Below are 57671 nucleotides of genomic sequence, written 5' to 3'. Positions count from 1 at the left end.
TTACCACTGTTTTTTCAGTGACACTTCCGGAGTGTGGCGTTAGTTCGCTAATGCATAACGAAGGAATCGAGCGCATGTAATGTGGCCACAACAGCGTCATTAACGACTGAGTGAGCTCTGGGAGTTCATCATCAATCTTTTCTCTAATACGGCCAGTAAGAAACGCAAAACCTTCAAGAAGACGTTCTACATCAGGATCGAATGTTCCTTCAGACAAAAAGTTGGTCAGTTTTGGATTGTACTTGGCAAATTCGCTGCCGGATTCTCGTAGATATGTGAGTTCATCTTGAAAGTATTTACTGTTACTCAATGGGCACCTACTAAACGTTAAATTGGCCGTCAGTTCCCATATAGACATCGATAGACATCGGAACTTTTCCACCGTTGTGTAAGACTTCTCCGCATATGCCAAAGCCTAATTGAAGAGGGTTGTTGTGATTTTCTCGGTAATGTACTTCAACACTTCGTAGCCGAGGTTCGAAGCTTTCTATTGTGGAAGTGATGTTCTTTTGGATGTGACGAACTAAATTGGTGTTGTTCGATAGAACATCATTGAAATCAGGTAAGCCATATTCCCGATCGATCATTGAATTACCCGCATGAGTATTAAGCAAATCAGCAAGGTGCAGATGAATGGATTCAATTAAATGCCTATGTGAAACCACTTTTTCATAACAATTTTTCGGCTCACCAAGTTCAATTCGTTCTAATAATCGGTAACCTTTTTCCATATAACACTCTAAGAAAAAAAGCAGCCAGTAAACCTGGCCGCTTATTTATTTCCAAACTTATTATTGGTCTAGCTTACCAACCAAAGATAAGTCAAAGCTCGCGCCCATGTACTTGAAGTGAGGACGAACAGACATCGATACTTTATACCAACCTGGGTCACCCTCAACGTCAGACACTTCGACTTTAGCCGCTCGTAACGGTCGACGACCACGAACTTCTGCTGGCGGGTTCTCTTGGTCAGATACGTATTGACGGATCCATTTATTTAGCTCAACTTCCAAATCGGTACGCTCTTTCCAAGAACCAATTTGCTCACGTTGAAGTACTTTAATGTAATGAGCTAAGCGGTTAATAATGAACATGTAAGGTAGCTGAGTACCCAACTTGTAGTTCATCTCAGCTTGCTTGCCTTCAGGTGTATTCGCAAACACTTTTGGTTTTTGAACTGAGTTTGCCGAGAAGAACGCTGCGTTATCAGAACCTTTACGCATTGTTAAAGCCATAAAGCCTTCTTCTGCAAGTTCATACTCACGGCGGTCAGAAACCAGAATTTCGGTTGGGATCTTAGTTTCGATCTGACCCATCGCTTCAAAGTTATAAACCGGTAAATCGGTTACCGCACCACCACTTTGCGGGCCAATAATGTTTGGACACCAGCGATATTTTGCAAACGACTCACTGATCTTTGAAGCCATAGCATAAGCTGAGTTACCCCAAAGGTAATTGTCATGGCTGTCCGTAACCATTTCATCGTAGTCAAACGCCTTAATTGGGTTGTCTTCAACTGAGTATGGCGTACGCAGCATAAAACGTGATGTACACAGCCCAACATAACGTGCGTCTTCGTGCTCACGGAATCCGCGCCACTTAGTATACTGAGGACCTTCAAATACCGACTTTAAGTCTTTTAAGTTTGGTAATTCTTCATAAGAATCTAAACCAAAGAATTGAGAAGATGCAGAAGTAATAAATGGTGCATGAGACATAGCACCTACATTACCCATATATTCCATTAGTTTAATATCAGGCGAAGACGCAGATAGTTGGTAATCACAAATAACGGCACCTACAGGCTTACCACCAAATTGACCGTATTCACGAGTATAAATCTGCTTATATAAACCTGATTTCACTACTTCAGGAGCATCTTCAAAATCATCCAGAACTTCGTCTTTCTTAGCCGAAATAAGTTCGATTTGAATGTTTTCACGGAAGTCCGTGTGATCAACAAGATATTTAAGACCACGCCATGTTGATTCAATCGCTTGAACTTCTTCGTTGTGAAGAATTGCATCAACCTGTTTAGACAACTTTTGATCAATCTCAGAGATCATCAAATCAACTAAAGACTGGTCTACTTTTTCTACTGTTGAGCTGCTTAATAACTCACCAATGAATGCTTCAACGCCACGCTTTGCAACGTCAAAACCCTCATCACTAGGTTTAATGCGAGTCTCATTTAAAATGCTATCCAGAAGAGAGCCTGACTCAACTAGAGCTGCTTCTTGTTCTGGTGCTTGTGCTTGTGCTTCTGCCGACATGATCTTCCTTACTCTGCTTTTTCGCCTTGGTCTGCACCAATGCTTAGTTCATCCAAAAGTTTCTTTCTTGCTTCTTCATCTTGAAGAACTGCTGCAATCTTCTTACGGAAAGCAGGTACATTCCCTAGAGGGCCTTTCAATGCAACCAAGGCTTCACGAAGTTCTAGTAAACCATTCAGCTCAGGAACGCTCTTCGCAATCGACTCTGGAGTAAAGTCCTTCATATTTTTGAATGTAATATCAACGCCAATTTGCGCACCTTCTTCATCAGAAAGACGGTTTTCAACATTTGCTTTGATATTCGGTGCGTAACCTTCTAATACTTCGTTAAAGTTATCTTTATCGATATTAATCGGATTACGCTCTTCGATCGGAGTTTCATCTGCACGAGCAGTGAAGTCACCGACAACCATCATACTTAGGGGCAGTTCAACATCATCAGACGCATCGCCTGTTGCTGGAACATAACGTATATTAATTCGCTCTTTCGGAGCCACCGAGCCATCACGTGACATAATTAGTCCTTTCTAGTTTATTGCTGGTCATAAATTGTTTCCCATTCGCTATATCTCACAGGTAAAAAATCCTTAGTTCGATATAGTTCCTTTAGAGTTTTTTGAATTAGATTTTCTAAAGAAAAAAACAAATGGGGTTCCCAAATTGATAGATTTAGTTCCTTAGCCACCGCCCAACCTTGTTCCAAGTAAGGCAAGCACAAAGGGTATAAACCAACACTTTGGTAGGCTTTCACTAACTTTAAGTGCAACATGAATTGTCCACGACCGGAGTTATCCAACTCGAGTTTGTTTGACAGTTCAGCCACATATTTACCCAAGTCACCTAGGGCAATATCCTCCATCTCAGATAGATCATCTTCAGCTACAACAATAGTTTGAATTATTGACGACTTACCCGAAGGACAAGCGTTACCTGTAGACAACCAAGTAATCGTTGCTTCATCCGCAAATGGAATAGAATTTTTGAAAGAGAGGTTCTCAATTCCCTCAAAAGAATCGACAAATCTCTTTGTTTCTTGCTTTACAGCCAACGCAGCTTCGTCATACCCAAGATTGTCTAACATTGAATAAACGAAATAATGCCCAGTCAGCCAAAATGGCGCATCAGTAAGTGTTCGCTCTAAACGCTTGATCGTATCGATATCACTTTCTTGATTTGCTTTATCTCGATATTCCGCCTGCTGGTCTGATGACACAGCGAGGCTAAGAGGCGTTAGATTGTCTTTGTGATCAGGTAAACCATCAACGTCGGCCCATGTCAGGTGACGGTAAATCCGATATCCTAAAGGTTCAGTCGGATTTGAATGCACCATGATCTCAGACACTTTTTTTAACGTACGCTTTGATGCAGCCGGAGATGAAAAATCCGTGTCAACGTCTACAGTGCTGTGCTCTCGAGGTTTACTTCGTTTCTGATTAGGCGTGGTGTGCGTCTTCGGACTGTCAGCTTCGTGGCTTTGTGGAACGATCGCTTTCTCGGACAGTGCAACAACATCAATGAGCGGTTCGGAATCAGCCACACTGTGTTCAACCAACGTTTCTTCATTTAGAGATGCGTTCTGCATTAGTTGATTCAAATGACTTTTTAATTCGAAAAAGTCTACATCAGAGTCTTGAAATATCTCGTCAAACTGACGCTGGATACCTTCAGTTAGTGTGATACATCGAGATAGAACTTCCCAGTCAAGGGATTCTGCAGACAATTTAGTCGCGACGAGTTTGAATTGATGATTGAGCCACTCAACAGCCCCATCTCTACCTCTTTTACGTTTAGGGTATAACTCATGACCAAAACGACTGATTGAGTCATTGAGCAAAGATAATCCTTCCTCAAGCCCTATCTCGCCTTTGTCCTCTACCAAAGAACGGATCAGATAACAAAGCGCTTTAAGATCCTTACTATGCTGACTTAGCACTTCAATCGAATGGACTTTTACTATATGCCAGTCAACAGTCTCACCAAATAATGAACCAAATTTTTTCACTTCGGCTTCCATCATTTCATAGCAAAACTCGTACCTAGCATCCTCACCAGTTGGTGAGTGTTCAGATATTGGTGCTAATAGCGTTTCAGTATCGATCAGACTCAAGTTAACCTCTGCTTTCAGAATTGTAATTTCTAATTGCTCGCTCGATTGCTATAGCACCTCGCGCTGGTTTAGATAGTTGATGACTTTTGTCTATAGAATCACTTGCCATACTATTAAGAATTTCCGTTATTTCGCTGAATTTCTTAGGGGCATTAGTCTCTAGATCAGCTAACGAGTCGTGAAGTTTCTGTCGGCCAAATACTGATTGTTCAGTTACAGTACTGAACAAGATAAATTCGCTTCTTGCTACTTTTAGAGCTCTTACTTTAGCTTTCAATTTTGGCGTGTTACCAAAAAATGATTGCGCAGCTTCTGCCTCAAGAATTGCTTTGGTGTAATAATGCTGCTTTGCATTTTTCTCTATCGAGGCATCTATTCCGCTGAGCACTTTTCGCGGTAATACATGACTATAAAAGTAGGCTCTTGACTGGTTTACTTTCCAAGCAGTTTCAATATCACTGTCTGCAACATCTGATTTCCCATCTAAGATGAGTTGGACTAAACGCTGTTCTTGATTCCCACCAAAGGCGGCAATATTTTGTGAATTGATGGTCGCCTTATTCAGACTTGCCATCGTTTCCGTCAGCGCTTTATCTGCATAAGGAAATAGAGAGCCGTCACTGTTCAGTTTTTCTCGCAAAACAACGAGATCATGCCGGATCGACATCAGAGTTTTAGGAAGTAGATCGACCGCCCCTTCATATTCATTCAAGTCCGATTCATAGTTTTTATACAACTTAGCTAATTTGCTCTGTTGGACTTCATAAGCTTCTCGGTAAGGAGCTGTCGAGACGACATCTTTTTCCATATCTTGTAACGCGAATTCAATATCCCATGGAGACTGCGCTAAAAAAGACGCGGTTTGTGCAGGTTTAATCGTGCTCACAAGGCTACTCGAACTGTTGGTCGATTTAACAATCGATTTCCATTCAGGCTGACCTTGGTTATATAAATATGTACCAGTGATAATCACGACACACAGAACCAAACTCGCTTCTAAGTATCGAAGCCGACCACTTTGAATTCTGTCAATAGTTCGATGTTTGGTTAGAACGAGATCAGCATTCCGTAAACTACTAAATAAGGGAGCACTTACATCAGCACCAAATTTTTGGGTATCGATCTTGGCTAGTTGCTGCGCAAACGAAGTCGCTGTATACCTGTGCTGTCGAGGGTTGTTGACAACATCTTTAATTAACTTCCATACATGGTTAGGGATTAAACCTGGTCGTTTTTTTGCTTGTAATTGAGTTGTCCAAGCATCGCCAAATGCAGCTCCAAGAAATAGATGCCCAGTTAACAACGCCAATGAATAGACGTCATCTTGAGGTTGAGCCACGCCAGACTTTATAAACGCAGGAGACGCATAGCTCATGCTTGCTTCAGCGTAAGTATTAGATTCACCAACATAACGAGCAGCACCAAAGTCGATCAACTTTACATAATCGGACTCTGTAACAATAATGTTTGAAGGTTTAATATCTAAATGGCAGACACCTCTCGTGTGCATAAACTCAAGCGCACCAGACAATTGATATATCAGCCACGCAATATGGTCATGCCTAAAACCTTTAGGAGTATGACGAGCCATTTTTTCAGCCAAAGATTCGCCCTGAATCCACTGATACATAAAGTATGGTCGATCGAACTCTTTGCCTATTTTAATGAAATCAGCAACACTCGGATGTTGAGACATCTCAAGACGACTGGCTTCATTAATGATTAATTCATTCGCAAGTTCAGATGAACCTTCATTTAGAACCTTACAGCAAACCTGTTTTTCAGGGTTCCCTTTCTTGGCCAGGTGATAAACAGTCGTTTTGCCATTTTTTGAAGGTAATGTATCTAACACGTCAAATTGGGAGAAAATCACATACTCTAGCTTGGGCTTATTTTTATTAGCCATATTCTGAGCTTGCTGATTTTTCTTTTCGATCGCTTTCACAACCAACTTATCTAGATAACCTTTGGCTGTCCCTTGCTTTTCTGGCACGCTAAACTCTTTATCAAACGAAATAAATTAATGCTGGATAATAATTACTGTCCAATACCCTTTTCAATAGCAGTATTTAAAACCATCGGTAAGACTATTACTTTAGTTATTATTACTAAATAACGCCGTGTAATAACAAACTCATTGACTAACAACTTTTCACTCGAAATATAGATAAATTTCCGTTTCAATAATGGTTAAAATTCCCATCGTGACATAAATCACATTATTAACGTTTAGTATGATAAATAGTTGGGAGTGCAGCTAGTCAACTCAATCGTATTTAGAAGCCTTTAAATAGACTGGAGATAACCTAAAATCCTGCAGTTAAGATGAAAGCCATACAATTAGAAACTATCCAATATGAATGAGTTTTAAGTTAGTTGTTAAAATGCCTAACACAATGATGTAGCTAAGCCACTTGCCAAACACCTCAAGTTAAAAGTAACGCTCGCAAATTTCAGCTCAATTGATAAAAGTGCAAATTGGCAATACATAACAAGAACATTGCAGCTCTCTCTAGAGCATCAAACTTAAACTAATTCTCATAAACAATAGTTACACAAAAACGTTGACCCCGAACTAACTTGGACCAAATCCAATATGTTTCATTCGGACCAATTGAAGGAGCGCCCTTTCTCCCTGAATATCAAACATTAACAGGGTCACCTGTTTACTGTTAGGTGCGTCACGGATCGCGCTAGCCAATAATGCCAATGCGGAACAACGACCTAATGTCCCCCATAAATCATTGATCAAAGTCGGCTGTTGAGGGTTTTCGAAATATTCCGCGCGCGCACCTAACGCGAAGCCATAATCTTCAGTGTGAGATCTGAGATTGGTCATGTCAGTGAATACAGGTCCAAATTTTTTGATCTTACGGCTCGCATTTCTCACTAACTTCATCATTGTTCTACGAGTTGTGTTTGCGGCTTCTAAGTCAAAGTAACCTAATTGCGCCAAGGGCTTAAGTTTTAACGTTTTAACCAAATTGTTTCGACACAAAATGACACCAGCCCCTCCCTCGCTTGGAATAATCCCCCAAGGATTAGATGAGCTCATTACCTGTCCGGCATCAATTAAACCGCTAAGGTCATCGACAAGTGAGGCCACCGAAATGCTCATAATTGCGTCAAATTGGTTCAATTTCGCTAATGATGTCGTTAAATGTGACGGCCCACTTTGTTGAACAACTTCATAATGTGAGATTGAATCGCAATGCCTACATTCATTTAACCACTCACTCATCGCAACAACAGAAAGAGCCTCCGGTATATTAACTAGTAGAGGAATAGGCTTTAATACTTTAGGCAATTGTTTCAAAAGAGACCCAATTAAGCTCTCAATAAGCTCTTTACACTTATCAAACAATGATGTCTTCGAAGTGTATTCAATATTGGCGAAGGTGAACCTTTCTATTCCATCCAAGTCCACTTTCTGGTCAAACCTTCCCAAATCCGCTTTGGCGACTGTTGTGGCGATATCAAGGTTCATGCCGGTTGGTGTCATGGCCTCCATCCCAATAACAAATCGTGCTGAATTGTTATTCATTATCGGAAAACTCCTGTTTTTTATGAATCTTCGTTGACACTAACAGGTGCTCCTCACCTTGACATGGAAACGCAGCGCTATAGCTGATTGAAAGTGTGCGAGTCTCGGTATCGATGAAAACGGTAGAAATAAACATATCAGCTTGATAATTAGCATTTTTGAACTGCGCTTCTGCGACATACATTTCCTGAGGGAAGCGGAAAGAGAGCGAGTCATCATGACAAAACCCACTCATCATCAAACGTTCACCGCCAGATATGAAGCCTTTGCATTGTTGGTCTAGTGGCGCACTCTGATAAAAACGCTGGTCAAAGTCTACGGGATAAAGAGGTTTCCTATTCTCTAGCCAATCGTCATCAAAAGTGCCAGCATATTGCTGACGAGCCCCGAAAAATGGGGCTAACGGGCCAAATCCAGCAACCCGTGTATTCTTGGGTGTCGCACTCCAATCTTCCGTAGGATAAAAAACCGAAGGAACCTTCTGTTTCAATAGTTCCTCTTTAGTATCAGCAATACCTCCGCCGAGCCGGTTTCTTAAATCGCCTCCGATAGCACAGGAGAAGTCCATCTCTTTTTCCACAAATGGGAGTGGTTTACTTAGCGTTACGCTACCTCCGTGCTCAATCCATTGCCTATCACCAAGTACCGATATGGTTTTGTCTATATGGCCATCAATCAAAAGCCGACACTCATGGTACGTAACTGCCTTTTTCGCGTAGCTTCGGGCCTTACCGAAAATCAGTACATCTGTGTTGGTTTTAACAACTGAGAACTCTTGGTCAGCTTTCATCGCGGAAAGCCCTGCTTCACCCAGATAGACAGGATCGTCATAGATCTCTGCCTCTTCTTGCTCCTTCCAAACAGAACCTACGAGTTGCCATGAGCGTTTTCCAACGACAACCCACACCTCATTGCCATTATGGTCCCGTTGAAAACGGCCTTTGATTGAAAGTTCTGGATGGTTCTCAATATCCCACAACTGCATTATTATTCCTTAGATTAAACCTTTCTGAGGCTGTTGAATTCTGAGTTAGTCGCGTGATATTCCACTCTTGTTGATGAACTGGCATAGCCATATCCCAAGGGATGTATGAGCGAGTATGGAGGCAAACCTGACGCCAAATCCAAACCCTAAAAGCAGCACTGACTTGAGTATCGAACATGGCTTGGATACTGGTTTCTAGAGTCAAAGGTTGTCCCAATCGACCCGGTGACGCTTGTCTGTAGGCACCAATTTCGACCCATTCTTTTAGCTTTTCGAGTATTTCGTGCCACTCAAAGTCTATCCCCAAATTTTTTGGTGTCACTGGTAAACGTTTCCCATAGACAATGTAAAGCGCTTGAATCCAATCTTCACCTTCGAACTCGTCAAGGCTAGATACTAATTCAACTATTTTCGGAACATGTTCATTCAGACCGTGTAATACAAAATCGAACGGAGCCTGTACACTACTCAGATTAAAGCTCTCAAACTCTTTGAGCTCCAAAAGTTTGGCAAAAGTGACCACTTCGGGATCAGATACACTATCGATTGAGGTACCAAATTCCTTACGAAACCATGTCCCTCTATCCTCTTTCGCAAGTAATCGCTCAAACAAGTTCTGACTGCTATTTGAGTTTTCAGCTAACCAGTCAACGCTTTCTGCATCGTTTTGTAACGATAAAAACAAATGTGTTTTATGCTCAGAAAACCGCTTGTCTTTAAGCCAACGTTTTAGCAGACCAACTGTGACAGTTTGGCGTAACTGTAAGCACTCCAAGAAAAGCAGGGGCAGTTTACAACCACCTTCAACCATTTCGATTACCACAGAGTCGATACCTGATAATGATGACTGAACAACTAGCAATTTTGCGGTTTGGTAATCCAAATCATCAAGTATCGATAAACCACAAAGTAGGTTTTCTTGCTCTTGTCCAATCTCAGAATTCAACATGAGCCAAGCATAAATGGTTGGTTCGCTCTGCTTTAATTGATGAATCAAGCCCGGAGCCAATCGATAGAAAGACAAATAAACATTTTTTAGGTCTTCAATCTGACGCTCAGCCAGCGCTAAATACTCCAGTTTAACGCTTGGGTATCCCCTTTTATGTACTTGTAAGCGTTGCTTTAACAAGAAACCGAATGTCTCCGAAGCCAGTGACAGCTTTTCATTACACATATCCAGCCATTTGATAGGAAGCTCGTTCAATAAAGTGAGCGTAATTTCCGCATTAGCGATGGCCAGTTCCACATCTTCATTAGTAATCGGCTGGTTTAGTTGATCTATACCTATTTTTTGACGCATCCGGGAATCCAATCTAGTAACACGATCAATTGATCGCAATGGTGCCGCCTTGAATTTTTTGAGCCTTCTCAGCTTGAGAAGTCACATATTTGGCTTTGGTAGTAATTCGGCCATCACGGCCGCTGTAACGAGTCTCTGTTTCGCCACTTCTCACAATTAACTCTTGTTCCGTTTCAATAACCATTTTCTTTGCTCTCAGTACAAATTCATCAGAATCATCTAGAATGGAGAAAAAGATATCTGTGACTAAAGGGAGATTAAAATCGTTATTTAAAAATTCGATACGACATGAAAGTTTGTTATCAATAGCAAGTTGTAACTCGGCTAATTTGAACCCCCGCCCCAACCTCGCATTTATTGGTTGCTGTAAAGGGTTACCTTCGAAATCGACACGAACACCACTTTTAGATTCGTTAATCGATACAATTGTTCCAAAACGCGAAAAGCAAGCCGTTGATTCGGCTTGCTGTTCGGTGATGGTTTGGATAATTTGGGTTTGTTTTTCCATCATTAATTGATCGCTACGTTTCCACCTTTGACTACAACTTTATCGCTTCCTTCAATGGTTATTGAAGAACCGGACAACTTGATAGAACCATCACTATTCATCACTAATGAAGACCCACCCGTTTTCAGTACTATCTTGTCACCGCTTATGATCTGGGTCGCACCATCGGCTTTGTATGAAGTATTTCCTTTAACAGAAACCGTTAAGTTGCCACCAACCGTTTGGTTATCATCAGCTCCAATGTCAGAACTTTTTGAAGCACCTACCGTTAAGTTGCTATTTTCGCCCACATCCAAGTCATCATTCTTACCAATCTTGGTAATTTGATTGTCTCCAATTTCTAGATCAGAGTTATTCTTAACATATTGAGTCTCATTGGCATTGTAAGTAACGGATACATCTTGTTCGACAGTTTCAGTAAACGTACTGTTAACTTGGGTGGTCTTGTGTCCGTCAATGGTCTCTTTGTGATCACCGTGAACATCATTTGTCTGATGGCGTGCAACCTTTAAAAACTCATCTTGACCTATGTCGCGATAACGGTTATTTAAAACCTTGGTCGACATGTCCTTTTGCGCATGAATGTAGACTTCTTCTTGGTTAGCTTCATCTTCAAAGCTCAACTCGTTATAGCCTGTCCCTTTATGCGTTTGCGTTCTAAAAGTTGTCCGCGTTTTGTTCTCTGGTAACGAATATGGAGGATAATGAAGTCCGTTATAAACTGCGCCAGTAACTAAAGGCCTATCAGGGTCTCCCTCTAGGAAGGTAACAACCACCTCATGGCCGATGCGAGGTAGGTATACCGCCCCCCAAGTCGGTGCAGCCATTGATTGGCTAACTCGAATCCAACAACTCGAATGCTCATCGCTCTCGCCATAACGGTCCCAATGGAACTGGACTTTGATTCGCCCAAGCTTATCGGTATAGATCTCTTCACCTGCAGGCCCCACGACAACCGCTGTTTGCGTACCTTCAACCAAAGGAGCTTCAAGTTTTGGAGCTCTAAACTCAACATGTCTAGGAATACACGCGAACTGATTATGATATGTAGTTGGCAGACCATTAGTTTCGTCTTCATGCACCTGAGGGTCATGACCACTATGCATCACCGACAGCATGAGGTAATCGCGGTTAATTGCCGAACGTGGATGCTCACTGATACTAAAACTGTATCCAGACGCCAGTCTCATGACATTACTGGTCGCCTCTACTTGCTGATTATCTACAACGTGCTCTGACATCCATTCATTTGATCTTACTTGCCCCATTGCTGGGTCAACGTAACGTCCTGGAAAATCGAATAATTTCAAATCTAAATCGAGTTCGCCGGAGCTGCTCATTTCCTGAGGGATCTTCGGAAACTCATAGTTATAATCAGTGTAAGTAACGTGGCCAGTTTTTACTCTATTCACGAGTTCAAGGTCAGAGATATGCTCGCGGTCTGCAACACCGCCACCATCCGCATGATAAACAATAGGGCCTAAATAAGATCCGTTTAGTGGCGTGCTCAATAACTCAGCGATTGCATCATTACTGTCGACAATAACCATTGTGTGGTTAGCTTCTGTATGTTCGAAGTAGTACCACATGCCGTGTTCTGCCAGAATTCTCTGAACAAATTCAAGGTCAGTCTCTCGATATTGCAACACGTATTCTTTTGAAGGGTATACACCAGATAGTTCTAATCGATAATCGGTCACTAACGCATCATCTAAAACTTCAGAAATGATCGCTGACGCTGATTTTTGTTGAAAAATACGGCAGTCTTGTCTTTGGCTCAAAAACCAAACTTGTGGAACAAGAGTCAATTGGTAACGAGAGAATCTCCTACCCGATCCAAGGTAACGAACCTCATTAACCACGCCGTGAAAGCATCTCGCAGAACTGACACCTTGGCCGTATAGAGTCAAACTACCTGGTTTACGGATGAGTGCGTCAAATGAGATATCAGGATCAAGTGAAAGTAATGATAGGCTGATTTGAAAAGGCTTTGAAAGCTCTTCGATTACCTGAAAGCTCTCCACACGAAAATCATGCGAGGAGCCTTGCAGTTCAAACTTAAATTCTACGTCATTCACCATATCTTTTACCTGATACTAATAATAGAAATAGGGCCAACAGTAGTTGTTGACCCTTTGTTTTTCACGAAAAGCGATTAAGCTTCGCGTGGAGCACGCCAGTCATCATTACCAGCAGTACCACAGTTTTCGTGAGTAACTTCGATTGCACGGTAAGTCAGCTTAAGTACTTCTTCAGTTACACGATCTGAAGTTGCAGCGTCTTGACAGTGATTCATACGAGTTTGAATATCTACTAGTAGTGCATCAATTAACTTGATTGAGTAGTAGTGCTCTTGCTTACCTTGTACTGAAGTACGGTAAAAACGGATTACACACTCAGGAAGCTTTTCGCCAGACACTAATGCGTTGAATAACAGAGGTGAACAACGGTCTTGTACTTTAGTTACTACTACCGGACGGTGAACACGTTGACCTGTTGGCTGACCACTTTGTGGGTCACGTGGAACTGTTAGTACGTGATCAAGTTCTTGAACTAGGAACTCATCAACGTGAGCTTCTTGCCAAGTGTTACCTACAGAATCTGCAGAGTAAGTATCTTTAGTAATGTGACCTTGAGTTTCACCATTGATAGACATATATGCTGGAGTTGGCATCGATATTTCCTTTTTAAAATTTATAATTCATTAATTCACCAAATCGCTTATCACCGCGACTGATTAAGCTAATACAAACATCATGCCAACTTTATAAAACCAATAAATACAGATAGTTACAATAAATTATCCGTTATAAATATTATATTTAACAACAATTTGTTGTTTAGAAAAACGATTTATTGAACGTGGATACTAATAAATTGAATTTAAAAAACAAAGGCAAAATAACTATCTCGAAGATTAGAAATAAAGTCAAAAAAACTAGTAATTAAATCATAACGCCTAGACTATTTATTATTTTGAACGGGATTTTAAATATTAGTCAGATAAAAAGCCAAAACAAACAATAAAAGTAACCAATAAACAATAGTAAATTCATCACCGAATAAAAAACCAGTTATCAATTTTAGTATAATTGCTGCATCCCATATACATAACTAATAGAACTAAAATGATAAATATAAACCTTTCCTCTTTAATACAACGTCTGCACCCTATTGTAAAAGTCGCTTTAGAGGACGCCGCTGCATTAGCCGTATCGGAAAAAGCCAATGAAGTGCAAATTGAACACTATCTATTAAGCTTATTAGAAAGGCCAAATAGTGATTTTGATATCTTATTAAGTCATTTCGATTGCTCAGAGACCATTTTAAGGCAATCCATTCGTTCGACTTTAGATACCAACACAACAGGCAACGGCAGCAAGCCCGTTTTTTCTTCGCTTTTAATCGAATGGCTTCAAGAAAGTTGGTTGGTCTCATCTTTAGATCTATCCGAGACTCAGATTCGCTCTGGTGCCCTACTTCTTACACTCGTGAGTAACCCACTACGCTATGGTCAGCACGGCTACGCTTCAATCTTAGACGGTGTAAACCCAGATACCTTAAAGCGTAATTTTTCTGAACTCACAACAAACTCTCTAGAATCTTTAGCAACGACATCAGAAAAAACCGACGCACGTGAAGATGGTTCGGCATTAAGTAAATTCACCACCGACTTTACCGGCAAAGCAAGAAAGGGCGAGATCGACCCAGTATTCTGCCGTGATCAAGAAATCAGACAAATAATCGACATATTGGCGCGACGCAGAAAAAATAACCCAATCGCCGTAGGTGAGCCGGGAGTTGGTAAAACAGCGGTGGTAGAGGGTCTTGCATTAAAAATTACCGAAGGAGATGTGCCAGACTGCCTCAAAGGTGTTGAACTATACGGCCTAGACATGGGCTTACTTCAAGCGGGGGCAAGTGTTAAGGGAGAGTTTGAAAAACGCCTTAACGCAGTACTAGATGAAGTGAAGAATTCACCGACTCCAATCATTTTATTTATAGATGAAGCTCACACGCTAGTTGGGGGAGGCAGCGATGCTGCCAACCTACTTAAACCCGCTCTAGCACGTGGTGAAGTAAAAACAATTGCTGCCACCACATGGTCTGAATACAAAAAATATTTCGAAAAAGATCCAGCTCTGGCGCGCCGTTTCCAACTGGTAAAACTTGATGAGCCGTCGGCTACTCAAGCCGCATTGATCATCCGAGGCTTAAGACCAGCCTATGAAAAGTCACATAACGTATACGTACGTGACGACGCAATCACTGCCGCAGCAAACTTAGCTGATCGTTACATCACTGGACGTCAACTGCCAGATAAAGCAATCGACGTGTTAGATACGGCTTGTGCTCGCGTCAATATTAGCCTTAATGCAACACCGGCACCTGTTGAAACATTACATCAAGAAATTGCCGCTGCGAATCGTGAGCTCGAAGCTCTAGAACGTGACCAACTTCAGCAAACTGGTGACAAACACAGTGCCGCTTTAATTCCTGAGCTAAAAGAGAAGATTGAAAAGGCCACAGAAGAACAAGCTACCCTTCAGGTTCAATGGAAAAAAGAGCAATCTCTTATTCAAGAGATCATAGAACTGCGTAGTCATCTTTATAGCCTTACTACTCCTTCGACTGAAGAAGACAGCGCTCCTATAGCTGACAATACGCTTCAAGATGATGACGCACTAACAAGTGACAAACCAAATTGTCATGAATATTCTGAAGAGCAGACTCGCGAAGCTATTCAATCTTGTAACGAACATTTAGATAACGTGCGCGGTACCAATCCACTCGTTCACTATGAAGTGGGTCCCGACGAAATTAGTCATGTAATTTCTGATTGGACAGGCATCCCTATGGGTAAGATGCTTCAAGATGAGTCGCAAGCGACCTTAAACTTGAAGCAAAACCTAATTCAAAACATTAAAGGCCAAGAATTTGCCATTGATGCGCTTGCTGAAGGTATTCAAACCGCAAAAGCGGGATTAGGTAACCCAGATGCACCAACGGGCGTTTTCTTATTAGTTGGCCCAAGTGGTGTAGGTAAAACAGAAACCGCTCGCGCTATCGCCGACCAAATGTTTGGAGGTGAGCGCTTCATGACCACCATCAACATGTCTGAGTTCCAAGAGAAACACACTGTGTCTCGCCTTATTGGTTCTCCGCCTGGCTATGTAGGTTTTGGCGAAGGCGGTATGCTAACCGAAGCAGTACGTCAGCGCCCTTACTCTGTTGTTCTTTTAGATGAAGTTGAAAAAGCAGACCCAGAAGTACTCAACCTGTTCTACCAAGTGTTCGACAAAGGCACGCTAAATGATGGAGAAGGTCGTACCATCGACTTCAAAAATACACTCATCATCATGACAAGTAACCTCGCGACTCATGAGATTGAGTCTTTAGTTCACCAAGCGAAAGACATTGATGCCAATATCGTCGCTGAAGCCATTCGCCCAACGTTGAATCAACACTTTAAGCCAGCCTTGTTGGCTCGTATGTCCGTGTTGCCATTCCTTCCACTTTCAGACGCAGCAATGACTGATATCATCCATCATAAACTGAAGAAAGTGTCTGAGCGCCTACAAAGCCACCACAAACTGGCACTTTGCTATGGTGATAACTTAGTGGAATTCGTATTAGGCAACTGCCGCCTTGCAGAGACGGGAGCTCGAAATATTGATGCCGTTATTAACCGTCAACTATTGCCGCAGCTTTCGACTCAACTACTGGTGAATGACAAGGATGATTCACATACTCAAATTGAAGTTTCTGTGGACGAGCAAGGAACTCTAACCTATGCGTTCAGCTAACCATAGTGAGCTTAGTAACGCCCTACTTGCGATCAGCCAATCTCTGGCTGATCGCAGCCAGTTAGCTCAAACTTTGGATGCCGTTCTCACAGCAGCAAGGCAAATGACTTTCGCGAAACATGGCATCATTTACGTGCTTGACCAAACCGGTCAAGCCTTGATTCCAAGTACCGCGCATCACCATGAAAAAGTCATCGCCTCACATCCTTGGGAGCCACTGCAGTTAGACACAGTAAGTGAAGCCGACCCATTCAACTTCGCCGTACGTAACGGCGAAGTTGTCTTGATCAATGAGCTATACACTTACAATGGTTATGACTGCGAAGGCATCTATCAAACCGAGCAAACGTTAGGTCTAAAAAGCAACAACTTACTTGCTTGGCCATTGATTGATGATGAAAGCAAAACTATTGGATTATTGGTTTTGCTCGATTTAAGCGTTATCGATAACGAAACCGCACTTACCGAGTTTTGCCGAATGGCGGCAAGTAATATTCGCCATGCCATTTGGTTAGAGCAATATGGTCAAGTGATTAAGAGTTTAAGCGCTGATAACCAAGCGTTGGTTCGTGAAAATACTCAGCTAAAGAAACGGACAAAGAAAACCTATCAAGGTCCGATCGCTGAAAGTGAAGAGATGGTCAATGTATTGAGCCGACTTGATAAGGTGCTCTCTTTGCCTGTCGACGTCTTACTTAGAGGCGAGACGGGTGCGGGTAAAGAGGTCATTGCAAAATACATTCACGAAAACTCGAATCGTTCTGACCAAGCATTAATCGTTCAGAACTGTGCCGCAATTCCTGAACAACTTCTGGAATCCGAACTTTTCGGGCACAGAAAGGGCTCATTTACCGGTGCAGACAAGGACAAAGTTGGCTTATTTGAAGCAGCAAACGGTGGTACCCTATTCCTAGATGAAATTGGCGATATGCCAATGTTACTTCAAGCTAAACTGTTGCGTGTGTTGCAAGAACGTAAAGTTCGCCCTGTAGGCGCCAGCAGAGAGATTGAAGTGGATGTTAGAGTCATTGCTGCGACACACTGTAACTTAATGCAGCAGATTAAAGACGGAGGCTTTAGGGCCGATTTATTCTACCGCTTGAACGTATTTCCCATCACCTTACCACCACTGAGATCCAGACAAGCGGACATTATCCCACTTGCCGAGCACTTTGTTCAGCACACCACGACGATGTTAGGCTTGCCTCAATCACCGGGATTGAGTGCTAATGTGAGAAACCAACTGCTCGCTTACCCTTACCCGGGTAACGTGCGTGAGCTTAAAAACATCATCGAACGCTCGGTTCTGCTTTCCGATTTCGAAACCATTACTCAGATTGAGTTTGGTGAACAGATCCCTGAAGAGGTAGAACACCATCAAGTCGTTGCTCCAGTTACATCGGCAATACAGCCCACGTTTGAACCTGAACCTCTAGGAGATGACGATGTCGCAGTTGGCCTAAAAGAGGTCGTCAGCCAATACGAACGTACCGTAATTATTGACTGCTTAAACTCTTGTAATTGGCACACGAAACGAGCGGCAGAGCAACTGTCGCTTCCATTAAGTACGCTCAATCACAAGATGAAGAAATACGATATTTCTGCGGCGGGTTGAGCTCCGTGGATGAGCAAACTGAGCAGATCGATTGATTAAGTTCCGATTGACAATAAAAACCGCCCTAAGGCGGTTTTTTTATTTCTTGAGAATGGACGCTTCAATGATAGTTGCTAAGTATGGGTCTCTAATCCAGGTTACCAGACGCTCTGTACGCTCTGCTTGTATCAGTTTTGCCCAGTTGATGTACATATCTTTGTCAACTTTATAGCTTGGGTCTTCACAATCAGAAAAATAAGATAATTCATCTACATTTTTGTACTGCCTGCCCAACGACATATCAAAGCTTCCAAGTTTGAACGGCGTCTTTTCCGCTGTATTGCGTTGTGCTAGAGAGGACACCTTTAGAACTGCTTCTTGGAATCGACCAGATGTCGAAACAACGGGTCCAAATGGTCGAAGCCCCTTGATTTCTTGACCGTTCAGCGCTTTAAATGCGAACTCGAACCGAGACGCGTAGACGACCTTACCACCGAAATCTTCATCCATGTCTATGTTGGATAGAGCCTCAGAGACAAAATCTGCGTCTATATTTTTGTTAATCACATCGCTGTCATCTAGCATCCATTTAGACCCGTCCTTCTTTAGTATCCCAATATAAGTAAGGTTACTTAGATACTCAGGACCAGAGGTAGTTTCAGAGCCGAATACGGCTTCGTTATCAAAAGTGGTCGAGAGCTTTAGTGAAACCGGAACACTCTGCCATTCGAGACTTTGCCCCTGATACGACTCTTTTCTGTGCTTCCCACCAATGAGCATAACTTCCATAGCGAATGACTTATTCAAAGTCCAATCAAAGCCTTTGATCTCATCTGCAGTAGTGAAAATACTGTCCTCGTTCATAAACTGTCGTTTATTTCCGTAGTTGACCGCAATCGCACTGTGCTTAATGTCATCGATAACAGGCTTTGTCGGGCCTTTATGAACTTTACTATGTAAGACAAAATCCAGCGTTAACAAGTCTTTCTCTGACACACGATTTCCGTTCGCTATAAAGCCCGATTTAGCAGAGAGTGTATAGTTATGGTTTGTATCGACCCCTACAGGAATCTGTCTAGGTGACGTAATAAATCGTCCGACTGTCTTGTCCACTCGTACTGGTAGCTTATAGTTGCTTCCAGATAGAGTGAACTCATAGGTCATATTTTTGAAGCCACCGCTGTTTACATATTCTTTGAGTACATCTTGTTGGGAGTCAATTTTTATCACCTGCCCAAAAATCGGACCGAGAGCAGCTTTAGATAAGTAGCCGCTATAATCGACTAAATCATGCTTGGCGATCAAAGGCTTCACTCCAGAGAAGACATCATCACCAAAGTAAAAATACGGCTCAAACTCACAACCAATAAGGACTTTGCTGCCTACTTTTTCCGCCTCAAAAAATTCGGCCAACTCGCCTTTGGGGTCTACACTAAATTCCTCGTGTTTCATCGGCTTGAACATCAAATTAAACTTAGGTCCACTGGTATTAAGTAAACCGTCAGTGCGCTGATAAGACATCTCACACTGAAACACATTTGACGTCATCTGTTTTAGACTTTGTTTGCCTAACACCATTTGCCACTTCAAACGGTGGAAAGGCGATAATCGCACCTTTTTATTTGCTTTTAATCGTGCCTTCTCCCACTCATCAAAGGTGACCCATTTAGAGTTGTCATGAGGCTCAGAGACTAATAACCTAACGAACCCTAGGTCCTCTTCTGATAATCTTTTAGACTCAACATTAAACTGAGTCGCAAACTCAACTAAGCCTCGTTGTTGATCGCGATTATAGAGCTTGTCTTGCACTGGAAACGCGACATTAAACGCCCCAGAAACATCTTTCCTTTTTGGAGCAATATAGTTGGCTTTGTTACGAGTAATGACTTGTTCAGCGATTTCTTCACCGTAACTTTCAATTAATTGCTTGTGTCCCTCACGACGCATGAGTTCTTGGAGCCACAAGTTACACAAGTTTTCTTTTAACTCTGTGTTTAATATCCAGCCATCGGTTTCGATATATCGCTGAATGTATTCATCGATGGCTAATGTTCGCCACTGTTCTGTGAACTCTTGTTCGCCCTCAGAACAAGCTCTTTGAATCAAAAGCACCAAACCATTAATAGCAAGTGCACGACGTTGATAGCGCTTAATCAGCTCCTTTGCACCTGTAGCTTTTCCTAAGTGCTCAACTAACGCATCTGAAGACGTAAAATACATCTCTGTCAATTGAGTATTAATTTCAGCCAATGAATCAATAATCTCTGTGGTTTCATGGCTAAGTTGTTCAATTGCAGATATGCTTTTTCTAACTTCGTTGTAGGAAGACAAGTAATAATCGAAGAGCGCAGAGTCTAGCAACTGGGCGCCACTCATCAGCATTTTCCCGCCTTCTTTGACAACGAAAAAGCCTCTTGCTGCCTGTCCTATTATCGGAACATAACAAGCCATACCAACGATCATCTCGAAGATAGCTAGCTTGAGCTCTTTTGCAATTGCTTCTTCTCCCAAGTTCGCATTTAACTGAGCTAAACGCGCTTGCTCCATAGCCTTAAAGCCGAGTCGACTCGGTGGAATTCTCGCCGCAAACTCTTGTAAGTAGATTCGAACTTCAACACGTCGGTTAATATTAAGTTGCGCGTTTTCGCGTTTGATTTCGTTGTTTGGTACCTCGACTATTGGTCGACGTTCGCCAAAAAATCGAATATCACTGACTGAAGAAAAGAACTCAGCAACATGCTGCGCTCGCTGTTGCGAAAGGTTTTGGTTATATTCTGAATCACCGTTTTGACAGGCATGCCCTTCGATTTCAACAACGGCATTTGGAATCTTAGATAATTCTTTATCGACAGCAGCCAAATATGACAAGTGCGGGGCTTGAACCTGGTTGTTATCAAAAGGAAAAACCAAGCGTAAACCAGCACCTTTATGGTCTTTAACAAACATTGCACTGTCTTCAGCAACGTCATTAGGAATGACGTCAATAAACGTTACATTGTCGCCTAACTTATCTATGATTTGCTTAAGTAGTAATTCTCCACTCTTCAGACTTTCTTTCCAGACTGGTACCCAGTTCAGATAATCGCGTGATACCTGCTCAAAATAACTTTTCCTGAGTTTAGCTTTCTCTTCTGCTAAGCGTAATTGCTCGCTTTTGTCAGTGATCTCTTTTATCTCATAGAAGGTGTTGATTGCATTGAGCCCTGCACCAGCAAAGGGCGACAAAAAGCTTTTGATACTGCCGTTACCTGTCAACCAAGTTCTTGCAGCACTCCCCGCCACAACGTGGGCACTACCATTTCTCGCAGGTTCAATAACCTTGGTAAAGAACTTACTTTTATCAAACCCTTTCTCTTTGAGAAGCGCTTTTAAACCCACTTGTGCTGCACGCTCGGATTCCGATGCCGCTTGGCGTAAATCTTGAAGAGCTTGGTAAGCTGCTGTGGTAGCCGACACCCCAAATGAAAATTCCAATGCAGAAATCATGGCTGGGGGTAACGTGCCCTTGTCTACTTGTCCCCAAAACGTGTTTGCTAAACTCCCAATCACGTCATGTTTACTTGATGGATTTTGATGAATATTAATGCCAGCATTAACCAAACTTGGTGTAACTTTTGTGCCAACCTCCCACAACGCAGCACTCATACTCGCCGTCGTTCCGCTATTCTCTAGGTTTTCAAGCTCTCCCATTCGGAAGGCTTGTAGGGCTTTAAACTGCGTAGGAAATTGGTATATCAAAGACTCTTCAAGTGAGATCATGTCGCCAGCAACAACCGCGATCTTACCAAACGGTGTCGTTTGGCTGAGCGTGATGTATTCTCGTAGCTCGTAGCTAACTTTAGTCGTGTCACCAAACTCATCATACTCTTTGGTTACATTAGTGGCATTCTGTGCAAACTCAGGGATCTCATCGATGAGGTCAACATCAAAAAACACTTCAATGGTATACATGCCATCAATAAAAACCTCCGACGCCAACGGAAACAACGCTATTGGACGATGCGAATTGCTGTTTCGGTCAAGTTGTGCTCGCGTTATGATTTCTTCGTCTTGCAGGTTGATGTGCTGTCCGCTCTCCTCATCAAAACGAGTAACTTTAACAATTGCATCAGCATACTCTTGTGTTGAAAATGCTACGGCGAGAAATGAGAACGTGGGTACAATAAAGCCACGAATGGGCTTATCTTGAGGAACAGAGTCATACCACTTGTTATACGCAATTTGCTCATCAGTTAGTGCTTGAGTACCCGCTTCATATTTAGGTGCGAGCTGCGAACGCTTTACTTCTGTGACAGCGTATTCCACTTTTTTTTCTAGCGAGTTCAACGCTTGATCACCGTCATACCCCTTTAGCTTTTCTAAGATAGAGGCAAGGTCTGCACACGCCTTTTTGATTGGGCGAGCCTTACTCTGCGCACCAATCGCCAACTCTGTCAGCATTGACCACTCAGGAAAGGACAGCTTGTACGTCTTCTCTGCTAACTTATGTACTGGCGAACGCAGTGCCAAAACCTGATTGATATTGGTTTTTTGGTTTTTCTGCGTTGAATCACCCAGCACATGTAAACGGCCTAAATCGTCTGTCGCCCAAAGGACCGCGCTTTCCTCACCTAAATTTATTGCAATGGGAAGCCGTGACATAGGGCGGATATTTTTCAACTCTTCCAATGAGGTCAGGTCTTTTTCGATATTGAGTGCTTTATATCGAGGGTTCTGTGCATCCCCAACATTAGGAAAATCGACACCAAACAAATAGACATCTGTTGGTAAATACTTAAGGTCATTACTCATCGTTTTCTACCTCCAGAAAACGCCCGCCGTTAGCATCGGCATTATAAAGCACTGGGGTTTTAGCAACTCTGCCAGAATGAATCACCTTCCATGACTGAGCGCCATTTCCATTCATTTCATAACGGTAATCTGCCCCATAACGTCTTATGGTTATTTTTGCTGCTCCTCTCTGTGTTTCATTACCGTTGTTACTGATATTTACAACTTTCGCATAAACTTTCTTTTCTTCGCCTTCCTTAGAAAACGCAAGCCAAGTTTTATCCTCAACATTGATCAGCACCTTACGATACGAGTTTATTCCCCATACATATTTACCATTGGGGCTGATCGCAATTTGGCGGTAGATGCGCTTCTCAATATCGACGGAGTCTTCAAACTCTTTTTCAGGTAAAATAGTGTATAAGCGTTTGAGTGTCTTGGCGTCATAAACCCCAACCCCCAAGCCCGCAGCATTGATTAACTTGCCATCTACAATGACTGTATTTTCAGACAACGGTACATCTACCTCTTCTTTGGTTCCCGTCGCGAGTGTGTATTTAAAGCGCTTAAAACCGTCTGAGAAATAGATGTAGCTAGAATCGTTCGCCCAGACCAAATATGGCTTAGTACTCGCACTACCCAGTTGAATGGTCTGTTGCGTTTCTATGTCAAAGATCGCCTTTATCAAAGGCCCACCAAAGCCATAGGCATAAGCCACATAACGATTATTGGGTGAACGACTCGTCACATAGTTCTGTGGTGAAGCCGTGCTTGGCATATCATCCGTGACTAAACGTAAATCTGTCCCATCAATTTTCACGCTCCAAATTTTGTAGCCATTTTCGTAATCGTTTACGAGACGGTCTCGAGAGCTGACATTATTCCACCAAAACTGAATTCGAGGTTTGTCATAAGAGCTCGCATCAGACAAATCTTCACGGGGCCACTCTTTTGCTCGGCGAACGGCATAACCTGGTTTGACAGGAAGTGTACCCGGGTATTCAGGCTTGGACAGATCTTCAGAGTAAACAATAAAGTTGTGCTCACTTTGCCACTGACAGCGCGCCCCTGTCACATCTCTGCGTTCGAATGACGTTGTTTCGCCAACATTATAACAAGCCTTTTGAGTGGGTTCTTTTTCTACGGATTGTGTTGTTGCAGCATTCGAAGTTTGATTACTTTCCTCACCACAGCCTGTTAATAACATAGCAGTCGAAAGAAGCATGATACTTAACGTTGTTCGTTTCATTTTATAATAGTTCCGTAAGTTCAATGTCTTGATAAATCACTGACATTAATACCGTTTTATCTGAGTTATGAGATCGACAATGTCGGGTTAGATTGACCCGTTTGACTTCCGGTAGCCAACCACTGAACACGACTTCTTTACAATACTGATCAACAAACTCAGCCTCGCGCAAAAAAATCTTTTGGCTCCATGTTTCATCAACACACGTCAATTGGAAATAATCATCTGGTTGATCGCACTGGGGGTTACTTTTATAGGTAATTACGATGCCTTCGCTTGGGGAGTTAACAACAGCGGCAGCGACACCCTGCTCTTTTTGATTGACGACATTGTAATCTGATTTGCTTGGAGCTTGAGTATCTAAATCCGGCAACGAAATCACAGGTTCGGAGCTCGCATCAAAGTTGTGAGTACAAGAATAATCACTGAGGTTTACTTTAACCGCTTTTTCATTATTCCCGCTCTTTAACTCATTGAGTTGCTGAAAATTGAGCTGAGCCCGAGAATAATAAAGAGCAACATCACTTTGTACGCTACCGTTTATTTTGTATGGAAGCCAAATATGAGGCAAAGGAACACCAAGTGGCTCTCTCTTTGTTTTACTTCCAGCCTTAAATGGACTCAATTCGGTTTGAAGTAATTCTGTGTATGTTTCGCCTTCGTTAGGCCAATCAGCAACCACTACCTCAACTTCTTCTGCAGTAAGACCAAAAACACGGGCACAAGCATATTCGTTCAACACACCCTCGTAGACTTTTTTACCGTCTTGGTACAACTGAAACGCTTCCCCTGACAGAAATGCTTCGGAGTCTTCATCATATAAGCTGATATCGACCGATCTTGGAGGCGAGGACTTAGTGCTTTGATAGAGCGATAGATCGATATCAGAAAAGCGTCCGTCATTTTGAATTTGGATTTCTCTCCAAACTTCTGATTGCCAAACGACATAAACGTAACCACGATCAATCGATACATACCCTGAATCACCTTTATGAACAGGAACCACCGGCACCAACACGTTATCCCACTCATCCATCTGAGTCACTTTATCAACGGGTTGCAGGTCTTCGGTTAATTTAAGCAAAATCGGCTGAGGCTGGTCGGAACAAGGGATTTTGATATAAAGTGTTTTCCCCTCAGTTTCGAGATCTTTAAATGTCGCGAGGCTGCGGTGTTTGTTTTCGGTATCTGCCTTGCCTACTGTGACTTTTTCTTTTTGAGCATCAGTTTTACCCAACATCAAACATGCCGCATTACTTGACCACTGGCCAGCATACTCAACAACAATTTTGTGTTCTGGGGAAGGTTCAACTGGAGAGTAGTTGTAGTGGCGTGCCAAAGGTACATCATCGACAACTTGCTGGTAGTTAGCTTTATGAACGCGCTCTGCAGTACTATTATTGCTCACCCGATCGACATGTAACTTCAGTCGGGGGAAATTTGCTAGCTGCTTACTCATTAGTGGACTACGTCTCACATTGGATGAAAGACAAACCCAGTTCGCTTTTACAAGTTCTACTCGAATAGCATTGAGCAGGCTGTGGACATTTTTTTTAGCCGACGCAGTAATCTGCTGAACCAGAGTGCTTGGTAACTGAGCCAAGATGTCTTTAGGGGTGCGCACACGCGAAAATAGCCCGATACACTCATCCGGTGTTAAGACATATTGAAGGTCGTTCGTACTGAGAGACGAACTAGATATAAATTTGCAAACTAAGTGCATTTGGATTCTCCACAACCTACAGGTATATATAGTTGCGGTGATAACTAAGCTGATAAGGCTTAAAAAACGATTTGGTTAAATAAATTCTACGCGTAATGGTTATAAATTTCAATAGATTAGAAGGAGTATCGTCAAAAACCATAACACTATCAATAAAGCTAATTAAACAGGATAAATAGTCATTTCGTCTGACCAACTAAAAAGGCAAATCAATTTGAACGGATGTCACATAATAATCATTTCATTGCGTACTTAAGTAAATACTAGCTAGACCAAACACACATATCTGGTGGAAGAATTTCATCGATTTAGAAGGTTATATTAAGCATTTTCTCATCTGTAAAAGAGAAAAAAAGTGGGAATAAATTCCCACATAAACTTAGCCAATATAAATAGGATTTATTTTGGAACACTAAATTGGCTTAAAAGGGTGGTACTTAAGTACCAAAATGCAGAACACCACATCAAATAACGATGTGATATAAACACTATATATATTATGCATTTAATATCAAGGTGGCACTTTTATAGAGATAACACCAAAAACTACTATGCAAAATATCTATGTAATTGCCATTCTGATTGCATCACCAGTTATATTAGTTATCTGACTGAAAATATGACTAAATAATGAAACAGGAAAAACAAAATAATTTTCATTTCAATGACTCAGCATCACTAAACTAATCAATATTGGGCACTGGTGTACAATAATTTTCTTAATCAAATTGAGGGTAATAAAAATGATTAAGCCCCGGATACATACTCAAATTCCAACAACCTTAGATACATTTGCAAAAAGGTCTGCCGAATAGGCAGACCTTTGTCTAATCTTCCATATAACGATTAGCGTTACGCTGCTAGTTTTGTGCCCTTGTCGTAAATAAGCAGTTGTCGTAATAAACTTGGCACTACGACCACTGCAGCGTTCACATCCTTATTTAATGTAAATGTAGATTCAACCAAAGTGCCATCGGCTCCAAGTGCATTGGCACCATGTAGTGACACCGTCACAGACCCACCTTCGATTGGATCAAGAGTCAGTTCATATTGCCAAACTCCATTTTCACCAACCAGCACCTCAGCATCTGAAACTTTAACTCCCCCACTATCCGTGACACTTAGGCTCAACTTATCTCCTTCAGAAAAACGAACCGTAGTACCATCGAGAATCAATGTAGGTGTCTCTGATTCATTAACATCGTTACCGCTGTTGATCGCAGAGATGCTGATAGTTGGCGTAATAGGCAGCGAATGTGTGCTGTCTTGCACCCCCACGTTACCCGATAAGTCTTGGTAATCTTTCACCACCAAATCCACCGTCAAATCAGACGACGTCGCGACTAATACATCGACATTGCCCGTCCACACGCTGGCGTCCGCACTCTGCGTCAGCGAGATGACCGTACCACCTAACTCGGCACTGGCCGCTTGCAGCGCTTTATCGAACTTAAGACTGACCGATACGCTCTGACCTATCGCTTGGTGTTTTGGGTTAAACGTCACGCTCGTTAACGTCGGTACCGCTTGCGCGAGCGTAAAGCTTGCGCTTTCGCTTACTTGCACGCCTGCAGCGTTGGTGCCCGTCACAATAACGGTGTAGCTGCCGTTCGGTTGATCGCTGATGTCCACCGTACTGCTCCAAGCCCCACCGCTTGCTACGGTCGTAACGCCATTTTTCAATACCGTCTCATTGTCTTGCGCTTTCACTGCCAGGCGAAGCTCTTGACCATCAAAACGGGTCGAGGTGCCTGAGAAGGCCAAGTTCGCGGCATTGCTGCCGTCCACACTGCCCACCGGTGTAATGTCCAACGTTGGCGTGATAGGCAGCGAGTGTGTGCTGTCTTGCGTGCCCACATTACCCACTAGGTCTTTGTATTGCTCTGTAATCAAAGCCACTGTTAATTCATTAGTATCAGGCACTCGAACGTTACCCTTCCAAACTTTCTTATCAGCCGTAGCAGTTAGTGAGTTGATTTGATTACCACCAAGCATGGCCGTTACTTCTTGTAATTCCTTATCAAATTCAAGGGCTACTTGTACATCTTTGCCTACTTGCTGATGCATTGGATCAAATGTCACGCTAGACAGGGTTGGTAACACACCCTCAATCCCCAAAACCAAACTATCCCCTGTACCGGGGATAGTATTTACGCTTTCGTAACTATTATCACCGACTCGTATGGTTATGTTTTTGTTATGTTTTTCAGGCGTTATGTAATTGACCGACCAATTTATATTGTCTGTTGTACTCCTTGATGCTTGCTTCAACTCGCCTGTATCATTGCCATCACTTGCTTAAATCTCTACATCTGAAAATTCAAATTGATTAACCTCTTCAGTGAAGGTAAACAAAAGTGGAATTTCAACGCCACCAGCCAAAGGCATTGATGCTGCCGTTGATATTGTTAGCTCTGGAATACTTGCTGCTTCAACTTTTGTATTTAGTGACTTCTCGGTCTGGTGTTCAACTAAATCGTCTGCCGTTACATTTATTAGATAATCGCCAGGAGATAAAAGATAACGTATCAAGTAAGGGTCACCGTCTTTGGTCGGTTCTTCAATTGATTGTGGGTTTACCGGGGCATCGGTACCGTTTTCCGCAGTAGAACCAACACTGCTTAGATTTTTATCGAAGACGTATGCTCTTACATCCAAATAATATAGCCCTTCCTCTGGAATCATCGAATCCTGAGTACTGGTGATACTTGAAATGACCGGTGCTTGGTAATCAACAATGGATGCGATGCCTTCAGCATCGTAAGTCTTGTTGAGCACATTAAAGTCAATAATAACTCGCCCGATAGAATCGGTTACGGTTACTTTTTGCATATACTCAGCTTGAGCATCGATATCAAAAGTCATCGTATCTGAAGCTGTTGAAGAGGCTATTTTCCCAGAAAACTTAATCGTGTTACCTGAAACTGGAACCAAATCTATAGCATAGGAAGCAGCCTTTACATCTTCTCCATCTTCAGAGGTAATGGTGAACGCTTGGCTATCATTAGTAAAAGCAAGCTTACCCCCTTGTAAACTTGTTATTCCATCAAAAGCCAAATCAATAGTTGGTATCCTAATGTCAATATCAATCGTCTTATTTTGAGTCCAACCTACATTGTCAGTTGCTTCGACATTGACTCGTATCGAATTCAACTCTTCTAACTCAGTTTTTGGAAGATCAAAATAAAGGTGTGAATTTTCGCTATCGTCATCTTTATCAAATACATATTTAGGATTAACTATTGTGTACTTAACCTTTGCTATACCGCTACCTTCATCCCACACAGAAAACTGAAATCTAACTAAGCTAGAATCATCCGGAGATTCATTGAGGGATACAGTGTCGTCAACATTTGGTAGGCTATTATCGACCATTACGCTGACTTCATCGCTTATAGACTCTCCCCATACATCAATAATTTGAATTTTAGGCTTGATAAATTGACCATCTAGTTTGTCATCTAATGGCGCGGTAAACGTCGAGCAAGAATAGTCATCCTCACACTTAGTGAAAGGGCCAAAGTTCTCTGGGTTATCATTCAAATTATATGACGCACCATCTATAGTTGCGACGACATTTTCAAGATCAGAATTTTGTCCAACCTTCACCTTGAATTTCATTTCAAGGGTCTCACCTCGAATAATAGTATCTTCAGCAGGGCTGGTAATAGCGATTTCTAAATCGCCTTGGGCTGGAAGCAATAATTCTAACGCATGATCCGAACCTAAGTTTCCGGCGACATCAGACAAGTTCTTAATCGTGTATAAGTGCTGTAACGCCCCCGGAGAGAGGATATCGGCATACAACTCTCTATACGTACATGTCGTTATACCCAATTTAGAGCTACAACTATTTGGCTCAAAAGACACATTTAATCGATTTCTTACCAATAACGGTTCGTTACCATCACTAATATCCACACCAGAAAGATTGTCTTTGAAGCTCAATGTTAAGCTCAGAACTTTCTTACCTTCGGCGTTCAAACCAACGTCATTGCCAGTAAATTGATATGTGTCTTGTTCAACCGTAGGGGCATCGATATCCATCATATTAAAGCTGAATTTATTGACTGTTTCAGTATCATTCGTTCCTACTGTTTTCGTTATCAAAACCACAGGTGAAACAGACATATTCACATCAGTTGTAATGCTACACTTATAATTTTCTTGAGGATTAGTTATAACACCTGAATAAGCATTGTTCGAACCATCTTCCGGCACACCGTCTGAGGTGTAATTCTCTCTAACCCAACATTCTAATGTTTTTGCTTTTACCTCACCCGCAGGGCCAAATTCAACATTAAGGGTACTTCCCGATATATGACTTTGGAAGTCAGTCGGTTTTACGATTGACAGAGCAACACCTTGACGTTGCACATTGATACTTTCTGACCGTTCGGAAACAGGCCTTTCTTGTTCAGAGCTATAGCGAACGTTATTATATACTTTGAATTCCAACTGATAGGCACCATCTTCCGTTAGATCTGCCTCTGTCAACCTAGCTTCCCAAAGGCCACCTTTCTGAGAAAATGAGATATTGTTGGTTTGTTCCCCATATTTATAAGTACCTTCAACTAGCGGGATCCCGCTCTCATCTTCAGCATCAATACTTATAATTACAGGTTCAACACGAGTAATTTGTATCTGGCCACCAGAAGAAACTGGCGTGCCATCTTCATATGTGAAAGTAACCGAGTTAATAGTGGGCTTTGAGTTTTGAACTTTAACCACATAATCTATGCTTGTCGTATTCCCTCTAATGTCGGAACCACCTAATCTGATAGTGCGAATCGCACTATCACCATCGTTTTCACCTCTTAAAGGAATCTTCATATCTTCACCAACTAAGGTGCTTGCATCAGAGGGGTTTTCTTTGAAAGTCCAATACTCTAATGTTTCATTGTTAACACCGTCTGATGATGGTGTTCCCCTATCATTTAAATCTTGGGCTGAAAGATTGAATACATAATCACCAAGATAGAAACTTTCCGGATCAAACGCATTTAACTTTAGTGATGGGCCTTCACGATCTAGCAGAACAGTTCTAATTTCTGTTTCAGATTCAAACCCATATTCGTCTAGGGCTTTGAGGTACAGGTTAGCCTTTCTGTCTTCGCCAATTACGATAGTGTCACTTTGCGTTTCTGTAATTTCGATATCAAAGGGCTGCGTTGGATCTTTGGGGTCAATTGAACGTATTGCAGCGTTTTGACCTTGTTGCCAAAGTTCAACCTTAGATACATCAGAGTCGTCAGATACTGATGTAAGCTTTACAGTAAATGCGGTACCAAGAACATAGCTTTCACCTGAATTAGTGTCTAAAACCCAAGGGTCAGCTAATTCAATTACTGGTCCCTTGTTGTCGACCAAGAATTCAAATTCACCACTGTGTGTTCCCGATGGAAAAGAACTGTCTGTTGCTGTTACGTAGAAGAAGTTTTTCTCATTATATTTAAATGCCTCCGCAACTAGTCTCACCTCTACGTTAGGCTGCATGCCTAATAGATACGGCTCAGTACTCTCTTCAGGTTCTGTTTCGTAATGTTGCAAAGTGAAACGCCTGCCAGACTCTGACTTCATATCGACTTCAACCAAACTCCCTGGACTCAAGCTCCAAGTAATATCAGGTACCCAGCTAGTATTACCACCTAAGTGGTTAATAATTTTAGATCCGTTTACTACCGGACCTTTTGAATCAAGTAATACACTAAATTGAGGGGCATTGGTCGTCTGGCGGTTAACTATATTAGACAGATTGTCTTCAGCATTAACATACACCACCCAATTACCATCTTCTGGACTAATAATATTACCTTGACTGCTACATTTGTCTCCAGAGCATAGTTTTACCTTAAAATGATCCTCTGTATTACTTGAAAAATGTGAGTTAGCGTCATAATCATTAGTAACACCGGTTGCCGAGTTGTAGAAAGTGAGCCCTCGCTCGTCCAATTTGTCTCCTACAATATCGTCAATGTTGAAAGTGAGTTCTTGAACATAATTGGTGTTCAAATAGACATTTTCGTCAATCGGATCACCATTACCATCGCTCGGGGGAATATAAGTCGCTAAAGGATAATCATTATCCACATACAAAGTTTCCGTATGTGGTTCCTCTCCATTGTAACCATAGCTATTTCCATGCTCATCCATTGCACTGGTCACAAGTGCAAACTCGACAATCCCTTTGAGATTTGAAGACTCGGTATTAAGGGTAAATAAATACTCTTTTTTATAATTATCACCACCTGACTCTCGAATATTCAGATCAATTGGGATTTCCGTATTCGGTTCAGTTTTCTTATACCACACTGTAACAAATAATGGCTGACTGCCTTCTTCCACGACAATGCCTGACGGATCTTCCAAAATAATCCGTGAATCTAAAACACCAGCAACGTACCGTTTATTTCCAACCCATGTTTCTCGGCCATTTTCGATACTTAGCGAAGGTTGAGGCGGTGATTTATCAATACTTTCGCCATCACCGTCTATAATCTGTTCGCCATCGAGGCTTGGGTTCGCCATTGATATCTGATCGGCGTATCGCTGAGCTAGGTTAGCTGCTACACCATACTTTTCAGTCATAATGTTATAGTATGATTGCGCTAAGTCATTACGGTAAGACTTTGAGCTAAATTCATATGAATCTAGAACTATTTTTTCACCCCCACTACCAATACCGTTAGCTTGGCCATCGTACTGCAAGTCATCATAGATAGCGGAAGCAAAATCAACAGAGTTACTTAGTAGCATATTGTTTATTTGGGTAATGTCATAAATCGCTTCTACTAAAAACCGATGAATATAATTATTAGGCAGTTTTTCCGGAATAGCACCTTTCAATATTTCATTCGTTGCATACGAAACGATCGTTGGGTCGAAACCAAAGAATGAATCGCTTCCACCAGCGAGAGCATATTGTACGTCGTCTAAAATTCGTGCGGCATTCTCAGGAGTCTTATTTCCCGCTTCAACTTGATTCCATTGAGAGTCAAACAGTCCGGTTTGGTATGTTGCAAGTTCAGTAATATAAAAAGTCTTAGAACCATTAAGTTTAAAATAGGCTCCTATATTAGCGCTATTTAAGTTCACTTGTTCTGATTGTGTGCCTGGATCACTCTCCCACTTGTAGTAATGCGGTTGCGTATTACTATCAATACCGATTAATCTAACTCGCATAAAGTCGTAGTTAACTACATCGGTTGTTGTTTCACATCCAGCAACATCTAGTGCTTTATTAGTTCCATTACTTTCTAGGTGTTGAATCGTGGTGCATCTTCCTAGCGACGTGAACTCTCCCTTCGAGTTTAATCCCTCCAATTGAACACTAGCTCCGATAAATGGAGTAACGATCGTCATTGTCGGCAAGTCGAAGCTACTACGAAAATAAACTTCTTGCTCAGCACTTTCATTTTCAGACTCGTCAATAGTTTGAATCACTAGTTTTTGACTGCTGTTCTCGGACGTCGAAGCGAAGTTGTCACCAAGTATTTCTTTTACAAAAGGAACATAATAGATAACCTCATTTACGTGTCCTTCAGTATCAGAGATAGGCTCGTGGGGTATGTTAGCGGCAGAGGCTACGGTATCGGTTACCTTCTGAAGCACGTAGTTATTATCATTGTTTGCGCTTACTAAATACTTAACAACTAGCTTAAGTTTGTCGGCACTAGATCCTAACCCCATATCCCCGTTGCCATCTGAGACTCTGACACGAACATATGGAATTTTGTTATCTTTGAGGTCGTTGACATTAAAGTCACTAAAATCGACATCGGGAATTGAGTTTAAAATCCCCTTGCTCGCGTAAATGTAATCAATCTTCAAATAATCACGAGTGGATTGAACCGTTTCTGATGTGTAGGTGTCTTGCGTATAAACATCTTCTTTAGTTACGCGTTCCCCATCAACACTAACGTTGACATAACTCATTGGAGCATTCTCTGGGTAGCTAATCACTTGCGCCGGCGCTTGATCATCACGAACGACTTCGTGAACTTCCTTACCAATATTCCCGTTGCTATCGGTGGCTTTAATTTCAAATGTTGTTATCGATACGAATTCATCGGTTGAATATCCCTTACTGAATTCACAGGCACTGCCTGACTCTAAAGTTATATGACCACAAGAAACGCTATCATCTAAACCGCCTTTAAATGAAACCGTTACCGAATCAATCTCTTGCGAGTCTTCTTTTACAGTGCCTTTAAGCACATACTCTTTTGCACTGTTGTTTATAGAACTAGCCGAGGTTACTTCAATTACCGGCGCATTGTTGTCCCATTCAAAGTTTACATAATGGCCAACATCTCGCCCTTGAACTAATTCGTTACCTAAGACGTCAGTCGTATAAAAAACCAAACGTGCCGCAGTTACATTTGAGAGTCCCGTATCCGAATCAACTTCTACCGCGTCAATGGCTTTTGTGTCTACACTTACTTTAATACTTGTTTCTCTAAGACCAGATTCAAAGCCGTCGAATTCCAAGAAACAAAACTCACTACCCGCAGTTTGTTCATCGTCACACTGACTCTCGAGAGACCAGACACCGTCCAGTTGGTATTCAAGGTACGCTGAGACACCTTGAACACCAATTTCATCATTGAGCTTAATATCCACTTTATCGAGGCTTACCAATACATCACTGTCTGTTCTAGACACTGTAGGCGCTTCGGTATCAATTTCGGTTTCGTCGCGAGGTGGGATCACACCGCCAGTACCGCTATTGGTGCCTTGGTCATTAATCTTACGGCTAAACTCAACATAGTCGTCTGCGTCTGTTCCTGAAATATTTAAGTTAGGATCATTGACGACAATTAGAACATGCTGTGCCAAATCGTGAGTGTAAATATCACTAGAGACTTTTTGTTGACCGAAGGTTAAAGGGGTTACCCCTCCCGACACAGTACTTATTTCCAGCCCATCAAGAAGACCATCGGCAATGACATCTCGATATTGGATATCAGCCAAATGCATCGATGTGTAAATATTACTCTGAGTATCACCGTATTTTTGAATTAGGTCGTACGAATAAGAAGAATAAGCGGTTAACAAAGCACCATATTGGTGACCGGATGTAGCAAAACTACTTTGACCACCTTTGGTTATGTCTATCGGTGTAGTTTCATTGACATCGAAACCATACATATCGTTAATGCTATTTAATGCTTCTGAGATAGCAGTAGAGCCTGACACTCCCTTACCTACTTTGTATTGAGTTAAACCTGAAACTATGTTGGTTAAAGGGGTCAACATTAAGCTTTGATCTTGGCCTTCCTTATAGTTAATCATGGCTTCTAAACGGAGAGTTTTACCATTACTAACGGACACTGTGTCGTTAGTCAGTGGATCAGTATAACTGCCCTCTTTTGCGACGATGATAAGTGGCATCGATGAAGACTCGAATTCGACCTTGTAGTCGCCAAAAGCATCAGAAGTCGTGCTAGCTAACTTCCTACCTAGGTTCCCATCTTTGTATTCAAATACCTCGATTTTCGCACCACTAACAGGAGCGTCAAAAACGTTACCTGAGATGCTCCCGGTATTTCTTGCTGGCGGTGTATTATCACCACCACCTTCCCCACCACCACATGCGCTCAAGATAAGCGACGTAACAATAAGACCTAATATTGATTTCAGCGTGTTTTTAGTGAACATAGTTTTCTGGCAAAGTATATTTTGCCGCGATTATATTATCGTCTAAGATTTTCTCAACATGACATAATAACTACTTATAAAGTACAGTTTAGCTAAATCAAAAGGTGAAATGTTTGTTTTTTATCTCTCTAAAAACACACCCTATACCTTTAGCTAGTCATTACGAAGGAATGAACTAAAATAACATGCAAAAAAAACAAATAAATATTATGATCTAATTCTTATTTTTATCCATTAACCGAATTTTATTGATAATTTATGTATTTGAAAATAAATAGCCATTTAAGTCGCCGTACCCTTTCCTTTGGCCTTTTGATGGTTTTTTTGATCGTTTCAACAGCCATATCGCTAAGCTACAATCATTCAAATACTGATAAAAAACAGGCACCTAAAATAGCCAAGCCCAAAAGCATTCATATTCCAACCCCAGCTCCGACATCTGAAATGGTTTCAGGGGTTGTGAAATACTCTTTTGTCAGTTCTATACTATCCTCTGGTTTGACGAACAATGAATTAAAATCACTATTGAGTCTATTAGGTGATAATTTTGACATTATTAAATCAGTTAACAACGGTGATAAGTTTTCAATAAAAACCCAACATGATGGTACAAAAACAGAATATGTCAGTGCTTTTTACTATTTAGGTAGTGATATAGAATTTTTTGCTATGAGAGGGGCGGATGATAATATCTATAACGAAAATGGATATAAAATAAACAATGACTATGTATTCCCTCTTGCTAAGCATTATCGAGTGAGTTCATCATTCGATTTAAACAGGAAACACCCTATAACGAATCGAATTGCACCTCATTTTGGAACGGATTACGCGACACCTATTGGCACAGAGATTCATTCGTTGTCCAACGGTGTCGTTTTGAAGTCTCGATATAACCGTTTCGCAGGTAACTACTTAACCATAAAACACACTGATGGAAACTATGCGCGCTACCTTCATCTTTCAGAAAGACATGTCTTAGCTGGGGAATACATCACTAAAGGTCAGATAATCGGTCTTACTGGGAATTCAGGCCGAACAACTGGACCTCACTTGCATTTAGAGCTTTCGGTTGCTGGAGTACCAGTTAACTTCGAACAATATATCAATACAGACAGAAGTTATAACAACCAATTCATTTATATCGCTCAAGCAGAACGTAAACAGTTGATGAAAAATCTCGTTCAATCAAATCAACCACAGACATAACCCCATAGGATTATGTCTCCAGTCGGATCTTCGAGATAAAACACTCAATGCAATAGTATTTTATCTTTCAACAATTGGCGACACACAAAAACTTACTTTTCGCCGAATCCATTTCAAATCATCAACTGTTAAATCAAATGCCTGCTAGATGGATTACAGCATTTGAAATCTCTACGTATGCGCCCCTTACAATCGCTCACTGCAATAATATTGCCTGTAAGGACTTTCACTCTGATTAATCTAGGGCAACATAGCGCTTTACACGCCCTAACGAACCCTTACAATGTGCAGCAAATATATTTATCAAGGTTTATCTCTATGTCTATTCAATGGTTTCCGGGTCACATGCATAAAGCCCGCAAAGAAATCGAAGAAGTTATCCCACAAGTTGATGTGATCATCGAAGTACTGGACGCTCGTATCCCGTTCAGTAGTGAAAACCCAATGATCTCTTCACTGCGCGGCGATAAGCCTTGTGTAAAAGTGCTGAACAAGCGTGACCTTGCAGATCCTGAACTGACTCAACGTTGGATTGAGCACTTCGAGAAGGAGCAAAGCGTTAAAGCGATTGCGATTACGACTAGCGTAAAAGAAGAAGTTAACCACGTTATGGAGCTGGTACGTAAACTGGCACCGCACCGTGAACAGATGGGCAAAAACATTCGTACAATGATCATGGGCATCCCGAACGTGGGTAAATCGACCATCATCAACTGCTTGGCTGGACGTACGATTGCGGTTACTGGTAACCAACCTGCGGTAACTCGTCGCCAACAACGTATCAATCTGCAAAATGGCGTGATCCTTTCAGATACTCCAGGAATCCTTTGGCCTAAAGTAGAAAACCCACACAGTGGCTTCCGCTTGGCTGCAACAGGTGCTGTAAAAGATACAGCAATGGAATACGATGAAGTGGCATTCTACACAGTAGAATACCTAGCAAAGCAGTACCCTAACCTTTTGCAAGAGCGTTACCAAATTGAAGAGCTGCCAGAGTCTGACATCGAATTGATGGAAGCAATTGGTCGTAAGCGTGGTGCACTTCGTGCCGGTGGTCATATCGACATTCACAAATGTTCAGAAATCCTGCTTCACGAATTGCGTAATGGCACTTTAGGTAAGGTAACGCTTGAGTTGCCAGAAATGATCACACAAGAGCTGATCGAAGTTGAAGAAGCGGCTGCACTGAAAGCTGAGCAACAGATTAAGAAGAAAGAAGAACGTCGTAAGCGTTACCTGAAGAACAAGCGCTAATCGCGATTAGTTTTTGTTAATCTCCATTAGTTTCTGTTAACCACTCTTACACCAGCCTCTAAGATATTCACGTTCTACCGATAATAGAGCGTGAATATTGCCTTGTACCGTTTGTTGATCTAGCTAACATACTGACAAATCTATAGAAATGGTCGTTTACAATCCCAAAGACTGTGACATACTACGCAAATTATTGTGTATCAATCTCGGCTAATTTCTCAATGCGCTCTTATTCTGGGTTCAAGAATCAAAGATTTAAAACCTATTTCGATAATGAAATTTATTTGCCGTACATAAATTTCATCTACATCCCTATCTCAATATTCTGTGCTTTTATCGTCACCGACTACATCCACTTTGGTAGCGAGTGCATTACGCCTATCATTTTCCGAGTCATACTTTTTTTATTGATGATGGCCGCCGCCAGATACTGTATTACAAACAAACCCAACGTTTTGGAACTCGTAGAAAGTGCCTTCCTTGTAATTAGCTCACTTTTCTTGGTCTATGTCGGTCGACTAGCCATCGAGCTGAACAACTTCGATTACCAAGGTGGCATCATTTTAGTGATGATCTACATTGGTACGTTTTCAAGATTGTCAGCCAGATACAGTATATCTACGCTGTCGTTTATCTTTTTGGCTTATCTCATCGGCCTTGCGCCACTGCTTTATGAAGCGGAGCCAGAGCATGAAATAGAAACAATTTCCGTTTATATCTCGGCTTACATCCTAATCTCAGCGGCCTGTGTTAGACGTGACCTGGAAGTACACAAACGTTTCGCTCAATCCGAGCAACTCCGCAAACAAGCGATTCAGCTTCGCAAGCAATCTAATATGTTCGAGGCCCTTTCCTATAAAGACGCACTAACGGGCTGCTACAACCGCCTTTATCTTCATCAGGTGATAGAACCGAGCATAGACCGTCAGCGATCCATTACATCGCTCATGATAGATATTGATCATTTCAAATCGATTAACGACACCTACGGCCATCAAATGGGTGACATGGTGATTAAAGAACTGGCCGATGAGATTCAAAAACGACTACCGACTAGCAGTAACTGCTTTCGATACGGCGGTGAAGAGTTTTTGGTGCTGGTCCAAGGAGAAACCGAGGCTTCAATTGAATCGCTGGTTAATGCCCTTTTAGAATCCCCTACTCGCCTTAGATTAGAAGTAACAATTTCAATCGGTGTGAAACATGCCCCTCAAGCCCTTGGTTCTGTCGAGCAGCTTATCGACGACGCTGACCAAGCACTCTACATTTCGAAAAAAGGCGGTAGGAATAAGATCACATGGTGTGATTAATCGCCCAATATTTCACGCATCTTTGCGAATCATTAAAACGACCACTAATTCAATCAAAAAAGCCCCGAGCAACTTAATACTCGGGGCTTTTGTCTTTGTTCTTCTGCTTTAAAATAGCTTCGTTAAGAACCTGCTACTCAGCAAAAAAACAGTATTCAACAAGAATCGACTAAGAATACACAACGCTCGCTGTTTTCTGTTCAAGTTCAACGGGAGAGCTCCAAGAAATCACTTTTTCATTCACTTGGCTGCCACATGGTGCGTTCCAAACTTGCTCTAGTTCTTCTTTGCCACCAATCGCCTGATAAAAAGCAATCGCTTGGTGGTTCTCAGACATCACCTCTAGGTAAAGCCCTGAGTCCGAATAGTATTGCTGCAACCACTTCGACAATTCAGACAACAGACGCTTGCCTACACCTCGTCCACGATAATTATTATCTACATGTAACGCATCGATGAACGTACCACGCTCAAAGTTGTGATTACCGAACGCGCAGACAAAACCAACCAGTAAACCGCCTTCCTCAAGCAATAAAACATGTTGGTTGAAAGGAGGATTAATCAAACGAGTCTGCCAAATAACAGATCTGTCCTCCAAAACATCATGTTCTAGGTAATCATCAGCAAGAATGCCACGGTAATATAGCTTCCAGCTATCCGCGTGTAATTGGGCAATCCGCTCATAATCTTTATATTCAGCTACCTTAATTTCCATTTATTAGCCCTTAGTACTTCCATTTATGACTTGCTACTACATTTCACACTACCTTTATACAATATTTAAGCAAAACATACTAATACACGTTTACACTTTCAATATTGACTTACACGTGTACGCTGATATTCTAGCGCACAGATGTAAGCCCAATGGAAATTTGCTAATGAATAGTGCCGACAAACAATCTACAAAAAAGCCGCCATTAATCTGGCTCAATATTTTTGTGTTCTCTTTTAGTATGCTGCTTGCTGTTGTAGCGGCTCCCGTTTATGGCTACTTTTTTGGCTATGGCATGGAGCACTGGATATGGCTAGCAATCTGCTTTACGTTCTGTAACCTTTCAATCACGACAGGTTATCACCGCTTATGGTCACATAAAGCGTTTGAAGCGCATTCAAGCCTAAGATTCCTGTTTGCATTAGGTGGTGCATTTGCCCTGCAGAACAGCGCGCTACACTGGTCTTCTGATCACCGTGTTCACCACAAGCATGTCGATAACAACGACAAAGACCCATACTCTGCAAAACGTGGATTTTGGTACTCACACATTGGCTGGATGATTCGTAATTACAGCACCTCAATGTACGAAAACTACGAAAACTGCCGTGACCTTAAAAAAGATAAGATTGTTATGTGGCAGCACAAGCACTATATTCTGTTAGCATTACTAATGAATTTCGGTGTTCCTATCGCTTTAGGCGTGATTTACGGTGACGTGATTGGCATGTTGTTAATCGTAGGTGCAGTTCGTTTGGTACTTAACCACCACACAACATTCTTTATTAACTCTCTTGCTCACATCTGGGGTAGCCAACCTTTTACTGACAAAAACACAGCGCGTGATAACGGTGTGTTAGCAGTACTCACTTTCGGCGAAGGCTACCACAACTTCCACCACATCTTTGAGAACGACTACCGTAACGGCATCTACTGGTGGCAATACGATCCAACAAAATGGTTGATTAAGAGTGCTTCGTTGATGGGACTGGCAAGTAAGCTTAAGAAAACCCCTCAAGCTCGTATTGAGAAAGCTGAAGCGTCAATGTTACTTAAACGCACCCAGCAAAAAATCATGCATCGTGCCGACAAGCAACAAATCGCAGAGAAGCTTCAACAAGAGTTTGATGCTCTAGTATCAAACATGAACGAATATTACGAAGTTAAAAAACAGCTACTTGAAAGCAAGCGCGAAGACGTTGTGAAGAAGTACGAACACTCTGTTCTTAAGGTTCGTTATCAGCAAATCAAAATGAATTTCGAACAACAGAAGAAAAATTGGGCAATGACGGTTGAGCAATACGCTTAAGCTAAAACAGTACGCTTAACACCCCAGTAACAACACAGTTTGATTCTTATTCAAAAGCCCTCATATTGCTATGAGGGCTTTTTTTAATAAGCTGTCCCGTCCTGAAATGTGTTTACACATTGAGGACGAATTATGGCTACTTCAAATAATACCTACGTTAAGCGCACTCAGCGTGATTACACACTAGGCTTTAAATTACAGGTCGTCGCCGCTGTAGAAAGAGGCGATATGACATATAAACAAGCCCAAACCATTTATGGTATCCAAGGCCGTTCAACTGTTTTAACTTGGCTTCGAAAGCACGGTAAGATGAATTGGGCGCAAACTCCAAGGATGAATACCATGCACCAATCAACTAAGCCTAAAGAGTCACCAGCACAGAAAATAAAGCGTCTTGAGAAAGAGCTGGAAGACGAAAAAATCAAGAATCTCTTTTTAAATAGAGTGGTTGATATTCTTGATGCTGAACACGGAACTAGCCTCAGAAAAAAGTATCTCACCAAGGAGCAAGAAGCCTTCAAGAACAAGAAGGAATAAGTTTAGTTCGAGTATGTAAGCTATGCGGGATAACGAGACAAAGCGTTTATCAACGAGAAAAGCGAGCTGTTCATCGCCAGTTGGAACTTAAACCCATCAAACAAATGGTGTTGGATATTAGACGTTATATGCCTCGGGTTGGCACTAGAAAGCTCTACTTTTTACTTAAGCCAAAGTTGCAAGAACAAGGTATCAAGTTAGGTCGGGATGCTCTTTTCAACTACTTACGTGATGAACGGTTATTGGTAAGACCTAAACGTAGTTTTACGAAAACGACAAACAGTAAGCATTGGATGAAAAAACATCCGAACTTATTAAAGAACTACAAACCATGCACTCCAGAGGGTGTGTTAGTAAGTGATATTACCTATATCCAATCAGATGAAGGCATTCACTATCTCTCATTGGTAACTGATGCGTTTAGTCGGAAAATTATGGGCTACGAGCTGAGCAACGAAATGAAGGCGACGGATGTTGTGAAAGCGCTAGATATGGCTATTAAGGGGCGTCAATATCATCGTTCGTGTATCCATCACTCTGATCGTGGTCTCCAGTATTGCTCCGGTGTTTATCAAGATAAGTTGAAAAGTAGCGGCATAAGCCCCTCGATGACAGACGGTTATGACTGCTATCAAAATGCATTAGCAGAGAGAGTAAATGGAATACTGAAACAAGAGTTCTTACTTAATAAGTGTAAAAACCTCAGAGAGCTTAAACAACTAGTAAAAGAGTCTATAAGTACCTATAACAATATGAGGCCGCACCTTAGTCTCAGGATGAAAACTCCAAATGAGGTGCATGAAAAAAGCCAACAGCTGATGCTGTTGGCTTAGTAGAAATACTGTCAACGTATTTTAGGACGAGACAAGCATAACCTACTCGGCTCTGGCCCTATGCTCTCGAGTTTGAATTGTGGATGGTAAGAACCATAGTTATTGGATTTCAGAACTCTTTCTTCATTCTGAATTTATACTTATATTACTTAAACTTACCGAGTTTAAAGCGAAGGAATTGAAAATGAGCAAACTGACTATTATTGCAACGATAGTCTCTAAAGAAGACAAAACTGAGCTTGTAAAAGCTGAGATGATTAAATTGATCGATAAAACCCGTGTTGAAGACGGCTGTATTAACTACGATCTGCACCAAGATAACAGTAACCCTGCTCACTTCGTTTTTCATGAGAACTGGGAGTCTGAAGTTCATCTAGAGAAACACTTAGCGAGCCAACACATCGCTGACTACATGGCTGCGACTGAAGGTTGTATTGAAACCTTTGTGCTTAATAAAATGACGCACATTGCCTAACCAGTCACTCAGTACTAATTCAATAAAAAGCCCTGCTCTGATCGCAGGGTTTGTCTTTTCTACAAGCTTATATCTGCTCATTCTAATAATGAAAAAACCCGCCAGAGTAGCGGGTATGGTCAATAATCATGACTGTCAAAGACAGATAGGTAACAACCATCAATCCAATATTGAGTACCACTTTACAGTGGCACTCTGACATTTCTTTTGCTGATCGCTAGCACGGGGGCACTAGTTAAAAGCACGAGCCAAAATGCCATTCCCTTGATATTGGTAAACACTTGAATTACTACTTACAAAGACCGATTCTCCGGGTTTAAGAGAAACTGACCGTCCTTCTGAAGTGACGGTCGCCTCTCCTTCCACACAGAACAAGATCTCCGCGCTACGTAGATACTGTGACTTGCTCTCATCAGTCGCAGACAAGATATCAAAGCCAAAGTCATCCACTGGAATCGGATAACTCATCTTGCCCTCTTTCAATACAGGCTTAAGGCGGATATCTTCTGGCTTAATCGGCTCAAAGATTGTGTTGTCGATAAGCTCAGGGACATCGATATATTTGGGAGTGAGACCGGCACGCAGCACATTGTCTGAGTTTGCCATAATCTCTAAACCCGTACCTTGAACATAAGCATGTGGGGTTTCTGCGAACAGGAACATCGCTTCACCGGGCGCCAGCTCAACCGTGTTAAGCATTAATGGCGCAAATAAGCCAATATCACCTGGATAATGCTGTTTGAATTCGATGCTGTATTGAAGAGCTTCACGCCCCATGACCGTTTTGGCTGGTCGCGCATGTGCAGCATAAAGCTCATTAAGCGCAGACGCTTTGCGGTCACCTTCAAGAGACATAATGGCGCTAAAGAACGACTTCAAAGAATCACTGTCGGCATTGGCTTTTAGTACATTAAGCTCAATCGCTAACGAAGGAATATCCGCTTCTTCGAACAAGGCAATAATGTCGTCGATTGCACGAAAGCCATTCATCGCTTTGTAGAAGGTCAACGCATAAACCAACTCAGGTTTATGGTTTGGATCTTTGTAGTTGCGATTAGACGCATTCAAAGGGATACCAAGTGCATTCTCACGCTCAAAACCTAATTCTGATTTTCGCTTGTTCGGGTGAACCTGAATCGATAACGGTGTTTCAGCGGCCAACACCTTAAACAAGAAAGGCAATTCACCGAAACGAGCCGCCGTGTATCCGCCTAAGACATCGATTTTGTTTTCATCAATCATGTGAGAAAGCGATTCACCGGTATCGCCTACCTTTGAACAACCATTTGGATGAGCACCCATCCAAATTTCTGCTTGAGGTTCCTGGTTTGGGTTCACAATACCAAACAATTGGTTAATGGAGTCTTTGCTTCCCCATGCGTAGTTTTGAATAACGTTGTCGAGTTTAAATAGAGACATAATTACTTCTCATTAAAAATCTGGCTACCAAGCTTGAGCGTGGCGGCGATATTACGGGCAGTGCGAGTCAGGTTTTGATTCGCTTCTGATAAAACTTGGTCTAAAGACTGAGGTGAACGTACGGTTCCAAATAAGCTAGACATTGAGCCGTAAAGTTTTTCAACGTCTTGCCCCAAAGAGCCCGCAATTCCAATGGTTGGAATACTCAACTTTTGAGCTCGCTGAGCGATGCCGAAAGGTGTTTTACCTTGCAGGGTTTGGTTGTCCATCTGCCCCTCTCCGGTCACGACCAGTGAAGCACCTTCAAGAACCTTATCTGCATCCAAGGCATCTAATACCATCTCAATACCCGCTTTAATTTGGATATTGAATGCAAGACTTAACCCCAGAGGTGTACTACCAGCAGCACCAAATCCAGCTGTGTCGCGATGATTAGTACCCGTATGTGCTTGAGCGATATCGGCAAAGTGCCCGATCGCAGTATCAAGTTGTTCAACTTGAGCTTTTGATGCGCCTTTTTGCGGACCAAACACAGTACTGGCTCCGCTTTCGCGACATAATGGATTATTCACATCACACGCGACCACGAACGTCACTTCTTTGCATCTAGGGTGCAGTCCTTCAAGATCGATGCTTGCTAACCGGCTTAATTCGGCGCCGCCACCAAATAGCTCGTTGCCTTGCTTGTCTAATAACTTGCCTCCCAACGCTTGTAAGATGCCAGCACCTGCATCATTGGTTGCGCTGCCGCCCAAACCAATAATGATTTGTTCAACACCTTGATCTAGTGCATCTTTGATCAATAGCCCAGTACCAAACGAAGATGCGGTTAACGGTGCTCTTTCTTCTACGGTTAATAGGTCTAAACCCGATGCTTGAGCAAATTCCACCAAGGCAGTTTTTACGTTGGCGCCATCAACAGTCTGTTCCAACGAAGCCCAATAAGCCGTACATTCACGCCCGATTGGATCCGTCGTGTGCAGCCGTTGCTTCTTACCATTGAGCGCCTCTAGCAACACGTCTACCGTGCCTTCTCCGCCATCGGCGAGTGGCATTTTCACAAACTCTGCGTAAGGGAAAACATCGGCAAATCCACGCTCAATGCAAGACGCAACTTGATGAGCGTCGAGTGATTCTTTAAATGAATCAGGGGCAATTACAATTTTCATTGTCGTTCACCATTCCCGCCCACCAAGGTGAGCGGGTTATCGAAATTAGAATTTGATTTGGAATGTTTTTGCTTGGCAAGGTGCTATCTGGCCGAACTCTTCAGATGCTACATCACCTTCGCGTACGCGCTCGTCCATGCTTGTCTCTTTCCAGCTTGAAACCGCTTGAGTAAAAGAGATTGAATCCGATACTGAACCCGATTCTGCCGGGTTGTAGACACGCATGATCAGTGCATCTTCGTCTTCCGCTTTCTTCAGCACACTCAACACCGCGCCTGATTGTTGCTTAGACAGAAGGCTAAAACTCATAGGTAGGTTCTGCTCACCCACGTTGAGCTTCATCGCGTTGTAAGGGATCTTGTTGTAGCATTCGATTAGAGTGACATTGTCACGTGCTTGCGCCATGATGTTCGCGTCAATATGGTTACCAGAGAAGCCACACAGTGTGAATTCACACACTAATTTGCCGCGCACTTGTGAATCTGGGGTCGGGATCTTGATACCAGAAGGACGCCCCGGACGAAGCAATAGCTCTTCTTTACCCAACACGCCAATACCACGGAATAGTGTCAGTGCGAAGGTATCTCTATTTTCGTCACCTTTAGATGCAATCACTTCAAATTCACGCAGACCATTCGACATAATAGCCATACCCGCTTTGCCGTTTTCTAGCGCAGCAAAGTTCATTAACTGATACACAGGAACCGGTGCTTCTTTCCACTTCTCTTCTTCCCAAACCGCCATTGCAGGGTCATTGGTTGGTCGAGTAATACAACCGAACTGGTTATCTGCTACCACAGTTTCAGAAATAAATGGCGTAGGTACTAATACACGTACACGGTGGTCGTCGGCTTGGTTGTCCAATTCCATACGGACTTCGATGCGGCGAGAACCTTGCTTCAATACCACTTGGCATTGCGCTTCAACGAATCCATTTTGACCCGTGCGTTCTTCACGCTCTGTAAGGTTTGCTGGCACGTTCATGCGGAAAGCGATGTTTGCTACCGATTGGAAACCTTGGTGATCAATTGATGTTTCTACCGGGAATTCATCAGAGTACAACAGCCACTCTTGACGAGATGGAGAGTAATCGTACTCATCGCCGTCATCAGAACCATCTTCTAAACGAAGTGCTTGGTCGAATACTTGCTCTGTCTCTTTATCGAAAATAGTCAGAGTACCGTTGTCGTTTACATTAATTCGGTAGTATTCGTTCTCTAGCAAGTAGTCTTTCTGCTCTGCGACTTTAACTGCGCCCTTCTCATTACCTTGGATGTGTAACGTGGTGAAACCCATCGCTGGTACAGTGCGTTTGATTTGAATATCAAACTCCATGAACGGGTCGTAGTTACCGTAGTGAACGATTTGACGGTCTACTTTACCCGGGTCAATTTGGCGCTTGTCTTGGATGAAGTACTCAACTAGGTTTTCGTTTTCATCAAAGATAGAGAACTCTTGAGCACGGATAGTGATAGTGGTGTTAACCACTTCTTCACGCTCGTATGGAGAAAGGTTGAACATCGCCAGTTTGTCGCAACCTTCGCGATCTGGCATGTGGTCAACAATCTTACGCTTGTAGAAGTGAATCAGGTTGGTCGCCATGTCGTCAGCAAGGATGTAACGGTTTAAGATTTCAGCGTGTACCTTGTCTGAACAACAGCAACCAATAGAGTCATGAGCGTGGTTCTTCATGCTCTCTTTCCACATTTTCTCAATCAAACCGTGGTGGTATTCAAAACCTAATGTCCAAGCGATAGACGCTAGCGGTTCTAAGATGTTTACAATCTTGTTTTCGATTTCTGCGTGGATCAGTTTGATGTCCATACGCGTAGAAGAGATCGTACGGTGAACACGCATGTATTTACCGTCGTTGAACTCGCCTTTGATTGTGTCGAGTTGGTCGCGCGCCGCTTCTACTTTCTCGAACACTTCTTCGTAACGGCTCATTGAGAACTCGCGATCTGGGTAGATTTCGCGAAGCTTGTCCATTACTTCAAAGATGTCTTTTTGAATCGGCATTTGGTCGTGGCCGTTCGGTAGCAAGATATCTTTAGTCACCGATGGCTTTTCTAGCACTGGGAAGTACTTATCTAAACGAGCACGCAAGCCTTCTTCGTCTTGTGGAAGGTATTTACCAATCGCGTAACCCAGCGGAAGCACTTGTGCCGTTACTTCACTGCCGTCATTAGACTGCCATAAGAATTCTGTTTTGTTGGTGCCATGACGCTCTGAACAACCACGCCAGAACATTGCACGCGTGATGTCGAAGCCGTTGTAGATCATTGGCAGCTGTGAGCTCATGCTGAATGAATCTGGTATGTAACCAATCTTCATTGCATCGCCAAACTTCATGCAGTCACGAATGCCATACATCATGTTACGTACAATTGACTCACCAGAAACTTGCATTGTGTCGGTTTGAGAATACCAAGGGCCAATAATTAACTTGCCCGCTTCAACCAATGCTTTTACGCGCTCTGTGTTTTCTGGTTTGATTGCAAAGTAATCTTCTAGAACGGCGGTTTGACCATCTAGAACGTAATATTTGTATTCTGGATCGCTCTCCAGACGGTTCATGATTTCTTCCATGTTGTTCACAAGAAGAATACGAGACTCTTCTGTTGTGAAATACCATTCACGATCCCAGTGCATGTGAGGAGTAATGTGTACGCGTGATGTAGTCATAATCATTTACCTAAATGTGTCGCTTCGAGTAAAACTAAAGTTCGAACCCAAATACGACTAAATTAAAGTTTTTCAAGGGGTTAAAATTGGCTGCCACTAAATTTAGGGTGCAGAAAACCACGCCCAGAATCTGTGTGAATAAAACCGTTAGGAGCACAGGCATTTAGGACAGCCAAGTTGTTCGTTATTTTTTATACGGTGTTTTAATTGCGAGCTAGAAGCTAGCTCAAAATTCAGTTAGTTCTGTGTTGCAGTACTTGCTTCAAACTTACCCTTTTTTACAGCGTGACCACGCCACATCAGAAGAGTAACAGTTGAAATCACTGTGCCGACAATCGCAGCACCGAACCAGATTGCAGCAGCAGAGAATGCGCCCAAACCTGAATCGTGTAACAAGAAAATAGAGAAGATACCTGCGCCCGGAGTGGATAGACCAATACCTGCCGCACCCACCATTGCACCTGTTACTACAGAGCCTAGTAAGAATGAGCCGATTACACGGATTGGATCTTCAATCGCCATTGGGATTGCACCTTCAGTAATACCCGCAAGACCAAGTAGCCATGTAGATTTACCGGTTTCAATCTCAAAGTCTTTGAATAAGCGTGGAGCAATCATGGTAGAAGCCGTTACCGTGAACGCCGATACCATTTTTACTGAGCCAAAGATTGCGTAAGGACCATAAACACCGTTTGCCATTGCACCTAAACAGAATGCGTAAGCAGCTTTGTTTACCGGACCACCTAGGTCGAATGATACAAACAGACCTAAAATTGCACCCAATAACAACGCATTGGTGCCTGACATACCGTTCAACCAGTCCGTTAAACCTTGGTTTAAGAACGCAACAGGTTTACCGATAACAAACAGCATCAAGCTACCCGCTACCAAAGTACCAATCACCGGGTAAAGGTAGAAAGTAAGGAAGCCGTTAAATGCAGGGCCTAAGCGAACATGCTCTTTCACCCAGCGCATCACGTAACCCGCAATCAAACCACCAACAACACCGCCTAGGAAACCTGAACCAATGATGTTTGCAGCAATACCCGCAGCAAAACCAGGACCAAGTGCCGGTTTGTCGGCTAATGAGTAAGCAGTGTAAGCTGCCAGTACTGGCACCATTAATGTACCTAATAGGCCGCCACCTAATTTACGATACATCCACAGCCAAGAATCTTTTGTTGCGTAAAGCTCTTGCAGGTCAAAAATTTGCGCAATAAGAACAGCAACCGCAAGAACAGTACCACCAGCAACGATAAGAGGAACTGCGTAAGAAATACCAGAAAGCAGCGCTTGTTTAAGCTCAGTTTTCAGTGGCAGTTTTTTCGGTTTGTCATCAGTAGCCACTGTACGCTCTGCACCGTTACCTTTTTTCGACTCTTCAATCGCTTCATTTAGAATGCGTTCACCGTGTTTAATCGGTTCTGCAACTGGCGTTTCAACACGAGGGATTCCGTTAAAACGATCCACTTCTTTAATCGCGACTTCAGCAGCAAAAACACACGCCACAGCATTGTTTAATTGCTCAGCCGTCAAACGATCTTCAATGCCATTTGCGCCCTGCTTTTCAACATGAACCTTGTAGCCAAGCTTTTTGCCCGCTTTTTCAAGGTATTCTGCAGCCATATAGGTGTGAGCAATGCCTGCAGGGCAAGCAGTAACACATACAATTGTCGGCGCATTTGTATCTAAGTTGTCTTGTTTTTCTTCTTGCTGATTATCGCCATCAAGAAGCGCGAAGATTTCATCAGCGGTTGTTGCTTTTAATACTGCTTCACGAACATCGTCATCAACCAATGTGGTTGTCAGTTCGGTCAGCAGGTGCATGTGGGTAGAACCCGCTTCTGCATTTGGAATGGCAATTAGGAAGATAAGATTCACATCTTCGTCTTCATCTAGGCCTTTCCATTTCATGTCTTCTTTCAATGTTGCAACAGCGAAACCAGCTTCTTTAACCGCGTCAGTCTTGCCGTGCGGTACTGCTAGGCCTTCGCCAAGCGCTGTCGGGCCTTGCTCTTCACGAGCAAATACTGCATCAAGATACTCTTGTTTGTTGTGCAGTTTGCCTTGCTGATTCAGTTGGTCAGCAAGTGCGTAAATCGCTTCTTCTCGACTGCTAAACGTAGTTTGCAGATTTACGAGCGACTTATTCGTTAGAGTAGTAAGTTTCATAACCTTTGTCCCATAGTCACGGATTAGTACGACAGTCGTCCCTGTCGACGAGATGAATAATACAACTTCAAGACATTTAATCCGTGATAACGATCTCATCAATACATATTTGTATTTAATTTGTATTTAAATCGTATTGGTAAATCCTTTAAGAAAGCTTGTTATGTATCGTTTAATTTGTATTATATGTACTACAAAACGCCGATACGACGCTCACACTAACCTTTAAAGCAAGGCTTATATAGAGCAAATTTACGTATTTAAGGTACAGGTTGTTAATCAAAGTCTAGTTGTCCTAGCGCACAAATGAGGCAAAAATGGCAAGACTCCCTATGTATCGCCAAATCGCCGATGCAATAAGAGAAAAGATCAGTTCTGGTGAATATAAAGTTGGAGAAGCACTCCCAACGGAAGCGCAATTGCGTGAAGTATTCTCGGTAAGTCGTGTAACGGTTAGACAGGCGCTGAAACTACTGATCGAAAACGATGAGCTGGAAAGCGTTCAAGGTAGTGGTACTTACGTCAAAGAGAACAAGATCAATTACGACATCTACAAACAGTCGAGCTTTCAAGAAAAGTGGGCGCATTTGGATGTGGTTACACACAGTGAAGTTCTGGCCTTCGAAATGAAGCCGTGTTCTTTGGCGATGTCTGAACATTTAGATATCAAAGAAGGCGAATTGGTTTTCTACGTAAAACGTGTTCGTTTCATAGACAACAATCCAATCACGGTTGAAGAAACTTGGTTACCTGTTGCCCTATTCCCAGATCTCACCTATCAAGTGATGCAGACATCAAAATACGACTTTATTGAGAACACCAAAGGCATGGTGATTGATCGAAGTGAGCAGGAATTGGTACCGATTCTTCCGCCTGAAGACGTTGCTAAACAGTTAGGTATTGACCCAGCTCAGCCTATCATTGAAAAACGTACTCGCGGTTACCTCGCCAATAACACGGTGTTTGAATACAGCCGTAACTACTTCACGTCTAACGATTACCGATTTACTTTGGTCGCAAGACGCCAGAGATAATGCTCATCAGCAAGTTTCGATAGTAGCAAAATGACCAACACAGAGAGCGCCTTGCTCTCTGTGTTTCTGAGCTGTTATTTCAATCATAAACCCAACTTTCCTCCCCAAATATTCCTAAACCAATATCAAGTAACCTCACGAAAGATCATTCACCTTCATTTAAATACTGTTCGCGCGCTTTGACCATAAACTAAGCGCCAAATTACAAGAACAACAGTCGACAGGAATGTAGATGAATACCAAACAACTTGAGGACGCTGTAAGTGAAGTGAGCTTATTCAATCAGCACCTCCACTTAATCCAATCCGTGCATACCATTCCGACCCCAAAAATGAATTGGGAGTCGATTGCGATGGAACATGCGCCGACAATGCCAACGGTTCGATTCGCTCACTGTCTACTCATCAGACTAACACTTAGTTCGTCGTGTTAAATCACTTTATATACAAAACCATTATGTCGAAACACACTATCTCACGAACATCGCACCCATTAGCAAATACAATTTCATACACACGATTCCTACCAAAGCTACCTTTAGTTCTAATCGCTTTCTCTATGCCCCTATTCGCAGAAGAAGTTGAAGAAGTGGTACTCGAGGACGAAGTCGTATTAAACGAAGAAGCTGAAGAATCGCCTTATTATAACTTGTGTTTTAGCGCTTACTTATGGGAAGTAAGTAGGTGTTAAACATAAGTAATCTTTAAACATAAGTAGGCTTCAAAGCTAAGATTCTCACCTCTTTACCCCGATAAATACCCACTTCGTTACACGTTTCCTTCCAAAGCACAAAAAACACTCACGATTTATAAACGAAACCTCCATATGCAACTAGAACAACCAAAGGTGATCCAAGTTATATTCTAACGAGCCGCAAAATTTGTTTATTAACATCTAAACAACAGTAGTTAATCACGATTTACAACCACAATTAACATCAAAGAAAATGTTTGTCTTAGATCATATCAACCTCAACTATGCCTCGTGCCACAGTGCAGTTTTCTGTACATTCATTGTCATATTCTGAAACACTTTCTTATATTTTTTAAACTTTGTGGAGATTTCTATGTTAGAGCTCTTGATCGGATTAGTGATTACTATTGCTGTTGGTTACTTTATTGTAAAAGGCTATAAAGCGGCGGGTGTATTACTAACTGCTGGCCTTGTCCTACTTCTTATCACCGGCCTTATTGGTCACACAGTCTTACCCGCTAAGGTCGCTTCAACAGGTAACATGGTTACCGACTCACTAGAATTCGTTAAGTACATGCTTCAGTACCGTGGAGGCGGCCTAGGCATGCAAATCATGCTTCTTTGTGGCTTTGCTTCTTACATGACGCATATCGGCGCAAACAATGTGGTAGTAAAACAATTCTCTAAACCGCTTGCTGCTATCAAATCTCCATACGTACTTCTTGTTGCGGCTTACATCGTAGCGTGTCTAATGTCTCTAGCAGTAAGTTCTGCAACAGGCCTTGGCGTGCTATTGATGGCGACCCTATTCCCAATGATGACGGCAATGGGTATTTCTCGTCCAGCAGCGGTGGCGGTTTGTGCATCACCTGCAGCAATCATTCTTTCACCAACGTCGGGTGATGTGGTTATCGCAGCAGAAAAATCAGGTATGTCTCTTGATGTGTTTGCTGTTCAAACGGTACTGCCTGTTTCTATCTGTGCGATCATCGTGATGGCGGGTGCGGCTTTCTTCTGGAACAAATACCTAGATAAGAAAGAAAACACGCCAATGGAAAAAGTAGACGTTTCAGAAATTGAAACGAATGCGCCGGCTTTTTATGCTGCTCTTCCATTCTTACCTATTTTTGGAGTATTTCTATTCAACGGTCGTACCATTCCGGGCCTTTCACTTGATATCTACACCATCGTAGTAGGTTCAATTTTCGTGGGCGCTGTTATCGATTACGTTGTGAAGAAGTTTGACGGCGAAAAAACACTAGAAGACCTAGATTCTTGCTACCAAGGTATGGCCGAAGCATTTAAAGGCGTAGTAATGCTGTTGGTTGCGGCGGGTGTATTTGCTCAGGGCCTAATGTCTATCGGTGCAATTGATAACCTAATCGGCCTTGCTGAATCAGCTGGCGCTGGCGGTATCGCATTAATGCTTATCCTGACTGGTCTAACAGTTGCTGCTGCTATCGCGACAGGTTCTGGTAACGCGCCATTCTATGCATTCGTAGAACTGGCTCCGTCACTTGCTGCGAAAATGGGCTTGAACCCTGCGTTCCTAATCATCCCAATGCTTCAAGCGTCTAACTTAGGCCGTACAATTTCTCCTGTTTCGGGTGTAATTGTAGCGACTTCTGGCATGGGTAAAATCAGCCCGTTTGAAGTCGTTAAACGTACTTCAGTACCAGTAATCTGTGGTCTTATCACGGTGATCTTCGGTACGCTTGTTCTAGTACCAATGGCAGCTTAATTGTCAGTAAAACAGACATGATTATTTGGATATAAAATGCCCTAATAAAAAGGCGCTGAACTTAGTAAGTTCAGCGCCTTTTTTAATGTCACTTTCTCACATCGTCAAAACTATCGAGACATGTATAAACAGTCAGGCTTGAAATAGTGTTATCTCAAAGGACCAAGCCCTACTTCATTTCACCATAGCGTTCTAGATACAGAACCGTGGCAGCGGTACGGGAAGGCACTTGCAGCTTTTTCAGTAGACTCTTCATATGTACCTTAACTGTCGATTCAGAAATGAACAGGTGATCAGCGATCTGCTTATTGCGGTAACCTTTCGCGACTTCTTGAAGGATCTGCATTTCGCGTTCAGTCAATTGTTCGAAGATATCATTGCGGCTTCCAGCATCATTTAGGTAACGAGCAACCACACTGCTGTAAGCCTTGTCACCGCTGTGTGCTTGCTTAAGCAGTTCAATTAACTCATCGGGTTCAGTGTCTTTCAACAAGTAGCCATCAGCGCCTGCTTTTACAATCGCTTCAATGTCTGCAGGGCTATCAGAAACCGTTAGAATAACAATGTTTGCGCTAGAACCGTCAGTGCGAAGTGCTTTCAAGGTATCTAAACCAGACATGCCCTTCATATTGAGATCCAAAAGGATCAAATCAGGTTCTTCTTCATGAGCAAGAGCAACCGCTTCAGTGCCGTTACTTGCTTCTGCAATCACTTCGAATTCGTCTTCAAAGCTCAGTAATTGGCTTATACCTCTGCGCATCAATGGATGATCATCAACCAGCATTACTTTACAAATCGTCAACTTTAACTTCCTTCAAACTTTTATATTTCAATATGACTGTACAGCCTTCACCTTGCGCCGCTTCAATCGTCAAGTCGCCATTCAGTCTTGCCGCACGCTCCTGCATAATGCTCATCCCGTAGTGGTTCACCTTGGAACTACTTGAGTCAAAGCCATCTCCATTATCTTTTATCACGACTAATACTTCACCGTCCTCATCGATACAGCATACATCTATCAAGTCGGCATTGGCGTGTTTTATTGCATTTATTGTTGCTTCACGAATCAATTGAAGCAAGTGAACCTGACTATGCGCATCAAGCTCGATCGATGATAGATTATTAGTGAGGTTAATCTTCGCATCGGTTCTCTCGCTGAGCGCCTCAAGCATGGTACTTAAGGCGTCTCCAAAGTTGCCCTCTTTAATGGTCAACCTAAATGTGGTGAGTAGCTCTCTTAACTGGGTATAAGCGTCGGCTAAGCCGTTTCCGATCTCAGACGCGATTTGTTCAGATTGCTCTCGGTGCTGTTGCTCTGGCAGTTTGCCAATCACACGCTTTAATAGTGTAACTTGAATTTTCAAGTACGACAGTGATTGAGCCAATGAATCGTGGAGTTCACGTGCAATCGTGGCACGCTCTTCCATGATAATAAGCTGTTCAGCTTTCTTTTGAGCACGATTGTAGTAGATCGCTCTCGATAGCAGTTGAATGAAGCTTTCGATCAGAGCTTTAGTTGAGTGCCCGTGGTGATATGAACAGTATAAATAGCCGAGAATAAGTTCGTTATCGTCGAGTTTCATCTCAAACTTTTCGTAGTCTAAATTCGAATCGTAACCTTCATCCATAATCAATGAACGGCCTGAGTTATCGACAATCTCGAGCCTCAGTGATCCAATCCCTTCCAAGCTCACGAGATGCTGCAAGATAGCTCGGAAGTTTTCAGGAGCAATACGCGTCACCGTGAGCTCTTGTGACGAGTTATAAAGTGCCTGCAGCGACTGGTTCGCATTTTGCAGCTCAATCGTCTTTGCATCCACCACATCTTCAAGGTTTCGATAAAGCACGCCTAAATCTTTGGCCATCGAGTTGAAGGTTTGGGTCAAAATGCCCATTTCGTTGTTACTGGTCACCTTGAGTTCTACCTCGAAGTCGCTGTTTTTGATTCTTTGGCTCGCACCGACAAGAGCATGTAGCGGTTTAACAACCTGTTTACGTACAAAGTGAACAACAAAAAGAGATATGACCAGAATCCCACCAAGGCCGATACCACCAGCCCACGCTAACTTTATTAACTTGTCTTCAGAGAACTCTTGCAGCTTATAAACGAAGCCATCGATTTCAGCCACGAAGTTTTCAACCAACACGAGATAGTGATCGCGCTCTTCGCTATTCAAGACCTGTTTTAGCTCATGCCAACGGCCGATAATTAAATAGTAATCTTCTGTGATGTCTGTCGGAACATTCCAACTGACCAAATTAGTCATGGATGGCGAGTAAAGAGAACTTTCGAATTCACGAATATGAGATTCATAATCGACAGATTCTATTTGAATATCATGGGCTAAACGGTAGCTTTGCATTCGCATTGAACCGGCCACGTTAACCGCTTCCGCATCATTCAAACTTGAAGCCAAAGTAAAGATGGCAAAGCCAGTCGTAGCAACCGACAACAGCAGTATAGAGAGCAAAGATTTTGCTATCGTACTTGTTACAGATGAAACCGGTTTTATAAGCAAAAGTGCCTTCCTATTGATAAATGACTTGCCAGCGATATCGTATTGTCACACATCAAAAATCATAGCTCCATTCAATATGTGATCACTCGCTCCGTAATTTATTGATCTAAGACAATATATGCCCCCAATTAGCCCTTAGGGGGTATTTATACAATTGTTTCTAAAACTACACTACTTGTGAGGACTCATTACAAGATATTAATAGAATAATGACCTACAATTACAACATCTTAGTAACATCTATAGGTATCTAGTGGTAGATCTATCAAAACGCCGTCTTTTTTCAAGACGAAAAGTTGACTCAAGCCAGATTCGTTTGCCTTGGATTGACAGCCTAGAAAGCTTTACAGATGACTGTACTCGCTGCGGTAAATGCATCGAGAGTTGTGAGACTAAGATAATCATTGTAGGCGATGGTGGTTTTCCCACTGTAGATTTCTCTATTGATGAGTGTACGTTCTGCTATCAATGTGCAGATGTTTGTCCCGAACCCATTTTTAAGCCAAAGCAAGGAGAGCCTTGGCAAGCAAAAGCACAAATCTCTGATAAGTGTTTAGCGCAACAAAATGTTGAATGCCGAAGCTGTGGTGACATGTGTGAACCTATGGCCATTCAATTTGAACTTAGAGCAGGCAGTGTTGCTCTACCAAAAATCGAGTTAGATGAGTGTAGCGGTTGTGGGGCCTGCGTAGCAATTTGCCCTACTTCGGCTATTCTTGTGAGTAATGCATAAAACAAAAATAACGAGAGCAATTTATGGCACTAAATGAAGTGCATATATCAAGTTTAGTCGTGCATGTGAGCCCTGAGCATCTAAATGAGATCAAAGCGGAGATCGATCAATTCGATAACGCTGAAATCTACGGAGATAGCCCTGAAGGCAAAATCATCGTGGTCCTAGAAACTGAAAACCAAGGTTTTGTAACGGACACCATCGAAGCAATAAACAACATTAAGAACGTTTTGGGGACAGCTTTGGTTTATCACCAAATCGAAACTGGACTCGACGAAACGGATTTAGAAACTGGAAGTAACAATTCTCAACTTGAGGGTGAAGTATGAAAATGACAAGACGTG

Annotated in this window: 36 protein-coding genes and 2 pseudogenes (1 of these 38 only partly in view); 14 read left to right on the top strand and 24 right to left on the bottom strand. The window is 42.3% G+C overall.

What is annotated here, in order from left to right; genetic code table 11:
- The 12 genes from tssF to A136_RS03565 form a co-directional block, all read right to left on the bottom strand.
- A protein-coding gene (tssF, locus tag A136_RS03620; RefSeq protein WP_017064523.1) for a type VI secretion system baseplate subunit TssF crosses the window boundary here: on the bottom strand, window positions 1-310 show its start. 1439 nt of this gene lie to the left of the window's left edge; the window shows 310 of its 1749 coding nt (coding positions 1-310); it begins with the start codon at window positions 308-310; the stop codon falls past the left edge of the window.
- A 10-nt stretch (window positions 311-320) separates the two neighbouring features.
- On the bottom strand, window positions 321-731 hold the full coding sequence (tssE, locus tag A136_RS03615) for a type VI secretion system baseplate subunit TssE (RefSeq protein ID WP_017064522.1): 411 nt from the start codon (window positions 729-731) through the stop codon (window positions 321-323).
- A 60-nt stretch (window positions 732-791) separates the two neighbouring features.
- Window positions 792-2273, bottom strand: a complete 1482-nt coding sequence (gene tssC / locus A136_RS03610) for a type VI secretion system contractile sheath large subunit (protein ID WP_017064521.1) — start codon at window positions 2271-2273, stop codon at window positions 792-794.
- Between the two features lie 8 nt (window positions 2274-2281).
- Window positions 2282-2788, bottom strand: a complete 507-nt coding sequence (gene tssB, locus A136_RS03605) for a type VI secretion system contractile sheath small subunit (RefSeq protein ID WP_017064520.1) — start codon at window positions 2786-2788, stop codon at window positions 2282-2284.
- Window positions 2789-2805: 17 nt separating this feature from the next.
- Window positions 2806-4380 (bottom strand): type VI secretion system protein TssA, encoded by a 1575-nt coding sequence (tssA, locus tag A136_RS03600; RefSeq protein ID WP_029235221.1) that lies wholly within the window; start codon window positions 4378-4380, stop codon window positions 2806-2808.
- 1 nt (window position 4381) lies between these two features.
- Window positions 4382-6373, bottom strand: coding sequence for a serine/threonine protein kinase (locus tag A136_RS03595; RefSeq protein WP_017064518.1), 1992 nt, complete (start codon window positions 6371-6373; stop codon window positions 4382-4384).
- Between the two features lie 582 nt (window positions 6374-6955).
- Window positions 6956-7924: a hypothetical protein gene (locus tag A136_RS03590; protein WP_017064517.1), complete on the bottom strand. Its 969-nt coding sequence runs from the start codon at window positions 7922-7924 to the stop codon at window positions 6956-6958.
- The gene (locus A136_RS03585) at window positions 7917-8909 is read right to left on the bottom strand and encodes a DUF2169 family type VI secretion system accessory protein (RefSeq protein ID WP_017064516.1); all 993 of its coding nucleotides are present in this window, start codon (window positions 8907-8909) and stop codon (window positions 7917-7919) included. The genes A136_RS03590 and A136_RS03585 overlap by 8 nt, the downstream gene beginning before the upstream one ends.
- Entirely contained in the window at window positions 8890-10209 is a 1320-nt protein-coding gene (locus A136_RS03580; RefSeq protein WP_017064515.1) for a hypothetical protein, read from the bottom strand. Before A136_RS03580 ends, A136_RS03585 begins: the two co-directional genes overlap by 20 nt.
- A gap of 25 nt (window positions 10210-10234) precedes the next feature.
- A complete protein-coding gene (locus A136_RS03575) occupies window positions 10235-10720 on the bottom strand; it encodes a hypothetical protein (protein WP_017062589.1) in 486 nt (161 codons plus the stop codon).
- Entirely contained in the window at window positions 10720-12798 is a 2079-nt protein-coding gene (tssI, locus tag A136_RS03570; RefSeq protein ID WP_017064514.1) for a type VI secretion system tip protein VgrG, read from the bottom strand. The genes A136_RS03575 and tssI overlap by 1 nt, the downstream gene beginning before the upstream one ends.
- A 74-nt stretch (window positions 12799-12872) precedes the next feature.
- On the bottom strand, window positions 12873-13391 hold the full coding sequence (locus A136_RS03565; protein WP_012600867.1) for an Hcp family type VI secretion system effector: 519 nt from the start codon (window positions 13389-13391) through the stop codon (window positions 12873-12875).
- A 454-nt stretch (window positions 13392-13845) separates the two neighbouring features.
- Between A136_RS03565 and tssH the strand changes: the two genes are divergently transcribed.
- The 3 genes and pseudogenes from tssH to A136_RS23215 all read left to right on the top strand — a co-directional run.
- Window positions 13846-16524, top strand: coding sequence for a type VI secretion system ATPase TssH (gene tssH, locus A136_RS03560; protein ID WP_017064513.1), 2679 nt, complete (start codon window positions 13846-13848; stop codon window positions 16522-16524).
- A pseudogene (locus tag A136_RS03555) lies at window positions 16511-17891 on the top strand (sigma-54-dependent Fis family transcriptional regulator); the annotation flags it as partial. The gene tssH and the pseudogene A136_RS03555, both read left to right, overlap by 14 nt.
- An 83-nt stretch (window positions 17892-17974) precedes the next feature.
- A pseudogene (locus tag A136_RS23215) lies at window positions 17975-18139 on the top strand (helix-turn-helix domain-containing protein); the annotation flags it as partial.
- Window positions 18140-18217: 78 nt separating this feature from the next.
- Here A136_RS23215 and A136_RS03550 read toward each other — a convergent pair.
- From A136_RS03550 to A136_RS03530, 5 genes are all read right to left on the bottom strand, one after another.
- Window positions 18218-22909 carry an OmpA family protein gene (locus A136_RS03550; protein WP_017064511.1) on the bottom strand — a complete coding sequence of 1564 codons (4692 nt, stop codon included), beginning with the start codon at window positions 22907-22909 and terminating at the stop codon, window positions 18218-18220.
- The gene (locus tag A136_RS03545; RefSeq protein ID WP_017064510.1) at window positions 22902-24137 is read right to left on the bottom strand and encodes a TolB family protein; all 1236 of its coding nucleotides are present in this window, start codon (window positions 24135-24137) and stop codon (window positions 22902-22904) included. The genes A136_RS03550 and A136_RS03545 overlap by 8 nt, the downstream gene beginning before the upstream one ends.
- Before the next feature lies 1 nt (window position 24138).
- Window positions 24139-25860 (bottom strand): hypothetical protein, encoded by a 1722-nt coding sequence (locus tag A136_RS03540; protein ID WP_017064509.1) that lies wholly within the window; start codon window positions 25858-25860, stop codon window positions 24139-24141.
- 852 nt (window positions 25861-26712) lie between these two features.
- A complete protein-coding gene (locus A136_RS03535) occupies window positions 26713-27963 on the bottom strand; it encodes a tandem large repeat (protein ID WP_241846863.1) in 1251 nt (416 codons plus the stop codon).
- A 195-nt stretch (window positions 27964-28158) separates the two neighbouring features.
- Window positions 28159-35520, bottom strand: a complete 7362-nt coding sequence (locus tag A136_RS03530; RefSeq protein WP_017064507.1) for a hypothetical protein — start codon at window positions 35518-35520, stop codon at window positions 28159-28161.
- Between the two features lie 258 nt (window positions 35521-35778).
- Here A136_RS03530 and A136_RS03525 point away from each other — a divergent pair, with 258 nt between their 5' ends.
- From A136_RS03525 to A136_RS03515, 3 genes are all read left to right on the top strand, one after another.
- Window positions 35779-36729, top strand: a complete 951-nt coding sequence (locus A136_RS03525; RefSeq protein WP_017064506.1) for a peptidoglycan DD-metalloendopeptidase family protein — start codon at window positions 35779-35781, stop codon at window positions 36727-36729.
- Between the two features lie 318 nt (window positions 36730-37047).
- Window positions 37048-37983, top strand: a complete 936-nt coding sequence (gene ylqF, locus A136_RS03520) for a ribosome biogenesis GTPase YlqF (RefSeq protein ID WP_017064505.1) — start codon at window positions 37048-37050, stop codon at window positions 37981-37983.
- Between the two features lie 284 nt (window positions 37984-38267).
- Window positions 38268-39293 (top strand): GGDEF domain-containing protein, encoded by a 1026-nt coding sequence (locus A136_RS03515; protein WP_029235220.1) that lies wholly within the window; start codon window positions 38268-38270, stop codon window positions 39291-39293.
- A 169-nt stretch (window positions 39294-39462) separates the two neighbouring features.
- Here the strand turns inward: A136_RS03515 and A136_RS03510 are convergent, their stop codons facing one another.
- Window positions 39463-40008 (bottom strand): GNAT family N-acetyltransferase, encoded by a 546-nt coding sequence (locus A136_RS03510; RefSeq protein ID WP_017062600.1) that lies wholly within the window; start codon window positions 40006-40008, stop codon window positions 39463-39465.
- Window positions 40009-40174: 166 nt separating this feature from the next.
- Here A136_RS03510 and A136_RS03505 point away from each other — a divergent pair, with 166 nt between their 5' ends.
- The 3 genes from A136_RS03505 to A136_RS03490 all read left to right on the top strand — a co-directional run bounded on the left by A136_RS03505 (window position 40175) and on the right by A136_RS03490 (window position 43162).
- Window positions 40175-41317, top strand: coding sequence for an acyl-CoA desaturase (locus tag A136_RS03505; protein ID WP_017064503.1), 1143 nt, complete (start codon window positions 40175-40177; stop codon window positions 41315-41317).
- Window positions 41318-41449: 132 nt separating this feature from the next.
- Window positions 41450-42687 (top strand): IS3 family transposase gene (locus tag A136_RS22105; protein ID WP_141707892.1). Its coding sequence is split into 2 segments (ribosomal slippage): window positions 41450-41822 and window positions 41822-42687, totalling 1239 coding nucleotides; the frame shifts between segments, so codons are not numbered across the junction.
- 184 nt (window positions 42688-42871) lie between these two features.
- Window positions 42872-43162 (top strand): putative quinol monooxygenase, encoded by a 291-nt coding sequence (locus tag A136_RS03490; protein WP_017062602.1) that lies wholly within the window; start codon window positions 42872-42874, stop codon window positions 43160-43162.
- 231 nt (window positions 43163-43393) lie between these two features.
- Here the strand turns inward: A136_RS03490 and manA are convergent, their stop codons facing one another.
- The 4 genes from manA to mngA all read right to left on the bottom strand — a co-directional run bounded on the left by manA (window position 43394) and on the right by mngA (window position 50607).
- Window positions 43394-44581: a mannose-6-phosphate isomerase, class I gene (gene manA / locus A136_RS03485; protein ID WP_017064502.1), complete on the bottom strand. Its 1188-nt coding sequence runs from the start codon at window positions 44579-44581 to the stop codon at window positions 43394-43396.
- Window positions 44582-44583: 2 nt separating this feature from the next.
- Window positions 44584-45750 (bottom strand): glycerate kinase, encoded by a 1167-nt coding sequence (locus tag A136_RS03480; RefSeq protein WP_017064501.1) that lies wholly within the window; start codon window positions 45748-45750, stop codon window positions 44584-44586.
- 45 nt (window positions 45751-45795) lie between these two features.
- Entirely contained in the window at window positions 45796-48435 is a 2640-nt protein-coding gene (gene mngB, locus A136_RS03475) for a mannosylglycerate hydrolase (protein WP_017064500.1), read from the bottom strand.
- Window positions 48436-48672: 237 nt separating this feature from the next.
- A complete protein-coding gene (gene mngA, locus A136_RS03470; RefSeq protein WP_017064499.1) occupies window positions 48673-50607 on the bottom strand; it encodes a PTS 2-O-a-mannosyl-D-glycerate transporter subunit IIABC in 1935 nt (644 codons plus the stop codon).
- A 317-nt stretch (window positions 50608-50924) separates the two neighbouring features.
- Between mngA and A136_RS03465 the strand changes: the two genes are divergently transcribed.
- From A136_RS03465 to dcuC, 3 genes are all read left to right on the top strand, one after another.
- Complete coding sequence (locus tag A136_RS03465; RefSeq protein ID WP_009845448.1) at window positions 50925-51641, top strand: GntR family transcriptional regulator; 717 nt, start codon at window positions 50925-50927, stop codon at window positions 51639-51641.
- A 232-nt stretch (window positions 51642-51873) separates the two neighbouring features.
- Window positions 51874-52074 carry a hypothetical protein gene (locus tag A136_RS22925; protein WP_081326280.1) on the top strand — a complete coding sequence of 67 codons (201 nt, stop codon included), beginning with the start codon at window positions 51874-51876 and terminating at the stop codon, window positions 52072-52074.
- Between the two features lie 633 nt (window positions 52075-52707).
- Entirely contained in the window at window positions 52708-54075 is a 1368-nt protein-coding gene (gene dcuC / locus A136_RS03460; protein WP_017064498.1) for an anaerobic C4-dicarboxylate transporter DcuC, read from the top strand.
- A 169-nt stretch (window positions 54076-54244) separates the two neighbouring features.
- On the opposite strand, the gene A136_RS03455 is transcribed toward dcuC, so the two are convergent.
- Together A136_RS03455 and narQ are read right to left on the bottom strand one after the other, a co-directional pair.
- Entirely contained in the window at window positions 54245-54877 is a 633-nt protein-coding gene (locus A136_RS03455; protein ID WP_017062609.1) for a response regulator, read from the bottom strand.
- Window positions 54864-56594, bottom strand: coding sequence for a nitrate/nitrite two-component system sensor histidine kinase NarQ (narQ, locus tag A136_RS03450; RefSeq protein ID WP_017064497.1), 1731 nt, complete (start codon window positions 56592-56594; stop codon window positions 54864-54866). Before narQ ends, A136_RS03455 begins: the two co-directional genes overlap by 14 nt.
- 253 nt (window positions 56595-56847) lie before the next feature.
- On the opposite strand from narQ, the gene napF reads away from it, so the two are divergent.
- Window positions 56848-57327 (top strand): ferredoxin-type protein NapF, encoded by a 480-nt coding sequence (gene napF, locus A136_RS03445; protein ID WP_017062611.1) that lies wholly within the window; start codon window positions 56848-56850, stop codon window positions 57325-57327.
- Window positions 57328-57350: 23 nt separating this feature from the next.
- Complete coding sequence (locus tag A136_RS03440) at window positions 57351-57656, top strand: chaperone NapD (protein WP_017062612.1); 306 nt, start codon at window positions 57351-57353, stop codon at window positions 57654-57656.
- Window positions 57657-57671: the final 15 nt, after the last annotated feature.

It is taken from the genome of Vibrio crassostreae 9ZC13 (assembly GCF_000272045.2).
In the GTDB taxonomy this organism is placed as follows: domain Bacteria; phylum Pseudomonadota; class Gammaproteobacteria; order Enterobacterales; family Vibrionaceae; genus Vibrio; species Vibrio crassostreae_C.
This window is presented reverse-complemented; position numbering and strand designations above follow the sequence as displayed.

Excerpts from the sequence above, each read along its gene's own strand:
- A136_RS03590 (WP_017064517.1), bottom strand. The coding sequence starts at position 7,924 with ATGAATAACAATTCAGCACGATTTGTTATTGGGATGGAGGCCATGACA.
- A136_RS03550 (WP_017064511.1), bottom strand. The coding sequence starts at position 22,909 with ATGAGTAATGACCTTAAGTATTTACCAACAGATGTCTATTTGTTTGGT.
- mngA (WP_017064499.1), bottom strand. The coding sequence starts at position 50,607 with ATGAAACTTACTACTCTAACGAATAAGTCGCTCGTAAATCTGCAAACT.
- A136_RS03465 (WP_009845448.1), top strand. The coding sequence starts at position 50,925 with ATGGCAAGACTCCCTATGTATCGCCAAATCGCCGATGCAATAAGAGAA.
- A136_RS22925 (WP_081326280.1), top strand. The coding sequence starts at position 51,874 with ATGAATACCAAACAACTTGAGGACGCTGTAAGTGAAGTGAGCTTATTC.
- tssB (WP_017064520.1), bottom strand. The coding sequence starts at position 2,788 with ATGTCACGTGATGGCTCGGTGGCTCCGAAAGAGCGAATTAATATACGT.
- A136_RS03510 (WP_017062600.1), bottom strand. The coding sequence starts at position 40,008 with ATGGAAATTAAGGTAGCTGAATATAAAGATTATGAGCGGATTGCCCAA.
- A136_RS03505 (WP_017064503.1), top strand. The coding sequence starts at position 40,175 with ATGAATAGTGCCGACAAACAATCTACAAAAAAGCCGCCATTAATCTGG.
- A136_RS03580 (WP_017064515.1), bottom strand. The coding sequence starts at position 10,209 with ATGCGTCAAAAAATAGGTATAGATCAACTAAACCAGCCGATTACTAAT.
- A136_RS03565 (WP_012600867.1), bottom strand. The coding sequence starts at position 13,391 with ATGCCAACTCCAGCATATATGTCTATCAATGGTGAAACTCAAGGTCAC.
- dcuC (WP_017064498.1), top strand. The coding sequence starts at position 52,708 with ATGTTAGAGCTCTTGATCGGATTAGTGATTACTATTGCTGTTGGTTAC.
- A136_RS03525 (WP_017064506.1), top strand. The coding sequence starts at position 35,779 with ATGTATTTGAAAATAAATAGCCATTTAAGTCGCCGTACCCTTTCCTTT.
- tssI (WP_017064514.1), bottom strand. The coding sequence starts at position 12,798 with ATGGTGAATGACGTAGAATTTAAGTTTGAACTGCAAGGCTCCTCGCAT.
- A136_RS03575 (WP_017062589.1), bottom strand. The coding sequence starts at position 10,720 with ATGATGGAAAAACAAACCCAAATTATCCAAACCATCACCGAACAGCAA.
- tssH (WP_017064513.1), top strand. The coding sequence starts at position 13,846 with ATGATAAATATAAACCTTTCCTCTTTAATACAACGTCTGCACCCTATT.
- A136_RS03530 (WP_017064507.1), bottom strand. The coding sequence starts at position 35,520 with ATGTTCACTAAAAACACGCTGAAATCAATATTAGGTCTTATTGTTACG.
- A136_RS03545 (WP_017064510.1), bottom strand. The coding sequence starts at position 24,137 with ATGAAACGAACAACGTTAAGTATCATGCTTCTTTCGACTGCTATGTTA.
- tssE (WP_017064522.1), bottom strand. The coding sequence starts at position 731 with ATGGAAAAAGGTTACCGATTATTAGAACGAATTGAACTTGGTGAGCCG.
- manA (WP_017064502.1), bottom strand. The coding sequence starts at position 44,581 with ATGTCTCTATTTAAACTCGACAACGTTATTCAAAACTACGCATGGGGA.
- A136_RS03585 (WP_017064516.1), bottom strand. The coding sequence starts at position 8,909 with ATGCAGTTGTGGGATATTGAGAACCATCCAGAACTTTCAATCAAAGGC.
- tssC (WP_017064521.1), bottom strand. The coding sequence starts at position 2,273 with ATGTCGGCAGAAGCACAAGCACAAGCACCAGAACAAGAAGCAGCTCTA.
- mngB (WP_017064500.1), bottom strand. The coding sequence starts at position 48,435 with ATGACTACATCACGCGTACACATTACTCCTCACATGCACTGGGATCGT.
- A136_RS03480 (WP_017064501.1), bottom strand. The coding sequence starts at position 45,750 with ATGAAAATTGTAATTGCCCCTGATTCATTTAAAGAATCACTCGACGCT.
- A136_RS03440 (WP_017062612.1), top strand. The coding sequence starts at position 57,351 with ATGGCACTAAATGAAGTGCATATATCAAGTTTAGTCGTGCATGTGAGC.
- A136_RS03490 (WP_017062602.1), top strand. The coding sequence starts at position 42,872 with ATGAGCAAACTGACTATTATTGCAACGATAGTCTCTAAAGAAGACAAA.
- A136_RS03540 (WP_017064509.1), bottom strand. The coding sequence starts at position 25,860 with ATGCACTTAGTTTGCAAATTTATATCTAGTTCGTCTCTCAGTACGAAC.
- ylqF (WP_017064505.1), top strand. The coding sequence starts at position 37,048 with ATGTCTATTCAATGGTTTCCGGGTCACATGCATAAAGCCCGCAAAGAA.